At 63.7% G+C, this 52,591-nt stretch carries 68 protein-coding genes (2 of these 68 only partly in view); 47 read left to right on the forward strand and 21 right to left on the reverse strand.

Annotation, left to right across the window (positions count from 1 at the left end):
- From ctaD to Q0D44_RS05650, 9 genes are all read left to right on the forward strand, one after another.
- Positions 1–1,329 carry the 3' portion of a cytochrome c oxidase subunit I gene (ctaD, locus tag Q0D44_RS05610; protein ID WP_294133706.1) on the forward strand. Its footprint begins 366 nt before the window's first position, so the window shows 1,329 of its 1,695 coding nt (coding positions 367–1,695); its start codon lies beyond the left edge, outside the window; it ends in the stop codon at positions 1,327–1,329.
- 104 nt (positions 1,330–1,433) lie between these two features.
- The gene (locus tag Q0D44_RS05615; RefSeq protein WP_294133709.1) at positions 1,434–2,327 is read left to right on the forward strand and encodes a heme o synthase; all 894 of its coding nucleotides are present in this window, start codon (positions 1,434–1,436) and stop codon (positions 2,325–2,327) included.
- Entirely contained in the window at positions 2,324–2,461 is a 138-nt protein-coding gene (locus Q0D44_RS05620) for a hypothetical protein (protein ID WP_182913925.1), read from the forward strand. The genes Q0D44_RS05615 and Q0D44_RS05620 overlap by 4 nt, the downstream gene beginning before the upstream one ends.
- Positions 2,461–3,036 (forward strand): cytochrome c oxidase assembly protein, encoded by a 576-nt coding sequence (locus tag Q0D44_RS05625; RefSeq protein WP_294133713.1) that lies wholly within the window; start codon positions 2,461–2,463, stop codon positions 3,034–3,036. Before Q0D44_RS05620 ends, Q0D44_RS05625 begins: the two co-directional genes overlap by 1 nt.
- A gap of 44 nt (positions 3,037–3,080) precedes the next feature.
- A complete protein-coding gene (locus tag Q0D44_RS05630) occupies positions 3,081–3,911 on the forward strand; it encodes a cytochrome c oxidase subunit 3 (protein WP_119746104.1) in 831 nt (276 codons plus the stop codon).
- A gap of 87 nt (positions 3,912–3,998) precedes the next feature.
- On the forward strand, positions 3,999–4,397 hold the full coding sequence (locus Q0D44_RS05635) for a DUF983 domain-containing protein (RefSeq protein WP_294133715.1): 399 nt from the start codon (positions 3,999–4,001) through the stop codon (positions 4,395–4,397).
- Complete coding sequence (locus tag Q0D44_RS05640; protein WP_294133718.1) at positions 4,394–5,029, forward strand: SURF1 family protein; 636 nt, start codon at positions 4,394–4,396, stop codon at positions 5,027–5,029. Before Q0D44_RS05635 ends, Q0D44_RS05640 begins: the two co-directional genes overlap by 4 nt.
- 44 nt (positions 5,030–5,073) lie before the next feature.
- Entirely contained in the window at positions 5,074–6,474 is a 1,401-nt protein-coding gene (thrC, locus tag Q0D44_RS05645; protein ID WP_294133721.1) for a threonine synthase, read from the forward strand.
- Between the two features lie 81 nt (positions 6,475–6,555).
- Positions 6,556–7,425 carry a class I SAM-dependent methyltransferase gene (locus Q0D44_RS05650; protein WP_294133724.1) on the forward strand — a complete coding sequence of 290 codons (870 nt, stop codon included), beginning with the start codon at positions 6,556–6,558 and terminating at the stop codon, positions 7,423–7,425.
- A gap of 2 nt (positions 7,426–7,427) precedes the next feature.
- Here Q0D44_RS05650 and Q0D44_RS05655 read toward each other — a convergent pair whose 3' ends face one another.
- Both Q0D44_RS05655 and Q0D44_RS05660 read right to left on the reverse strand, forming a co-directional pair.
- Positions 7,428–8,174 (reverse strand): glutaminyl-peptide cyclotransferase, encoded by a 747-nt coding sequence (locus tag Q0D44_RS05655; protein ID WP_294133727.1) that lies wholly within the window; start codon positions 8,172–8,174, stop codon positions 7,428–7,430.
- Positions 8,171–8,911, reverse strand: a complete 741-nt coding sequence (locus tag Q0D44_RS05660) for a folate-binding protein (RefSeq protein ID WP_294133975.1) — start codon at positions 8,909–8,911, stop codon at positions 8,171–8,173. Before Q0D44_RS05660 ends, Q0D44_RS05655 begins: the two co-directional genes overlap by 4 nt.
- Positions 8,912–9,060: 149 nt before the next feature.
- On the opposite strand from Q0D44_RS05660, the gene Q0D44_RS05665 reads away from it, so the two are divergent.
- On the forward strand, positions 9,061–10,392 hold the full coding sequence (locus Q0D44_RS05665; protein WP_294133730.1) for a dihydroorotase: 1,332 nt from the start codon (positions 9,061–9,063) through the stop codon (positions 10,390–10,392).
- A 127-nt stretch (positions 10,393–10,519) separates the two neighbouring features.
- Here Q0D44_RS05665 and rarD read toward each other — a convergent pair whose 3' ends face one another.
- On the reverse strand, positions 10,520–11,386 hold the full coding sequence (gene rarD / locus Q0D44_RS05670; RefSeq protein WP_294133976.1) for an EamA family transporter RarD: 867 nt from the start codon (positions 11,384–11,386) through the stop codon (positions 10,520–10,522).
- A 32-nt stretch (positions 11,387–11,418) separates the two neighbouring features.
- Positions 11,419–11,640 carry a hypothetical protein gene (locus Q0D44_RS05675; RefSeq protein WP_119746088.1) on the reverse strand — a complete coding sequence of 74 codons (222 nt, stop codon included), beginning with the start codon at positions 11,638–11,640 and terminating at the stop codon, positions 11,419–11,421.
- Positions 11,641–11,799: 159 nt separating this feature from the next.
- Between Q0D44_RS05675 and Q0D44_RS05680 the strand changes: the two genes are divergently transcribed.
- From Q0D44_RS05680 to Q0D44_RS05710, 7 genes are all read left to right on the forward strand, one after another.
- Positions 11,800–12,543: a hypothetical protein gene (locus Q0D44_RS05680; protein WP_294133735.1), complete on the forward strand. Its 744-nt coding sequence runs from the start codon at positions 11,800–11,802 to the stop codon at positions 12,541–12,543.
- A gap of 124 nt (positions 12,544–12,667) precedes the next feature.
- Positions 12,668–13,054, forward strand: a complete 387-nt coding sequence (gene crcB / locus Q0D44_RS05685) for a fluoride efflux transporter CrcB (protein ID WP_294133737.1) — start codon at positions 12,668–12,670, stop codon at positions 13,052–13,054.
- Positions 13,051–14,478 (forward strand): RluA family pseudouridine synthase, encoded by a 1,428-nt coding sequence (locus tag Q0D44_RS05690; protein WP_294133740.1) that lies wholly within the window; start codon positions 13,051–13,053, stop codon positions 14,476–14,478. The genes crcB and Q0D44_RS05690 overlap by 4 nt, the downstream gene beginning before the upstream one ends.
- A gap of 11 nt (positions 14,479–14,489) precedes the next feature.
- A complete protein-coding gene (locus Q0D44_RS05695; RefSeq protein ID WP_294133742.1) occupies positions 14,490–15,149 on the forward strand; it encodes an HAD-IA family hydrolase in 660 nt (219 codons plus the stop codon).
- Positions 15,146–15,400, forward strand: coding sequence for a hypothetical protein (locus Q0D44_RS05700; protein ID WP_294133745.1), 255 nt, complete (start codon positions 15,146–15,148; stop codon positions 15,398–15,400). Before Q0D44_RS05695 ends, Q0D44_RS05700 begins: the two co-directional genes overlap by 4 nt.
- Complete coding sequence (locus Q0D44_RS05705; protein ID WP_294133747.1) at positions 15,397–16,092, forward strand: ATP12 family protein; 696 nt, start codon at positions 15,397–15,399, stop codon at positions 16,090–16,092. Before Q0D44_RS05700 ends, Q0D44_RS05705 begins: the two co-directional genes overlap by 4 nt.
- Positions 16,093–16,169: 77 nt before the next feature.
- Positions 16,170–16,904 carry a hypothetical protein gene (locus Q0D44_RS05710; RefSeq protein ID WP_294133751.1) on the forward strand — a complete coding sequence of 245 codons (735 nt, stop codon included), beginning with the start codon at positions 16,170–16,172 and terminating at the stop codon, positions 16,902–16,904.
- A gap of 270 nt (positions 16,905–17,174) precedes the next feature.
- On the opposite strand, the gene Q0D44_RS05715 is transcribed toward Q0D44_RS05710, so the two are convergent.
- From Q0D44_RS05715 to Q0D44_RS05725, 3 genes are read right to left on the reverse strand one after another with little or no spacing between them, the layout of a single operon-like run.
- On the reverse strand, positions 17,175–17,834 hold the full coding sequence (locus Q0D44_RS05715; protein WP_294133754.1) for a murein L,D-transpeptidase catalytic domain family protein: 660 nt from the start codon (positions 17,832–17,834) through the stop codon (positions 17,175–17,177).
- A gap of 52 nt (positions 17,835–17,886) precedes the next feature.
- On the reverse strand, positions 17,887–18,195 hold the full coding sequence (locus Q0D44_RS05720; protein ID WP_294133761.1) for a hypothetical protein: 309 nt from the start codon (positions 18,193–18,195) through the stop codon (positions 17,887–17,889).
- 6 nt (positions 18,196–18,201) lie between these two features.
- Positions 18,202–19,659, reverse strand: coding sequence for a L,D-transpeptidase family protein (locus Q0D44_RS05725; protein WP_294133764.1), 1,458 nt, complete (start codon positions 19,657–19,659; stop codon positions 18,202–18,204).
- Positions 19,660–19,730: 71 nt separating this feature from the next.
- On the opposite strand from Q0D44_RS05725, the gene Q0D44_RS05730 reads away from it, so the two are divergent.
- Positions 19,731–20,630 (forward strand): histone deacetylase, encoded by a 900-nt coding sequence (locus tag Q0D44_RS05730; RefSeq protein WP_294133768.1) that lies wholly within the window; start codon positions 19,731–19,733, stop codon positions 20,628–20,630.
- Positions 20,631–20,796: 166 nt separating this feature from the next.
- Here the strand turns inward: Q0D44_RS05730 and Q0D44_RS05735 are convergent, their stop codons facing one another.
- From Q0D44_RS05735 to hisB, 6 genes are all read right to left on the reverse strand, one after another.
- Positions 20,797–21,363: a hypothetical protein gene (locus tag Q0D44_RS05735; protein ID WP_119745147.1), complete on the reverse strand. Its 567-nt coding sequence runs from the start codon at positions 21,361–21,363 to the stop codon at positions 20,797–20,799.
- A 71-nt stretch (positions 21,364–21,434) separates the two neighbouring features.
- Positions 21,435–21,755: a phosphoribosyl-ATP diphosphatase gene (locus Q0D44_RS05740; protein WP_294133782.1), complete on the reverse strand. Its 321-nt coding sequence runs from the start codon at positions 21,753–21,755 to the stop codon at positions 21,435–21,437.
- Between the two features lie 8 nt (positions 21,756–21,763).
- Positions 21,764–22,543 carry an imidazole glycerol phosphate synthase subunit HisF gene (gene hisF, locus Q0D44_RS05745; protein WP_294133785.1) on the reverse strand — a complete coding sequence of 260 codons (780 nt, stop codon included), beginning with the start codon at positions 22,541–22,543 and terminating at the stop codon, positions 21,764–21,766.
- A 4-nt stretch (positions 22,544–22,547) separates the two neighbouring features.
- Entirely contained in the window at positions 22,548–23,285 is a 738-nt protein-coding gene (hisA, locus tag Q0D44_RS05750) for a 1-(5-phosphoribosyl)-5-[(5-phosphoribosylamino)methylideneamino]imidazole-4-carboxamide isomerase (protein WP_217673633.1), read from the reverse strand.
- A 109-nt stretch (positions 23,286–23,394) separates the two neighbouring features.
- Entirely contained in the window at positions 23,395–24,012 is a 618-nt protein-coding gene (gene hisH / locus Q0D44_RS05755) for an imidazole glycerol phosphate synthase subunit HisH (protein WP_294133790.1), read from the reverse strand.
- Positions 24,009–24,596, reverse strand: a complete 588-nt coding sequence (gene hisB, locus Q0D44_RS05760; protein ID WP_119745222.1) for an imidazoleglycerol-phosphate dehydratase HisB — start codon at positions 24,594–24,596, stop codon at positions 24,009–24,011. The genes hisH and hisB overlap by 4 nt, the downstream gene beginning before the upstream one ends.
- 110 nt (positions 24,597–24,706) lie before the next feature.
- Between hisB and Q0D44_RS05765 the strand changes: the two genes are divergently transcribed.
- Positions 24,707–25,183, forward strand: a complete 477-nt coding sequence (locus tag Q0D44_RS05765) for a ClpXP protease specificity-enhancing factor SspB (protein ID WP_294133792.1) — start codon at positions 24,707–24,709, stop codon at positions 25,181–25,183.
- Between the two features lie 245 nt (positions 25,184–25,428).
- Positions 25,429–26,100: a hypothetical protein gene (locus Q0D44_RS05770; RefSeq protein ID WP_294133797.1), complete on the forward strand. Its 672-nt coding sequence runs from the start codon at positions 25,429–25,431 to the stop codon at positions 26,098–26,100.
- Positions 26,101–26,153: 53 nt separating this feature from the next.
- Here Q0D44_RS05770 and Q0D44_RS05775 read toward each other — a convergent pair whose 3' ends face one another.
- Together Q0D44_RS05775 and Q0D44_RS05780 are read right to left on the reverse strand one after the other, a co-directional pair.
- Positions 26,154–26,453, reverse strand: a complete 300-nt coding sequence (locus Q0D44_RS05775; protein WP_294133800.1) for a type II toxin-antitoxin system RelE/ParE family toxin — start codon at positions 26,451–26,453, stop codon at positions 26,154–26,156.
- Positions 26,450–26,710: a CopG family ribbon-helix-helix protein gene (locus tag Q0D44_RS05780; protein WP_294133803.1), complete on the reverse strand. Its 261-nt coding sequence runs from the start codon at positions 26,708–26,710 to the stop codon at positions 26,450–26,452. The genes Q0D44_RS05775 and Q0D44_RS05780 overlap by 4 nt, the downstream gene beginning before the upstream one ends.
- Positions 26,711–26,971: 261 nt before the next feature.
- Between Q0D44_RS05780 and fumC the strand changes: the two genes are divergently transcribed.
- Both fumC and Q0D44_RS05790 read left to right on the forward strand, forming a co-directional pair.
- Positions 26,972–28,357 carry a class II fumarate hydratase gene (fumC, locus tag Q0D44_RS05785; protein WP_294133805.1) on the forward strand — a complete coding sequence of 462 codons (1,386 nt, stop codon included), beginning with the start codon at positions 26,972–26,974 and terminating at the stop codon, positions 28,355–28,357.
- Positions 28,358–28,406: 49 nt separating this feature from the next.
- Complete coding sequence (locus Q0D44_RS05790) at positions 28,407–28,751, forward strand: hypothetical protein (protein ID WP_294133808.1); 345 nt, start codon at positions 28,407–28,409, stop codon at positions 28,749–28,751.
- On the opposite strand, the gene Q0D44_RS05795 is transcribed toward Q0D44_RS05790, so the two are convergent.
- Positions 28,748–29,302: a DUF2585 domain-containing protein gene (locus Q0D44_RS05795; protein ID WP_294133986.1), complete on the reverse strand. Its 555-nt coding sequence runs from the start codon at positions 29,300–29,302 to the stop codon at positions 28,748–28,750. The genes Q0D44_RS05790 and Q0D44_RS05795 overlap by 4 nt on opposite strands.
- A gap of 66 nt (positions 29,303–29,368) precedes the next feature.
- On the opposite strand from Q0D44_RS05795, the gene gmk reads away from it, so the two are divergent.
- Positions 29,369–30,034 (forward strand): guanylate kinase, encoded by a 666-nt coding sequence (gene gmk, locus Q0D44_RS05800; protein WP_217673627.1) that lies wholly within the window; start codon positions 29,369–29,371, stop codon positions 30,032–30,034.
- A 6-nt stretch (positions 30,035–30,040) separates the two neighbouring features.
- Here gmk and Q0D44_RS05805 read toward each other — a convergent pair whose 3' ends face one another.
- Entirely contained in the window at positions 30,041–31,105 is a 1,065-nt protein-coding gene (locus Q0D44_RS05805) for an SAM-dependent methyltransferase (protein ID WP_294133811.1), read from the reverse strand.
- Positions 31,095–31,961, reverse strand: a complete 867-nt coding sequence (gene lgt, locus Q0D44_RS05810) for a prolipoprotein diacylglyceryl transferase (protein WP_294133814.1) — start codon at positions 31,959–31,961, stop codon at positions 31,095–31,097. The genes Q0D44_RS05805 and lgt overlap by 11 nt, the downstream gene beginning before the upstream one ends.
- Before the next feature lie 214 nt (positions 31,962–32,175).
- Here lgt and Q0D44_RS05815 point away from each other — a divergent pair, with 214 nt between their 5' ends.
- The 4 genes from Q0D44_RS05815 to Q0D44_RS05830 are packed head-to-tail and all read left to right on the forward strand — an operon-like array spanning position 32,176 to position 35,924.
- On the forward strand, positions 32,176–33,297 hold the full coding sequence (locus Q0D44_RS05815; protein WP_294133816.1) for a Ppx/GppA phosphatase family protein: 1,122 nt from the start codon (positions 32,176–32,178) through the stop codon (positions 33,295–33,297).
- Positions 33,294–33,998 carry an RlmE family RNA methyltransferase gene (locus tag Q0D44_RS05820; RefSeq protein WP_294133818.1) on the forward strand — a complete coding sequence of 235 codons (705 nt, stop codon included), beginning with the start codon at positions 33,294–33,296 and terminating at the stop codon, positions 33,996–33,998. Before Q0D44_RS05815 ends, Q0D44_RS05820 begins: the two co-directional genes overlap by 4 nt.
- A 41-nt stretch (positions 33,999–34,039) precedes the next feature.
- Positions 34,040–35,548 (forward strand): YifB family Mg chelatase-like AAA ATPase, encoded by a 1,509-nt coding sequence (locus tag Q0D44_RS05825; RefSeq protein ID WP_294133822.1) that lies wholly within the window; start codon positions 34,040–34,042, stop codon positions 35,546–35,548.
- A 7-nt stretch (positions 35,549–35,555) separates the two neighbouring features.
- Positions 35,556–35,924: a YkvA family protein gene (locus Q0D44_RS05830; RefSeq protein WP_294133824.1), complete on the forward strand. Its 369-nt coding sequence runs from the start codon at positions 35,556–35,558 to the stop codon at positions 35,922–35,924.
- A gap of 205 nt (positions 35,925–36,129) precedes the next feature.
- Here Q0D44_RS05830 and Q0D44_RS05835 read toward each other — a convergent pair whose 3' ends face one another.
- The 3 genes from Q0D44_RS05835 to Q0D44_RS05845 all read right to left on the reverse strand — a co-directional run bounded on the left by Q0D44_RS05835 (position 36,130) and on the right by Q0D44_RS05845 (position 40,126).
- Positions 36,130–36,510: a polymer-forming cytoskeletal protein gene (locus tag Q0D44_RS05835; protein ID WP_294133827.1), complete on the reverse strand. Its 381-nt coding sequence runs from the start codon at positions 36,508–36,510 to the stop codon at positions 36,130–36,132.
- Positions 36,491–37,672, reverse strand: coding sequence for a M23 family metallopeptidase (locus Q0D44_RS05840; RefSeq protein WP_294133830.1), 1,182 nt, complete (start codon positions 37,670–37,672; stop codon positions 36,491–36,493). The genes Q0D44_RS05835 and Q0D44_RS05840 overlap by 20 nt, the downstream gene beginning before the upstream one ends.
- A 165-nt stretch (positions 37,673–37,837) precedes the next feature.
- A complete protein-coding gene (locus tag Q0D44_RS05845) occupies positions 37,838–40,126 on the reverse strand; it encodes an EAL domain-containing protein (protein ID WP_294133833.1) in 2,289 nt (762 codons plus the stop codon).
- 366 nt (positions 40,127–40,492) lie between these two features.
- On the opposite strand from Q0D44_RS05845, the gene rpsL reads away from it, so the two are divergent.
- The 20 genes from rpsL to rpsH form a co-directional block, all read left to right on the forward strand.
- Complete coding sequence (gene rpsL, locus Q0D44_RS05850; RefSeq protein WP_026002556.1) at positions 40,493–40,864, forward strand: 30S ribosomal protein S12; 372 nt, start codon at positions 40,493–40,495, stop codon at positions 40,862–40,864.
- Positions 40,865–40,877: 13 nt separating this feature from the next.
- A complete protein-coding gene (gene rpsG, locus Q0D44_RS05855) occupies positions 40,878–41,348 on the forward strand; it encodes a 30S ribosomal protein S7 (RefSeq protein ID WP_066606496.1) in 471 nt (156 codons plus the stop codon).
- Between the two features lie 160 nt (positions 41,349–41,508).
- Complete coding sequence (gene fusA, locus Q0D44_RS05860; RefSeq protein ID WP_217673617.1) at positions 41,509–43,581, forward strand: elongation factor G; 2,073 nt, start codon at positions 41,509–41,511, stop codon at positions 43,579–43,581.
- 131 nt (positions 43,582–43,712) lie between these two features.
- Positions 43,713–44,903, forward strand: coding sequence for an elongation factor Tu (gene tuf / locus Q0D44_RS05865; protein ID WP_217673616.1), 1,191 nt, complete (start codon positions 43,713–43,715; stop codon positions 44,901–44,903).
- Between the two features lie 138 nt (positions 44,904–45,041).
- On the forward strand, positions 45,042–45,350 hold the full coding sequence (gene rpsJ, locus Q0D44_RS05870; RefSeq protein WP_006960299.1) for a 30S ribosomal protein S10: 309 nt from the start codon (positions 45,042–45,044) through the stop codon (positions 45,348–45,350).
- A gap of 277 nt (positions 45,351–45,627) precedes the next feature.
- Positions 45,628–46,380 carry a 50S ribosomal protein L3 gene (gene rplC, locus Q0D44_RS05875; protein ID WP_217673615.1) on the forward strand — a complete coding sequence of 251 codons (753 nt, stop codon included), beginning with the start codon at positions 45,628–45,630 and terminating at the stop codon, positions 46,378–46,380.
- Positions 46,381–46,383: 3 nt separating this feature from the next.
- Entirely contained in the window at positions 46,384–47,007 is a 624-nt protein-coding gene (gene rplD, locus Q0D44_RS05880; protein ID WP_119745096.1) for a 50S ribosomal protein L4, read from the forward strand.
- Positions 47,000–47,314, forward strand: coding sequence for a 50S ribosomal protein L23 (locus Q0D44_RS05885; RefSeq protein ID WP_006960305.1), 315 nt, complete (start codon positions 47,000–47,002; stop codon positions 47,312–47,314). The genes rplD and Q0D44_RS05885 overlap by 8 nt, the downstream gene beginning before the upstream one ends.
- Positions 47,315–47,324: 10 nt before the next feature.
- Positions 47,325–48,161 (forward strand): 50S ribosomal protein L2, encoded by an 837-nt coding sequence (gene rplB, locus Q0D44_RS05890; RefSeq protein WP_119745094.1) that lies wholly within the window; start codon positions 47,325–47,327, stop codon positions 48,159–48,161.
- Between the two features lie 5 nt (positions 48,162–48,166).
- A complete protein-coding gene (gene rpsS / locus Q0D44_RS05895; RefSeq protein ID WP_017184033.1) occupies positions 48,167–48,442 on the forward strand; it encodes a 30S ribosomal protein S19 in 276 nt (91 codons plus the stop codon).
- The gene (rplV, locus tag Q0D44_RS05900; protein WP_006960310.1) at positions 48,442–48,828 is read left to right on the forward strand and encodes a 50S ribosomal protein L22; all 387 of its coding nucleotides are present in this window, start codon (positions 48,442–48,444) and stop codon (positions 48,826–48,828) included. The genes rpsS and rplV overlap by 1 nt, the downstream gene beginning before the upstream one ends.
- 4 nt (positions 48,829–48,832) lie before the next feature.
- A complete protein-coding gene (gene rpsC / locus Q0D44_RS05905; protein ID WP_006960312.1) occupies positions 48,833–49,528 on the forward strand; it encodes a 30S ribosomal protein S3 in 696 nt (231 codons plus the stop codon).
- A 21-nt stretch (positions 49,529–49,549) separates the two neighbouring features.
- Positions 49,550–49,981: a 50S ribosomal protein L16 gene (rplP, locus tag Q0D44_RS05910; RefSeq protein ID WP_006960313.1), complete on the forward strand. Its 432-nt coding sequence runs from the start codon at positions 49,550–49,552 to the stop codon at positions 49,979–49,981.
- 4 nt (positions 49,982–49,985) lie between these two features.
- Positions 49,986–50,189: a 50S ribosomal protein L29 gene (gene rpmC, locus Q0D44_RS05915; RefSeq protein WP_056691689.1), complete on the forward strand. Its 204-nt coding sequence runs from the start codon at positions 49,986–49,988 to the stop codon at positions 50,187–50,189.
- A 12-nt stretch (positions 50,190–50,201) separates the two neighbouring features.
- Entirely contained in the window at positions 50,202–50,465 is a 264-nt protein-coding gene (rpsQ, locus tag Q0D44_RS05920) for a 30S ribosomal protein S17 (protein WP_006960320.1), read from the forward strand.
- Between the two features lie 164 nt (positions 50,466–50,629).
- Positions 50,630–50,998, forward strand: a complete 369-nt coding sequence (gene rplN / locus Q0D44_RS05925) for a 50S ribosomal protein L14 (protein ID WP_006960322.1) — start codon at positions 50,630–50,632, stop codon at positions 50,996–50,998.
- Positions 50,998–51,309: a 50S ribosomal protein L24 gene (gene rplX, locus Q0D44_RS05930; protein WP_294133893.1), complete on the forward strand. Its 312-nt coding sequence runs from the start codon at positions 50,998–51,000 to the stop codon at positions 51,307–51,309. Before rplN ends, rplX begins: the two co-directional genes overlap by 1 nt.
- Positions 51,309–51,884 carry a 50S ribosomal protein L5 gene (rplE, locus tag Q0D44_RS05935; RefSeq protein WP_294133897.1) on the forward strand — a complete coding sequence of 192 codons (576 nt, stop codon included), beginning with the start codon at positions 51,309–51,311 and terminating at the stop codon, positions 51,882–51,884. The genes rplX and rplE overlap by 1 nt, the downstream gene beginning before the upstream one ends.
- A 50-nt stretch (positions 51,885–51,934) precedes the next feature.
- Positions 51,935–52,240, forward strand: coding sequence for a 30S ribosomal protein S14 (gene rpsN, locus Q0D44_RS05940; RefSeq protein ID WP_119745090.1), 306 nt, complete (start codon positions 51,935–51,937; stop codon positions 52,238–52,240).
- 12 nt (positions 52,241–52,252) lie between these two features.
- Positions 52,253–52,591, forward strand: partial view of a 30S ribosomal protein S8 gene (gene rpsH / locus Q0D44_RS05945; protein WP_006960330.1) — the 5' portion only. Its footprint extends 57 nt past the window's final position; 339 of the gene's 396 nt are visible here — the first part of the coding sequence; its start codon is at positions 52,253–52,255; its stop codon lies beyond the right edge, outside the window.

Here is a 52,591-nt window from a genome sequence, read left to right on the forward strand (position 1 = left end):
AACTGGTTCGTGCCGATCATGATCGGCGCGCCGGACATGGCCTTCCCGCGCATGAACAATATCAGCTTCTGGCTGCTCATCCCCGCCTTCGCGCTGCTGCTCGGCTCGGCCTTCGTGCCCGGCGGCACCGGCTATGGCGCTGGCACCGGCTGGACCGTCTATGCCCCGCTCTCGACCAGCGGTTCGGCTGGCCCGGCGGTCGACATGGCGATTCTGTCGCTGCACATTGCGGGCGCTGGCTCGATCCTCGGTGCGGTCAACTTCATCACCACCATCCTTAACATGCGCGCGCCGGGCATGACCCTGCACAAGATGCCGCTGTTCGTCTGGTCGGTGCTGGTCACCGCCTTCCTGCTGCTGCTGGCCCTTCCGGTCCTGGCCGCTGCGATCACCATGCTGCTGACCGACCGCAACTTCGGCACCACCTTCTACGACGCGGCCGGCGGCGGCGATCCTGAACTCTACCAGCATCTCTTCTGGTTCTTCGGTCACCCCGAAGTCTATATCATGATCCTGCCCGGCTTCGGTATCGTCAGCCAGATTATCTCGACCTTCTCGAAAAAGCCCGTGTTCGGCTATCTCGGCATGGCTTACGCCATGGTCGCGATCGGCGTCGTCGGCTTCGTCGTGTGGGCGCACCACATGTTCACCACCGGCATGTCGGTCAATGTGAAGATGTATTTCACCGCCGCCACCATGGTCATCGCGGTGCCGACCGGCATCAAGATCTTCTCGTGGATCGCGACCATCTGGGGTGGTTCGATCAGCTACAAGACCCCGATGGTCTGGGCGCTGGGCTTCATCTTCCTGTTCACCGTGGGCGGCGTCACCGGCGTCGTGCTGGCCAATGGCGGCGTCGACGACGTGCTGCACGACACCTATTATGTCGTCGCACACTTCCACTACGTCCTCTCGCTGGGTGCGGTGTTCTCGCTGTTCGCGGGCTTCTATTACTGGTTCCCGAAAATGTCGGGGCGCATGTATAATGAATTCCTCGGCCAGCTGCATTTCTGGGTGTTCTTCGTCGGCGTGAACCTGCTGTTCTTCCCGATGCACTTTCTGGGCCTGTCGGGTATGCCGCGTCGTTACCCCGACTATCCTGCCGCCTTTGAAAAGTGGAACCAGGTCGCGACCCATGGCTATGAAATCATGGCTGTCGGCATGGTGATCTTCTTCATCAACGTGTTCTGGTCGCTGGCGGCTGGCAAGAAGGCCGCTGGCAATCCCTGGGGCGAAGGCGCGACCACGCTGGAATGGACCCTGTCCAGCCCGCCGCCCTTCCACCAGTTTGAAACCCTGCCCGTGATCGACGATGCCGCGCATCACTGATCATCGGACATACTGACATGATCGAGGGGGCGGGTGCCAAGCCCGCCCCCTCATGCTATATGCCCCCGACTGGTGGGGCCGGAACCGATATGACGAGCGTAACGATGACATCCGCCCCGATCACGGCCCACTGGCGCGACTTCCTCGCGCTGACCAAGCCGCGCGTCATGACTTTGGTGGTGTTCATCGGCCTGTGCGGCCTGCTCGCGGCCCCCGGTCATATCCACCCGGTGCTGGCCTTCACCGCCATTCTCTGCATCGCGCTGGGCGCAGGCGCGGCTGCTGCCCTCAACCAATGGTATGAGGCGGATATCGACGCGAAGATGAAGCGCACCGCCAATCGCCCTCTGCCCGCCGGGCGCATGGACCGGACTTCGGCGCTGCATTTCGGCGTCGGCCTTTCCTTCTTCTCGGTTATCCTGATGGGCATGGCGACCAACTGGCTCGCCGCCGCCATCCTGGCGATCTCCATCCTCTTCTACGTGTTCGTCTATACCATCTGGCTCAAGCCCCGCACGGCGCAGAATATAGTCATCGGCGGCGCGGCCGGGGCCTTCCCGCCGGTGATCGGCTGGGCCGCGGTCACCGGCGACGTCGCGGCGCTGCCGGTCGCCCTGTTCATGCTGGTATTTTTCTGGACGCCGCCGCATTTCTGGGCGCTGGCCCTGTTCGCCAAGCCCGATTATGCTGCCGCAGGCATCCCGATGCTGCCGGTCGTCTCAGGCGAGGTCGCGACCCGTCGCCAGATCTGGTTTTACACCGCGATCATGGCGGTTGCGGCGATGGCCCCGGTGTTGTTGCGCCTCACTGGCCTGCTCTACGGCACCGTCGCGTTGTTCGGCACATTGCTGTTCGCCGTCTTTGCCTTCCAGGTCTATCGCCGTCGTGAGAGCGATCCGGCGCGGATGGGACCGGAACGGCGACTGTTCAAATATTCGATCCTCTATCTTTTCCTCCTCTTTGGAGCAGTGGTCGTCGACCGCTGGCTATTGGCATGACCCCAGACGAAGAAAAGCTGATCCGCGCCCGGCAAAAGTCGCGCGCGCTGGTGACGGGCCTCATTCTGGCGGCGCTGGTGATCCTGTTCTACGCCATCACCCTGGCCAAGATCGGCGGGAGCAGCGCGATCTGATGGCAACGCTGCCGCCTTCTCCTTTCGACCGCGACCGGCGCAATCGCCGCACGATGATCGCCATGGCGGGCGTCGGCCTGTCGATGCTGGCGCTCGGCTTTGCGTCGGTCCCGCTCTATCGTATCTTCTGCGAACAGACCGGCTTTGGCGGCACGACGATGCGCGCGGACGCCAATGTGCAGGTGCGCGAAGCGGCGGGCCACACCATGTCGATCCGCTTCGATTCCAATGTCCAGCCGGGGATGCCCTGGCAATTCTACCCCGAACATCGCACCGATACGGTGACCGTGGGCAGCAAGGACATGGCGATCTTCATCGCGAAGAATATGTCGGACAAGCCGGTCACCGGCACCGCCAGCTTCAACGTCACCCCCAGCCAGGCGGGGGCCTATTTCACCAAGATTCAATGCTTCTGCTTCACGCAGCAGACCTTGCAACCGGGGCAGGAGGTGCGGATGCCCGTCCTCTATTTCGTGGATCCCAAGATCCTGAAAGACCCGGATAACAAGGATACGCAGCAAATTACCTTGAGCTATACCTTCTACCCTGTTGAGCAGGACAAGAAGCCAAGCTAAGGCAATTCTCAAGAACACGGACAAGCGAACAGGGAAGAGCAGTCATGGCAGGCGCCAAGAATCACGATTATCATATTCTCCCGCCCAGCATCTGGCCCTTGTTTGGCGCCATGTCGGCGCTGGTCATGGCCTTTGGCGGGATCATGTGGATGCACCCCGACGCGCTGCCCGCTGGCGGCGGCTGGGTGTTCCTGCTCGGTCTGGCCGGCGTGCTGTTCACCTTCTACAGTTGGTGGGCCAATGTCGTGGCCGAAGCCCATGCCGGTGACCACACCCCTGTTGTCCAGCTGCACCTGCGCTACGGCATGATCCTGTTCATCGCATCGGAAGTGATGTTCTTCGTCGGCTGGTTCTGGGCCTTTTTCGACTTCTCGCTGTTCCCCAGCGCGCTGCCCCCGATCGACGGCCTGTTCCCGTCGAAGGGCGTGGAAGTCATGAACGCCTTTGAGCTGCCCTTGCTCAACACGCTGATCCTGCTCTGCTCCGGCACCACCGTGACCTGGGCGCATCATGCGCTGATCCATGGCGACCGCGATGGCCTGATCAAGGGTCTGTGGTGCACCATCATCCTGGGCGCGATCTTCTCCTGCGTGCAGGCCTATGAATATGCCCATGCCCCGTTCGATTTCGGCGGCAACCCCTATAGCTCGGCCTTCTACATGGCGACCGGCTTCCACGGTTTCCACGTTCTGGTCGGCACGATCTTCCTGATAGTCAATCTGGTCCGTGCCTATAAGGGCCACTTCACCCCGCGCCAGCATTTCGGCTTTGAAGCCGCTGCCTGGTATTGGCATTTCGTCGACGTGGTGTGGCTGTTCCTCTTTGTCGCCATCTATGTCTGGGGCGGCTGGGGCGCGCCGATCCACGGCGGCTGATCACTCCGCGATCGCTGACAGTATGAATAACGGCCGGGCTTGTCCCCGGCCGTTTTCTTTTGGGCCGCCGCCCGCTATGCCAGCCCCATGATAACCCCCGTTGAACCCGTCCGCCCCGCCGCGCCGCTTCTGGTCGATGCCGCGCGCGGTGCCTGCCCCAAATGCGGCGCGGCGACCATGTTCGACGGCCCGGTCCGATTCGCATCCAGCTGCCGCGCGTGCGGTCTCGACTATGTCCAGTTCAATGTCGGCGACGGCCCTGCTGCCTTCCTGACGCTGATTGTCGGCACGCTGATGGTGGTGCTGGCGCTGGCGCTGGAACTCAATCTCCACCCGCCGCTCTGGGTGCATATCCTGCTCTGGACGCCGCTCACCACGCTGGCCGTGGTCGCCAGCCTGCGCGTCGCCAAGGGCGCGCTGCTGACACTGGAATATCGCAACCGCGCGCGCGAAGGCCGCATCGTTGCCAAAGGCCCCGACGCATGAGCAGGGCGCGTATCCCCGTCATCCCGACCATCATCGTCGTGGCCGCCGTGCTGGTCATGATCGGCCTTGGCATCTGGCAGTTCCAGCGTCGCGCGGAAAAGGCGCAGGCGCTGCAACTGGCCGCCAGCAACCCGGCCCGTCCCCCGGTCGCTTTCCCGCAATTGCCGCCGGTATCGCCCGAAATATTGTTCCGCCCCTCGTCGGTCCAATGCCTGCGCGTTGTCGGCTGGCAGGTCGAGGCTGGCCGCGCCGCCGATGGCTCCACCGGCTATCGCCACATCGCCCAATGCGCCACCGGGGCGGAAGGACCGGGCGCTCTGGTAGCCCTTGGCGTGACGGAACGCCCTGACGCCAAGGTCGCCTGGACTGGCGGGCAGGTGGCAGGCTGGATCAGCGAGGAACCCGACCACCGCGCCCTGCTGACCCGTATCGGCGGCAAGGCCATGCCGCTGCGCCCGATGCTGATCGCGCGGACGGCACCTGCGGGCCTCAAACCCTCGGCCCCGCCCAGCGCCGCTGACGTCCCCAACAATCATCTCGCCTATGCGGTGCAGTGGTTCTTCTTCGCGATCGTCGCGTCGATCATCTATATTCTCGCCCTGCGCCGCCGCAACGCGCCCAAATCGCCCTAAACGCTTGCCGATAGGCGCGCGCATCGTTACCGCGCTTCCCCATCATGCAATATGTCAGCACCAGGGGTAGCGCACCGGCGCTCGGTTTTGAGGATGTCACGCTGGCGGGCCTCGCGTCCGATGGCGGGCTATATGTGCCGGAAAGCTGGCCGTCCTTCTCGCCCGACGACATTCGCGCCTTGTCGGGCCTCTCCTATGTTGAAACCGCTGTCCGGGTTATGGCCCCGTTCGTCGCCGGATCGCTCGATGAGACGGAACTGCGCGACTTGTGCCAAGCCGCCTATGGCCGCTTCAGCCATCAGGCGGTTGTGCCTTTGGTCCAGCTCGATCATCGCAACTGGCTGCTCGAACTCTTCCATGGCCCGACGCTGGCGTTCAAGGATGTCGCGCTTCAATTGCTCGGCCAGTTGTTCGAACGCTTCCTGTCGCGCCGCGACGATCACCTGACCATCGTTGGCGCCACCTCTGGCGATACCGGCTCGGCCGCGATCGACGCGGTGGCGGGGCGCGAGAAGATCGACATCTTCATGCTCCACCCCGAAGGCCGCGTGTCCGACGTGCAGCGGCGGCAGATGACCACCGTGCGCGCGCCCAACGTCCATAATATCGCGATCGAGGGCAGCTTCGACGACGCGCAGGCGATGGTGAAGCGGATGTTCAACGACGCTGATTTCAAGCGTCGCTTCAATCTGTCCGCCGTTAATTCGATCAACTGGGCGCGGCTGATGGCGCAGGTCGTCTATTATTTCTACGCCGCCGTGCGCCTGGGCGCGCCCGAACGCCCGGTCGCCTTCTCGGTCCCGACCGGCAATTTCGGCGATGTGTTCGCTGGCTATGTCGCGGCGAAAACGGGCCTGCCGGTCGCGAAACTGATCGTCGCGACCAACGTCAACGACATCCTTCATCGCGCGCTGTCGCAGGGCGATTACAGTCAGGGCCAGGTCGTGGCGACCGCTACCCCCAGCATGGACATTCAGGTCAGCTCCAATTTTGAGCGGCTGTTGTTCGACGCGGGCGGTCGTGACGGGCTGGCGCTGGCCGCACAGATGGGCGGCTTTGAAGCCACCCGCGCGATGCGCCTGACCAATGCGCAGCGCGAGGGCGCGGCTGGCCTGTTCACCTCCGCCCGGATCGACGCCGACGGCATGACCATGGCGATGCGCTGGGCCTATGACGCGGCGGGCCAGATCATCGACCCGCACAGCGCCATCGGCCTGGCCGCAGCGCAGGCGACCGATCTCGATCCGTCGATCCCGGTGGTCACGCTGGCGACCGCCCATGCCGCCAAGTTCCGCGACGCGGTCGAGCGCGCCACCGGCACCCGCCCGCCGCTCCCCGCCCGCGTCGGCGACCTGTTCGCGCGGGAGGAACATTATGTGAAGCTGCCCGGCACTTTCGAGGCGGTCACCGCCTATGTCGCCGAACGCGCGACCCCGCGCGGCTAACACCCCCCACCCGTTCGGTTCGAGCTTGTCGAGAACTGCGCGCATCCAGTTCTCGACAAGCTCGAACCGAACGGAGGTAGTGTGAATCTTCAAACCCTCATCGGCGAACCCTGGGCCGATTATGGCCTGATCGATTCGGGCCATGGCCGCAAGCTGGAGCGCTATGGCCGCTTCCGCTTCATCCGCCCAGAACCGCAGGCGATGTGGGCGCCCGCGACCGAAAACTGGAAGGCGGACGGCGAATTTGTGCCGGGCTCGGACGAAGAGGGCGGGGGCCGCTGGTTCTACGAAAAGCCGGTGCCTGCCGAGGGCTGGCCGCTCACATGGAAGGAAGTGACCTTCCAGTCGAGCTGCACCCCCTTCCGCCATCTCGGTTTCTTTCCGGACATGGCCCCGGTGTGGGACTGGATGCGCGAACGCACCGCCAACAAGCCCGACGCCGAAGTCATGAACCTGTTTGGCTATACCGGTGTCGGTACGCTCGCCATGTCGGCCAGCGGCGCGCGCATGGTCCATGTCGATGCCTCAAAAAAGTCGGTGGCGCAGGCCCGCGCCAACGCTGACCTGTCGGGCATGGCGGATCGCCCCGTGCGCTGGATCGTCGAGGACGCCGCCAAATTCGTCGCCCGCGAAGTCCGGCGCAACCGCCGCTATGACGGCATCCTCCTCGACCCGCCCAAATATGGCCGCGGCCCCGATGGCGAAGTCTGGCGTCTGGAGGAAGATCTTCCCGCGCTCATCGCCAATTGCCGCCAATTGCTCGACGCCGACAGCCGTTTCCTGTTCCTGACCGTCTATGCCGTCCGCATGTCGGCGCTGGCGATCGGCGAACTGCTGCGACAGGCCTTTGCCGACCTGCCGGGCGAGGTGGAAGTGGGTGAGCTGGCGGTGCGGGAGGAAGCGCGCGGCCTGCTGCTCCCCACCGCCATCTGGGCGCGCTGGAAGCGGTAAGCCTACTTCCCCACCTTGATCTCAAACAGCTTCGGCCAATATTTGCCGGTGATGAAAACCCGGTCCTTCGCCGCGTCATAGGCAATGCCGTTGGCCACCGCTTCGCTATCGCGCACCCCCGCCGCCTTCATCAGCGGCGCGACATCGATCCAGTCGATCACCGCGCCCGTCGCGGGATCAATCCGTGCGATCTTCGTCTCATACCAGATATTCGCCCAAATCTCGCCGCGCACATATTCCAGCTCATTGAGCCGCTCGACCGCACGCCCGTTCCACGTCACCGTGATGCGGCGCTGCTCGGCCAGCGTGTCGGGATCAAGGAAGCGCAACTGCGCGCTGCCGTCGCTCTGGATGATATGCCGCCCGTCCTGCGTCAGCCCCCAGCCTTCACCTGTATAGCGAAAATCCCCGACCGGCGCGAAATCGTCCAGCGTCCAGACAAAGCCCTGTCCATGCCGCCAGGTCAGGCTGATCAGTCGGTCGCCCCAATTAACGATCCCCTCGCCAAAATAGCGCGGCTCCAGCACACTCCGCTGGATCACCTTGCCATCCTTCAGCCGCACCTTGCGAATGTCCGACTGCCCTTCCAGCCCGGTGCTTTCATACAGCGCCCCGTCATGGAAAAAGAGCCCCTCGGTAAAGGCGGTGGAATCATGCGGGTAGGTTTTTACCAGTGTCCAGGGCGTGTCAGCGAGGGCCGGGGTGGCGAAGGCCAGCGCGCCCAATAGCGTGAGCAGCAGCCGTTTCATTCCGCCGCGGCCTGATCCGCAACCGCCGCCGCGAGCCAGTCGGGCAGGGTAGCCGGATCGAGCGTTTCCACCCGCCGCAACTCGATGGACAACCCCATGTCCGGCAACGCCGCCCGCTGTCTTTTCTCGTCGGCTTGCGCCAGCGGCACTGCGACCAGCCGCCGGTTCACCTTGGCGCGATAATGCATCCGCGCGGTATTCTCCTGCCCCACATAGCAGCCCTTGTCATAATCGACGCCGTTCAGTTCCCCGGCATTGGTTTCCAGCCAGAGCGTCTGATCCTGCCCCAACTCGCCAGCGCCCTCGAACACGCCTTGGCGGAGCCGATGCGCGCGAAATGCCGCCGCCGCGTCGCCATCCCCCGGCGCTGTAATCCAGCGATGCCCCAGCGCGGGCAGGCGCGGATCGCGCGGCCTGTCCGTCGCCTCCAGCGCCCAATGCACCGCCAGCGACTCATCGCGGGCAATCACGACCTTCCGCCGCAACCGATAGAGCGTCAGCCGCTTGGCTAGCGCATCGGCCTGCGCCGCCTCACAGTCGATCAGCACGTCATCGCCATCAGCCCACAACATCATGTCGAACAGCGCTTTCCCCTGCGCGGTCAGCAACGCGGTCCAGCGCGGCGCACCGGGTGCCAGCGTCAAAACATCGCGCGTCAGCAGGCCTTGCAGAAAGGGCCGCGCCTCCTCCCCTGAAATTCTGAGGATCGCGCGGTCGGTGAGGGTGGTGCCGGTCATCGGCTTTAGGTAGGACAGATGCACCCAATTACCAACCCGTTCGGGCTGAGCGAAGTCGAAGCCCTTGCCTGAACATCGTGAAGGCCTCACTGCGTTCGGCATGGCCCTTCGACTTCGCTCAGGGCGAACGGTTTTTCACGGAGCGCACCATGTCCGAAACTTTCGACCTGATCCTGAAGAACGGCACCATCCACACGCCGGGCGGCGCGGAGCAGGCCGATGTCGGCGTGCGCGGTGGCAGGATCGTTGCGATCGGCACGGGCCTTGGCGACGCGGGCGAAACCATCGACTGCACCGGCCTTGATGTCCTGCCCGGCTGCATCGACAGCCAGGTTCATTTTCGCGAGCCGGGGCTGGAGCATAAGGAAGATCTCGAATCGGGCAGCCGCGCTGCGGTGCTGGGCGGCATTACCGCCGTGTTTGAAATGCCCAACACCAATCCCAACACCGACACGGCCGAGCGGGTGCATGACAAGCTGAAGCGCGCGCACCACCGCATGTGGTGTGACCATGCCTTCTATGTCGGCGCGACGGCGGACAATGCCGAACATCTGCGCGACCTGGAACGCATCCCCGGCACCGCAGGGGTCAAGATTTTCATGGGCGCGTCCACCGGCAGCCTGCTGGTCGATGATGACAATGCGCTCGCCCGCGTGCTGGCCAGCGGCACCCGCCGCGTCGCCATCCATGCCGAGGATGAGACGCGGATGAACGCGCGCAAGGGCCATGCGCTGGCCGGCGACCCGTCGTCGCACCCGGTCTGGCGCGACGATGAAAGCGCGATGATCGCGACCAAACGCATCATCGGTCTGGCCCGCGCCGCGCGCCGCCGCATCCACATATTGCACATCACCACACCCGCCGAACTCGCCTATATCGGCCAGAACAAGGATATCGCGACCTGCGAGGTGACGCCCCAGCATCTGACGCTGGCCGGGGAGGAGGCATATCCGCGCCTTGGCACCTATGCTCAGATGAACCCGCCGATCCGGTCGGGCGCGCACCGCGATGGACTGTGGCACTGGCTCAATCAGGGCGTGCCTGATGTGCTGGGCAGCGATCACGCCCCCCATACGATCGAGGAAAAGGCCAAGCCCTATCCCACCAGCCCCAGCGGGATGCCAGGCGTCCAGACGCTGGTGCCGCTGCTGCTCAACCATGTGGCGGAGGGGCGGCTGACGCTGCGCCGCTTCATCGAACTGACCTCGTCCGGCCCGCAGCGCGTATTCGGGCTGGTCGGCAAGGGGCGGATCGCGCTGGGCTATGACGCCGACTTCACCGTGGTGGACCTGAAAAAGCGCTGGACCGTGGGCAGCGACTGGCTTGCCTCGCGCTGCAACTGGTCCCCGTTCGAGGGGATGGAGCTGACCGGCAAGGCGGTCGGCACCATCATCCGCGGCAATCGCGTGATGTGGGAAGATGCGCTGGCCAATGACGCGGTCGGTGAAGCCGTGCGCTTCGAGGCGACCGAATTTTCCTGACACCCACCTCCGTTCGTTTCGAGCGTGTCGAGAAACGCAAACACTGCGCCAACGTTTCTCGACGTAGTTTATCCTGAGCGCCTGCCGCAGGCGGGCAGTCGAAGGGCTCGAAACGAACGGGGATAAATTAAACCGTCGCCACCCGGTTCCGCCGCGCCATCCGCACGCCGTCGGTCGCAAACAGGATCAGCGCGATCCAGATGAGGCCAAAGCTCAGCATTTGGCCGTGGCTCAATGTCTCGCCGAACAGCACGACGCCGCAGAAAAATTGCAGCATCGGGGCGAGATATTGCAAGATTCCCAGCGTCGCCATGGGCAGCCGTTGCGCCGCCATGGCGAACAGCACCAGCGGCACCGTCGTCACTGCGCCGGAAATCACCAGCAGCGCGGTTGTCCCGGCATCCTGTCCGAAACTCACCCCGCCATGGCCCGCTTCCCAGATCAGGTAAGCAATGGCGGGCGGCGTCAGCAGCAGCGTTTCGACCCCCAGACCCGTCATCGGCGCGACAGGCGTAATTTTGCGCAACAGGGCATAAAAAGCAAAGCTGATCGCCAGTGTCAGGCTGATCCATAGCGTCGTCAGCGCCGCGGCCGCCAATATGGCAACACCCACCGCCGCCACGACGATTGCCAGCATTTGCGGTCGCCGCAGCTTCTCCTTCAACACCAGCACGCCCAGCGCAACATTGACCAGCGGGTTGAGGAAATAGCCAAGGCTCGTTGCGACGACATGCCCGTCATTGACCGCCCAGACATAGGTCAGCCAGTTGATCGCGATCATCAGGGCGGACCCGGCCAGCGGCATGATCAGCCGCCGGTCGCGCAACGCCGAGATCAACGGGCCCAGTCCCCTGCGCGCCGCCAGCAGTGTGACGATCAGCAGCAGCGACCACAAGACCCGCTGGGTGACGATCTCGACCGGATCGACATGATGTACCAGCCGAAAGAAGAGCGGCAGCATCCCCCAGATGACATAGGCGACAATCGCAGCGATCAGGCCATTGCGCGTATAATTGTGCGTCGGGTTCAGAAAATCCCCCCGCCCAGGAACAGCCGCAGCGCGCCGAACGCAGCGACGATCAGGCAGAAATTACGCCCGCCATTGCGCGAAGAGATCATGCCGATCACCGCCCCGAACAGTGCCATGGGCACCAGCAGCCAGTTCAATGCGCCCAGCAACGGAATGAAAGCGGGGATCATCAGGACCAGGGTGACAAGGCCGATAAAGCCGGATAATATATTTAGCATCCAGGTTTAATGGCCGTTCCGCCGCATGGCCACAAGGCAAACAGGCAGGCCAGTAAGCAGAAACTGGCCCGATGATGCGGAATTTTCCCGCGATTCACCAAAAGTCCTAACGAAAAATTAACCCGCACTCTTCATGCCTTGTTTACGAAGGAGTGCAGCATGGCGTTTTTCAGGTCCGTTTCCATCATCACGCTGACGCTGGCGCTCGCCGCCTGCGGCAAGGGGGACAAGGATGCCAGCCTCGCCGCGCTCGATGCGCAACTCACCAACAATGCGGTCGATCCGGCGCTGAAAGGCGCGCTGGCCGACCCGATCGTGGTCGATCCCCAGCTGGTCGGCCAGTCCAACCGCAACGCCGTGCGCCCAGCCGACCGCCCCGCCAATGGCGCGGTGCCGTTGCTTGGTGGCGACGCGGGTAAGGCGCAGGCCGCCGCGCTGCAACAGGCAGGCGGCAAGCTGCTCGCCACGCCCGCGCCCAGCGCAGGCGAGGCCATGGCATCGACCGTCACCTTGGGCGCAGTCGCCCGCGAACAGGCGTCGCGCAACGGCGGCAACGCCCATTGCAGCAAGCAGCTCGCTTACGGCATGGAATGGGCGCAGCGCCTGCCCGATCCCTTCACCCTCTATCCCGGCGCGCAACTGACCGAAGCGGCGGGCGCGGAACGCAATGGCTGCACCCTGCGCGCCGCCAGTTTCGTGACACCCGCGCCGCGGCAGGGCGTGATGGACTATTATTACACCATCGCCCGCCGCGCCGGTTATGAGGGCGAACATAAGATATTGGGCGGCGATCATGTGCTGGGCGGCACGCGCAAGGCCGATGGCAGCGCCTATTTCATCCTCTTCACCGACGCGCCGGGCGGCAAGACCAGCGTCGACATCATCGCCGACAACGGCAAATAGGCCCCAAATCCTCCCTGCGCCGCAGGCGTGGGGAGGGGGACCGCGCCCGCAGGGCGTGGTGGAGGGGCAATGGCGCGCAGATGCGACCTTTCCCCTTTGACGCAATCGCTGTAGGGGCAGCGGCATGACCAATATTTTCCTTGTTATGGGCGGTGGCGCGGTGGGCGCTGCGCTGCGCTACCAGCTGGGCCGTTTCCTGGGCGCGATGACGCCGGGTGCGACCTGGCCGTGGGGCACGTTCGCGGCCAATCTGATCGGCGGTTTCGCCATGGGTCTGCTGGCTGGCTGGCTGGCACGCGGCAGCCTGACGTCGGGTGAACCGATCCGGCTGCTGCTGGGCGTCGGCGTGCTGGGCGGCTTCACCACCTTCTCCGCCTTCAGCCTGGAAACATTGCTGATGATCGAGCGCGGCCAGATCATCGTCGCGCTGGCCTATGCGCTGGCATCGGTGATCGGCGCTGTCGTGGCGCTGGCGCTGGGCCTGTCGCTGATGCGGAGTGTCGTGGCATGAAGGGTCGTCCTCCTGGCAAGAGCGACGCCCCGCGCGGTCGCAAACCCGCTGCCCCCGGCAAACCCGCCGCTGGCAAAGCAGCGCCTGGCAAAGCCTTCGGCAAGCCAGCCGCCGGTAAATCCGCCCCCGGCAAGCCGACCGGCGCGCCCGGCCGCGCCCGTGGCGGCGCAAAGGCCGCGACCGCGCGCAAGGGGGAGGGCGGCAAGCCCGCCTTCAAGCCGCCCTTCAAGTCCGGCCCGAAAAAGCCCGCTGCCAAGCCCGCCGCCGCCAAGGCCGCACCCGTGGTGCAGGCCGCCGCACCCAAGCCATCGGCGGCCAAGGGCGTCTCGCTCGACGTGCGCCAGTATCGGGTCCAGCCCGACGATGACGGCATCCGCCTCGACCGCTGGTTCCAGCGGCATCTGCCCGATGTCGGCTTCAACATCGTGTCGCGCTGGTCGCGCACCGGCCAGTTGCGCATCGACGGCGCACGCGCCGCGCCGGGCGATCGCATCGCCGAGGGGCAGATGATCCGTGTCCCTCCCGCCGAAGCCAAGGCCGCGCCCTCCGAACGCCCCGCCAAGCGCGCGATGGTCATCGACCTGACCGAGGACGAGATCGCCTATGTGCAGGAAATGGTGATCCACCGCGACGCGCAGGCGATCGTCATCAACAAGCCGCCGGGCCTCGCCACGCAGGGCGGGACCAAGACGGACGAGCATGTCGATAAATTGCTCGATGGCCTCATCTTCAACGCCGAATCGCGGCCCAAGCTGGTCCACCGGCTGGACAAGGATACGTCGGGCGCTTTGCTGCTCGCCCGCTCCAGCCGCGCCGCCGCCCATTTTGCCAAGGCTTTTTCCAGCCGTACCGCGCGCAAAGTCTATTGGGCCCTGGTCATCGGCGTGCCTGCCATCGCAGACGGCATGATCGAGCTGCCGCTGGCCAAGCAACCCGGCACGGGCGGCGAAAAAATGCATGTCGATGAAGCCGAAGGGCTGCCCGCGCGCACCCGCTATCGCGTCATCGAACGGGCGGGCAACCGCGCCGCCTGGGTCGAGCTGCAACCCTATACCGGCCGCACCCATCAGTTGCGCGTCCATCTCGCCGCTATCGGCCACCCGATCGTCGGCGACGGCAAATATGGCGGCAAGGACAGTTTCCTGACCGGCACGATCAGCCGCAAGATGCACCTTCACGCCCGCCGCATCCGCGTCGATCATCCCGACGGTGGCCGGGTGGACGTGATGGCGGACCTGCCCGCCCATTTCGCCTCCAGCCTGGCCGATCTCGGCTTCGACCTCAGCCTCGGCGACATGCCGCTGGATGACGAGATCGACCGCAGCCCCACGCGCGAGGATGAAAAGAAGTTCGCGCGCCAGCACGCCAAGCAAGTGCGCAAGGACCGCAAGGGCGAACGGCGCTCGCGCGGCGGGGGCGAATAGGGACAGCGTCGATGCCTAACCCCCTGGTCGTGTTCGATTGCGACGGCACGCTGGTCGACAGCCAGCATAATATCTGCGCCGCCATGGCCCGCGCGTTCGAGGACGCGAAGCTTGCCGCGCCGGATCGCCTCGCCATCCTCTCGGTCGTCGGCCTTTCGCTGCCCCACGCCATGGCCCGGCTGCTGCCGGACGCGGAGGCGGATTTTCACGATCATCTCTCGGAGCGCTACAAGCTGGCGTTTCAGGCGATGCGGCGCGAAAATGCCGTGTCCGAACCGCTCTATCCCGGCATCGCCGATCTGGTGCATGACCTGGACCGCGCGGGCTGGCTGCTGGGCGTCGCCACCGGCAAGTCGGATCGCGGCCTGGCGCTCTGCCTCACCCATCATGGCCTGATCGACCGCTTCGTCACGCTCCAGACCGCTGATCGCCACCCGTCCAAGCCGCATCCCTCCATGCTGCTGACCGCCATGGCCGAAGCAGGAGCCGCGCCCGACACCACCGTCATGATCGGCGACACCAGTTTCGACATCGACATGGGGCTGGCGGCAGGCGTCCGCAGCATCGGCGTCGCCTGGGGCTATCATGCGCCGGACGAGCTGATCGCGGCAGGCGCGCAAGCCGTGGCCATGGACAGCGCGCAATTGCGCGGCCATATCGGCGCGCCATGACCGACTTTCCGCCTCCGCCCCCCGTTGATCCCGAAAAGATCGCCCGCCAGCGTCATTTCGCCATCGGCCTGTTCCGCCTGTCGGGTGCCTTCATCGTCATGTTCGGCTTCCTCGCCATCATGCAGCGCTTCACCTGGGTGCAGGGGGACAAGGCCAAGGCGTTCGGCGCGATCATGGTCATCGTCGGCTTGTTCCAGTTCATGATCGTCCCGCGCCTGATGCTGGCCCTGTTCAAGCGCACCAAGCCATGAAGCGCTTTTACAAGGACGTTGCGGTCGTATCCGCTGACGAAGGCTTTGCCATCCAGCTCGACACCCGCCCCGTCCGCACCCCAGCCCGCGCGCTGCTGGCGCTGCCCACGCCAGCGCTGGCCGATGCCGTCGCTGCCGAATGGCGCGCGCAGGGTGAGAGCGTCGATCCCGCCACCATGCCGCTCACCGGCCTTGCCAATGCCGCGATCGACCATATCGTCCCCAATCAAGCCAGCTTTGCCGCAGGGATCGCCCGCTATGGCGAGAGCGACCTGCTCTGCTACCGCGCCGATGCCCCGCAAACGCTGGTGGAGCGGCAGGCGGCAGCCTGGGAGCCACTGCTCGACTGGGCGCGGGCGCGCTATGACGTCGCCTTCGTCGTGACGCAGGGGATCTGGCCGGTCGACCAGCCCGCGCAGACGCTAACCCGGCTCGGCGCAGCGGTCGCGGCCTTCGATCCCTTCCTGCTCGCTGGCCTCTCCACGCTGGTCAACCTCAGCGGATCGCTCATCTGCGGCCTCGCCATTGTCGATGGCGGCCATGATCTGGGCGCCATCTGGCAGGCCGCAGAAATCGACGAGGCGTGGCAGATCGAACAATGGGGCGAGGATGCGCAGGCCGCCGCCCGCAACGCCCGGCGCGCCGCCGATTTTGCCATAGCTGGAGCGTTTTGCGCGATGAGCCGCCCCTGACCCTCTGGGAACCGGCCTGCGCCTTCGTTCATTGTCTTTGGGAACTGCTGACCGCAACGACCAAGGAGACCCTGACATTGGCCAAGACCGCCCTGATCGCTTTGATGAGCCTGTCCGCACCGCTGGCTCTTGCCACCCCCGTCCTGGCGCAGGACGCCCCCGCGACGGCTCAGGCCGCTCCCGCCGCCGCGCAGATGACCCCGGCCCAGATCGCCGCCTTCAACAGCGCGGTCACGGCCTTCACCGCCGGACAGGCGGCCCAGCAGGCGGGCGACAATGCCGGGGCCGTCGCCAAATATGACGCCGCGCTCCCCGCCATCCGCACCGCGGTAGAGGTGGACCCGTCGAAAATCGACAATGTCAATTTCCTCGCCAACGCCCTGTATACCGACGCCGCTGCCTATGGCGCGCTGGGCCAGATGGACAAGGTGATCGCGCTGTACGGCGAATCGGTGCCGCACTGGCGCAAGGTGGTGGAAGCCAAGCCCACGGATGCGGCCAGCCGCAACATATTGGCGGGCATATTGATCCAGATGGGTAACCAGAAACTCGCCGCCCAGGACAAGACGGGTTCCGCCCCGCTCTACACCGAAGCGCTGGTCCTGGCCCGAAAATCGGCGTCAGAAAATGCGGCGGACAAGGTGACGAAAAACATCCTCCTCTCCGCCCTCATCGGTGCAAGCCAGACCAGCACCGACACCGCGCTTCAGGCCGAAGCAGTGGCGCTCAGCAAGACGATGCTGGCCGATGGCTCGGTCGATGCGACCAATAAGCCCGCCGCCGAAGCGCTGACGGGCGCGAAGGCGGGGTAATAGCCACCGCGGCAACTCTGCCTTAACCCCATCCCTTTGATTGGAGTCGCGCGCTTCCAATCAAAGGGATGGGGGTCGCATGTGACTTTTCGTTACCCTACAACGTCATCCTGAATTTATTTCAGGATTCATCGTGCCCAAAAAGCCGCCGCTCGTGACGAGAAATGGATGCTGAGCCGCAGGCCAGCGCAGCTAAACAAGTTCAGCATGACGATGAAGGATGGGGCCGTTCTATATGCGGTCTTAAGTCTTAAAGATCAGAGCGGCTTTTTACCCCGCAACCCCAATCTTGTCCGCATAGAGCAACCGCCCGCTGCCCAGCAGCCCCAGCAATTGCGGCAGCATGTGCGGCGCGACCGCGAAGCAGCCTTCGCTCCGTCCGCATTTGCCCCATGTGGCGATATGGTCCTCGCCCACATAGTCCGCGCCATGGACGACGATGGCGCGTGGTTCGGCATTGTTGTTCTGCGGGTCCAGCCCAATGAGCCGCATCGCCCGGCCATGCTGGCCGATATATTGTTCGCCGGTCTTGAACGCGCCTGAACTGCTAGCCAGCGAATTGGGTTCGTTGGAAAAACTGTGGAGCCAGCCGCTATGCGCCGGGTCCGATCCGCGGCCATGGGCAACCAGATAGCTGCTGCTTTGCCCGCCGATCAGGTCGACGATATGGAAGCGCAAATCCTTCGACGGCGCATTGAAGTCGGCGATCGCCACCCGGTCCCGCAGGGTGAAGGCGTCGCCATGCCGGTCGAGCGCCGCCTTGGCGCGTTCGAGCAGCGACGCATAGGGCTTGGCCGCTACCGGCTGCACGACCGGCGTCGCTGACACAGGGGCGGGCATCACTGGCACGGCCGCCCGGCCGATGCTGTCGGATAGAAACGAAAAGGCGAGTCCGCTTGCAGCGAACTTCGTGAAATTGCGGCGATCCATAATCCCAATATAGCAAAGACGCAGCCCCGCTCCAAGAGCGGGGCGATGCGCCTTATGGCGCGGAACCGCTCGCTTCGTCTGCGGGCTGGCTCTCTTCGCCTTCCTGGGGCAGGCGCGCGGTCATACCGGTGGCGTCGGCATCATCCTGAATCTGCTGCTGTTCCGACACGGACGGCGGCGCGGCCGGAGTCGCGACGGCATTGTTGGACGGCGGCGGCAGCACCGCGTCCGGCTCCTCGATGATGACATTCTCGACCGGCGGCTCGACCAGATTATTGGTCGCCGTCGGCTCTTCTTCCTTCTTGCCGCAGGCGGACAGGGCAAGGGCACCGGCTAGGGCGAACAGGGCAATTTTACGCATGGGTGGTCAGTCCTTCGATGCGATCGTCGGGGAGGGGAGGGCGGTGGGGTCGGCCCGGCGGCTCGACGCCTCGATCTTGGCGGCCAGCAATTTGTCCCAGCCATAGGGGTCGGCGCGAAAACTCATCGTCCCGTTGCTGCTGGCAAAGGCGGTCCAGTAGAGCAGATAGACCGCCACTTCCTGCGGCAGGGACACACGCTGGGTCTTGCCCGCGTCGATCAGCGTCTGGATCTGCCCGTTCAGCTCCGGGTCGCTCGCCACCATCAATTCGGCCAGCGACACCGGCTTTTCCAGCCGGATGCAGCCATGGCTGGCCAGCCGGTCATAGCTGGCAAATTTGCCGCGGGACGGGGTGTCGTGCAGATAGACGGCGAACGGGTTGGCGAAATCGAACTTCAACCGCCCCAGCGCGCTGTTCGGGCCGGCGGGCTGGACGATCCGTTCGCCGCCTTCGGGCGTCTTGATGATCTTGTAGCCCTGCCTTGCCAGCGCCGCCCGCCCCTTGGGGAACAGCTCCCGATTGGCGATCGACATCGGCACGTTCCACGGCGGATTGACCACGATCGAATGGATGTTCGACGTCAGCATCGGCGTCGCATTTTGCGGGCTGCCAGTGACCGCGCGCATCGACGTGACCGGCTGGTCGCCCTGGAAAACGGTCAGCACAGCGGCGGCGATGTTCACCTGCACCCGGTTGACCGGCAGGCGGCGAGGCATCCAGCGCCACCGCTCCATATTGGCCATGATCGCGGCGATCCGGTCGTCCACGCTGACATTGAGCGCCGCCAGCGTCCGCGCGTCGAGCAAGCCGGTGGGATTCAGCCCATAGCGCCGCTGCGCCCGTTGCAGCACGTCGGTCAGATTCTCCGTTGGCGTGACGCTCTTGTCCTCCAGCGCGATGCGCGCGCGCACCACCATCGGCGCGGACGTCGCGGTCAGCACTGGCCAGCCGCCTTTGTCGCGGATCGCCTCATAGGTGGCCAGCCCCTTGCGCAGCCCGTCATAGCCCGCATAGGGCGGCGTCAGCGCATTGGCCCATTGCGCCAGCCGATCCTCGGCCACCGCCTTGGCCAGTCCTGGGCGCGGATCGAACCGTTCGGGGCGTAGCGCCCATATCTCCAGAAAATCGGCAGTATCGACCCGCCCGGTGGACAGCGCCTTGGCCCGGTCCAGCACGGCGTTGACCAGCGCTTCGCCGGTCAGGCTGGCAGTCGCCTTGCTGCGCGCCATCAGCCCCTGTTCCGCCCCACCGCGCAGCCAGCCATTCGCCCACGCCTCCTGCGCCGCCGATAGCGGCGGGATGGGCGCTGGCAATGGCGCGGGCGGCACCGGTTGCACCATGGCCGGGGGCAGGGTCGGCGCGGTGGCCGGGGGTTGCGTTACCGGCGTCTGGGCGTAAGCGGGCAGGGTGCTGGCATTAAGGACACTGGCGCTCAGCAGGGCCAGCGTCGAAAAACGGATCATGTCGGGACGGTTCATGCTGGACCAGATAGCGCAAAGCGGCCACCGTTCAAATCACGATAGCGGAAAAGATCATGCTGCACGTCGTTCACCATCCTGCCTATGTCTCTCCCGCAACACCCGGCAGCCGCTTTCGTTTCGACAAATATGGGCTGGTGATGGAGGCGCTGCGCGAAATTGCGCCGCCCATGACCCTCCACACCCCCGATCCGATGCCGCGCGCCTGGATAGAGGCGGTGCATGATCCCGACTATGTGGAGGAGGTGCTGACGCTCACCGTCCCGCCGCCCAAGGAAAGGCGGATCGGCTTTCGGGTGACGGAGCGGGTGATGCGTCGCTCCCTGCTGTCGCCCGGCGGCACATGGGCCGCGGCGCGGCTGGCGCGCATCCATGGCTTTGCCGCCAATGCCGCAGGCGGCAGCCATCATGCGCTGGCCGATAGCGGGGCGGGCTATTGCGTGTTCAACGACCTGGCCATCGCCGCCAACCGGCTGATCGCGGAGGGGGAGGCGGATCGCATCCTGATCCTGGATCTGGACGTGCATCAGGGCGATGGCACCGCGTCGCTGCTGGCGGGCCGGTCGGACATTTTCACCTTGTCGATCCATGCGGAAAAAAATTTCCCGGTGCGAAAGGCCCGCTCCACGCTCGACATCGGCCTGCCTGACGGGGTGGAGGACGCCGCCTATCTCGCCATCCTGCACGACACGCTGCCGCCCGTGCTCGCCGATTTTGCGCCGGACCTCATCCTCTATCAGGCCGGGGTCGATCCCCATGGCGACGACCGGCTGGGGCGTCTAGCCCTGACCGACGCGGGCCTCGACGCGCGCGACCGCTATGTCATGCGACAGGCAAGGGCGCGGGCCATTCCCGTCGCCAGCACCATGGGCGGCGGCTATGGCGAGGACCGCATGGCCGTCGCCCACCGCCACGCCGCCTGCATGATCCGCATGGCGCAGGAAGCTATGGCGTGACGCGATCTGCCTTTACCAAATTCCGTTCGTCCTGAGTAGCCATTGAGCGAAGTTGAAATGGCGTATCGAAGGATGCGTATGCGCACGATGCTTCGATACGAGCCTTCGACAAGCTCAGCCTCTACTCAGCACGAACGGAGGTTGTGCAGGCTAAAGTTATCCCGCCCTAATGGACCGTCCCGACCGTCGGTTGCGCCCCGTCCATCAGCTTGGCCGCGATCAGCCCTGCCACCGCCAGCGCGACGAAATCGCTGAACCCCAGATAAAGAATATAGCCCCAGGGCGCATGGTTGAACACGGCCTGCCCGATATCCATCCACAGCACCGTCGCCAGCGCGAAGATCAGGCTGACCCGCGCCCGCTCGGCAAAGCCGGTCGTGACGAACCGCAGCGCCAGCGCGATCAGCACGCCCACCACCAGCGCCAGGATCAGCCCGCCGATCAGGCTGGCGCTGTCCATCACTGGAAAGCCGCTGCTATTGTAGAAAATCTGCGCGACCGGACCCTTGCCATACAGGATGGTGCCTTCGGCCGTCGCCGGATCGGGAATGGTATAGACGCCGGTGCCGGTCGTGTTGAGCGCCTGCGCCAGCGCCGCCTGCAAATTGGCGCTCGCCTGCCCCTCGGCGCGGCTCATAGCCAGCGCGCTCAGCGGCGTGCCCCAGAAGATGAAGCCTGTGATAAACATCGCAAAGCCGCCCAGCAGGCCGCCGATTACCGTCCGTATCATCATGCTCTCCACTCCCTGTCCCGCCCATGAGGCTAGGCCAGAACGCAGCGGACGCAATATCTATCCGATGATTGTCAGTCCGCGGGGCGCGATGCCTTCTCGGCAATGCCCGACACGCCCTCGCGCCGCTCCAACTCGTCGCACACATCGTCGAGCGAAATGTCGCAATCGGCGAGCAGCAGCAGCAGGTGGAACAGCAGGTCCGCGCTTTCGCCAACCACGCCGTCACGGTCGTCCGCCATCGCGGCGATCACCGTCTCGACGGCTTCCTCGCCCACCTTCTGCGCAATCTTGCCACGCCCCCGCGCGCTCAGCTTGGCGACATAGGATGTGGACGGGTCAGCCGAGCGCCGCTGGCGGATCGTCTGTTCCAGTTGGTGGAGGGTTTCGCGCATGTCTGTCCTCACGCCTCAGCCAGATTGGTGCCACGCACCGGCACGCCTGCCGCTGCCAGCGCGCGATGCGCGTCGGCGATCGTGTGCTGCCCGAAATGGAAGATCGACGCCGCCAGCACTGCGCTGGCATGGCCCAATGTCACGCCCTCGACCAGATGGTCCAGCGTCCCCACGCCGCCGCTGGCGATGACCGGGATCGATACCGCATCGGCAATCGCCCGCGTCAGCGCCAGGTCATAGCCTGCCTTGGTCCCGTCACCATCCATCGACGTCACCAGCAATTCGCCCGCACCCAGCTCCGCCAGCCGCAGCGCATGGTCCAGCGCGTCGATCCCGGTGGGCTTGCGTCCGCCATGGGTGAAAATTTCCCAGCGACCCTCGCCGACCCGCCGCGCATCGACCGATCCCACGATGCACTGGCTGCCAAAGCGATCGGCAATATCCGCCACCAGTTCGGGCCGCGCCACCGCCGCGCTGTTCACCGCCACCTTGTCCGCCCCGGCCAGCAGCAGCGCGCGCGCATCCTCCGGCGTCCGCACCCCGCCGCCAACGGTCACCGGCATGAAGCAGACCTCGGCCGTGCGCCGCACCACGTCCAGGATCGTGCCGCGCGCCTCATGCGTCGCGGTAATGTCCAGAAAGCACAGCTCGTCCGCGCCCGCCGCATCATAGAGCTTCGCCTGCTCGACCGGATCGCCCGCATCGCGCAGATCGACGAAATTGACGCCCTTGACCACGCGCCCATTGGCCACGTCCAGACAGGGGATGACGCGGGTGCGGACGGTCATGGCTTCACGCCGCCGCCTGCGCCACGGCCAGCGCGACTTTCAGGTCCAGCCGCCCGTCATAGAGCGCCCGTCCGGTTATCACGCCCTCAATCCCGTCGTCGGCGTGCAGGCTCAGCACGCGAATGTCGGCAATCCCCGCCACGCCGCCGCTGGCTATCACCGGAATGTCGGTCGCCCGCGCCAGATCGACGGTCGCCTCGACATTGCAACCTTTCAGCATCCCGTCGCGGCCCACATCGGTAAAGAGCAGGCTGGCGACGCCCGCATCCTCGAACCGGCGCGCCAGATCGATCACCGGCATGTCCGATTTTTCCGCCCAGCCGTCGGTCGCGACAAAGCCGTCACGCGCATCGACCGCCACGACAATCCCGCCGGGAAAATCGCGCGCCGCCAGCTTGACGAAGGCCGGATCTTTCAGCGCCGCCGTGCCGATGACGATGCGCGATACGCCCAGGTCAAACCAGCGCTCCACCGACTCACGGTTGCGGATGCCCCCGCCCAACTGGACATGGCCCGGAAACGTCTCGACAATCCGCTCGACCGCCGCAGCATTGACCGCATGGCCGGCAAAGCTACCGTCCAGATCGACGACATGCAGATGCTGCGCGCCCGCCTGCGCGAACAAAGCCGCCTGCGCCGCCGGATCGTCGCCATAGACGGTCGCGCGGTCCATATCCCCCTCGGCCAGGCGCACGACCTGCCCGTTTTTCAGGTCGATGGCGGGGAAGACGATCAGAGACATGGGCTCACCACAAGATAATCAGCGTGACGTGTTCCCGCGCAGGCGGGAACCCAGTTGAAACGGCGGAACTGGGCTCCCGCCTGCGCGGGAGCACACAGTGCCAACAGGCTCACGGCTTCCACTCCAGAAAGCGCGACAGGAAGGAAAGGCCATAGCTCTGGCTCTTTTCCGGGTGAAACTGGCAACCGATGATGGTGTCGCGCGCCACCGCCGCGACCAGCGGGCCGCCATGGTCGGTCACTGCCGCGACATGCGCCGGATCGGTCGCCTCGAAATGATAGCTGTGCAGGAAATAGGCCTCGCCCCGCTGCAATAGGGGCGGCGCGCCGTTCAGTACGACATCGTTCCACCCCATATGCGGCACCTTGATGCTCGCGTCGCCCGGCTGCATCAGCCGCACCGTGCCGCCAATCCAGCCCAGCCCCTCATGCCGCCCGAATTCGTCGCCAGCCTCGGCCAGCAATTGCATCCCCACGCAAACGCCCAGAAACGGCACGCCGCGCTTGTGGACGGCCTCGCCCATCGCCTCGACCATGCCGGGAATCGCCACCAGTGCGTCGCGGCACGCCCGGAACGCGCCTACGCCCGGCAGCACGACCCGGTCGGCCCGTGCCACCACATCGGCGTCCGCAGTGATGACGACATCGTCCGCCCCCGCCTTGCGCAGGGCATTATAGACCGAATGCAGATTCCCCGCGCCATAGTCGATCAGGGCGACCCCGCTCACAACATCCCCTTGGTCGACGGGATCGCATCCGCCTTGCGCGGGTCGATCTCCACCGCCTGCCGCAGCGCGCGGGCCAGGCCCTTGAACGCGCTTTCGACGATATGGTGGTTATTGCTGCCATAGAGAAATTCGATGTGCAGCGTGATGCCGGCGGCCTGCGCGAAGCTGTGGAAGAAATGCTCCACCATCTCCGCGTCCCACTCGCCGATCTTCTGCACCGTGAAGGGCAATTTGCACACCAGCCAGGGCCGCCCGGAAATGTCGAGCGCCACCCGCGTCAGCGTCTCGTCCATCGGCGAATAGACCGATCCGTATCGCGAAATGCCGCGCTTGTCGCCCAGCGCCTTGGCCACCGCCTCGCCAATGGCGATCGCGGTGTCCTCGGTCGTGTGATGCTGGTCGATATGCAGGTCGCCGACCGTCTTGACGGTCATGTCGATCAGCGAGTGCCGCGACAATTGCTCGATCATATGGTCGAGGAATCCGATGCCCGTCGACACCGTATAAAGACCCGTGCCGTCAAGGTTGACGGTTACGTCGATCTGGGTTTCCGCCGTGTTGCGGTGAATCTCGGCCGTGCGCATGGTGGCCCTATAGCGCGTGCCGCCCATCTTGCAATCTGGTCCTGCAATGCGGGCCATCCAAACCGGCAGGGGGGTTGACCCCCTGTTTCGCGCCGTTAGGACATTGGCCCATGAGCGATGACCTGCCCGACAGCCTGATTCCCTATGACGAAATCGTGCAGGAAGCCCTGCGCGCCGTCGTCGGCCGCGTGTTGGGAGAGGTGCAGGCCAGCGGCGGCCTGCCCGGCAGCCACCATTTCTACATCACCTTCAAGACCCAGGCGCCCGGCGTCGACATCCCCAAGCGGCTGATCGAGCGCTTCCCGGACGAAATGACCATCGTCCTTCAGAATAAATATTGGGACCTGAAAGTCAGCGACCATCATTTCGAAGTCAGCCTGACCTTCAACCAGGTCGCCGCCCACCTCAGCATCCCCTTCGCCGCCATCACCGCGTTCGTGGACCCCGCCGTCAACTTTGCGCTGCAATTCCAGGTGGCGGGCGACGCATTGCCCGAACCCCATGACGAAGCGGAGAATGACGGCCCGCAGGTGGTGGCGGAGGATGGCTCCAACGTGGTGACAGTGGACTTCGGCAAGAAGAAGTAGGTGCGAGCGGCGGTTAGGCCGCGCCTATTCGCACTAACCGTCCTCCCCCTTCGTCATCCCGGACTTGATCCGGGATCCAGAGTGGCGCTTACGACCCTGGATCCTGACGTTCGTCAGGATGACGGCTTGTCATTGGCGGGCAACGGCCATTTTTTGCCGTTCAGGTTGGAAATTTCTTTGCCCACTAGCGGACATTGTTATCGGCGGGCTATCCCCTGTTTTCGGCTTTGCCATCAGAATGGGGAATGGAGTTCGAAAGGCTTGAACAGCCAGCCTCTTTGGGTCCGCTTGGCTACTATCGTGATTCTTTTGGTCGCTGCGGGCTACGCTTTATCAGCAAATCACCCCTTGGTAGGGTTGATGCTTGGCATCGCAGCCGTGGCCATCGGGGTAACTCCGAAGCCGCCACGATCCAGCTAACGGCTGACGGCAACCGACCACTTGCTGTCCCACTCATGCTGCGGCACCATCCTCACATGCAGACGTTAAACAAAAAGCTTGCGATGATTGTTGTGGCAACATCTGCAACGCTATTGACGTCTTGTTCGCCTAATCCAATCGAAATTCATGCGTGCCTCATCGGGAAAAATCTCGCTTTTCAGGTGGAGAATACACGCGGTTGGTTCTCAGATAGCGTTGCCCGACCTTGGAGCGTGTCTGTCTTTGAATATCGAACCAGACTGGCTTGGGAAACGAAAGTGCCCTACGGCTTGGCAGACAATCGGGAACATACATATCAGCCGCAGCGAAGCATTATTCTTTACGGTGATCGGTATGTTGGTTGGGAAATCCAACAGGAAGCTCAACCGCTGATCAGAGGAAAGAACTACATCGTGACGATTTGGTCTGACGGCGGTCAAGGCCACCTGGACATGATTTACGGCACCAAGCTTCCTTCATGTCCCAACGGCAGCTAAAGCCCTTAAGCATCCAAAAGCCGACAGTCCGCTAGCCACCCAAATCAGCCACCCTATCCCGGCCAAACATCATCCCGCCAGTCACGCGACGTATGGATGACGCGCAGAATCGTCACCACCGCATCATTCTCACTCAGGGCATAGGCAACGACATAGGGCAGGCGGGCGACGGATTTCTCGTAAGTGCCTGCGACGCGCCCCATGTGGCCGGTCGCAAATGCGCTCAGGCCGTCGCCGACCTCTCGAATCCGCTTGGCAACTCTGCGCGCGGCGGCAGGATTGTCCCTCGCAATGTGGACAGCCTGCTGTTCAAGATCGGCCAGCGCATCGTTCGACCAAAATACACGCTTCATGCGGGATCAGGGCTGGCCGCCGCGATCGCAGCGTCAATCCGCGCCATCGCCTCGTCATGCGGGGTGACCCGACCGGCCTTCATGTCGGCCAGACCGCGCTGGATGCCCTCGATGATCTGCAATTCCCGATTCACATAGGCTTCGACTGCTTGCGCTGCGAGATAGGAGCGGGTGCGGCGCGTGTCCTGCGCCAACCGGCCGAGCTTTTCCTTGAGCGCGGGCGTCACCCGGATCGTCATCGTCGTGCTCGCGCTCATGGTCCGTCCTTTTGTAACCTGTATACCTTGTAACACAGGCGCTCACATCGTCGCCATCCTGCAATTCCCGCTGTCCTACATCGCCACCCGGCGCTAACTCTCCATATGCGACATGGGCGAACTTAGCGAAGTTTCACACGCCATCCCCTCCAACCAACCCGCCCCTGTCACCGCTCTGCCTGTAACCCCTTGGATTTCATCCCCATCACCCTAAATCAGTATCAGATTTGCGAATGGTTCTTAACTGAAAGGCGCCCCCAAATGCCCGCAACCCGCACCGAAACCGACAGTATCGGCGCCATAGAGGTGCCAGCAGACGCCTATTGGGGTGCGCAGACGCAGCGGAGCATCGAGAATTTCCCGTTCGACTCGACAGAGCGGATGCCGATCGGCATCGTCCATGCGCTGGCCATCGTGAAGCAGGCGGCTGCGCGGGTGAACCGCCAGCACAGGCTGGACGCCACCCAAGCCGACGCGATCGAAACCGCTGCCGCTGCGGTGGCGGCTGGCCATCATGACGACCAGTTCCCCCTCGTTATCTGGCAGACGGGCAGCGGCACCCAGACCAATATGAACGTCAATGAAGTGATCGCCGGCATCGCCAATGAAGCGCTCACCGGCACGCGCGGCGGCAAGCATCCGGTGCATCCCAATGACGGTGTGAATTTGGGCCAATCGTCCAACGACAGCTTCCCGACCGCGCTCCACATCGCCGCCGCGCTGGCGGTCACCAACGCGCTGTTCCCGGCGCTCGACCGGCTCCACGCCGCGCTCGACGCGAAGGCGAAGGCATGGGACCATATCGTCAAGATCGGTCGCACCCATTTGCAGGACGCGACGCCGCTGACGCTGGGGCAGGAATTTTCCGGCTATACGCATCAGGTCTATCGCAGCCGCAAGCGCATCGAGCCTGCAGTCATGCACGGCATGATGGCGCTGGCGCAGGGCGGCACGGCGGTCGGCACGGGTCTCAATGCGCCGGAAGGCTTTGATATTGCGATCGCGGCGGAAATCGCCGCCATCACCGGCCTGCCGTTCCGCACCGCCGACAATAAATTCGAGGCGCTGGCATCCAACGATCCGCTGGTCCACCTCTCCTCGACCCTCGCCACGCTGGCCGTTGCGCTCACCAAGATCGCCAATGACATCCGCCTGCTCGGCTCCGGCCCGCGCTCTGGCCTTGGCGAACTGGACCTGCCCGCCAATGAACCGGGCAGCTCTATCATGCCGGGAAAGGTCAACCCGACCCAGTGCGAAATGCTGACCATGGTCGCCGCCCAGGTCATCGGCAATCATCAGGCGGTGACGGTGGGCGGGATGCAGGGCCATCTGGAACTTAATGTGTTCAAGCCGATGATCGGCGCGGCGGTGCTGCGCTCGATCCATCTGCTGAGCGTCGGCATGGACAGTTTCGCGGAACGCTGTGTCGAGGGGCTGGAGGCGAACGAGCCGCGCATCGCCGAGCTGGTCGATCGATCGCTGATGCTGGTCACTGCGCTCGCCCCGGCGATCGGCTATGACAATGCCGCCGCCATCGCCAAGCACGCGCACAAGACCGGCCAGACGCTGAAAGCTGCGGGACTCGAACTGGGGCTGGTGGATGCGGCGACCTTCGACGCGCTGGTGCGGCCGGAAAATATGACATGATCCACATCAGCATGGCGGAACCGCGCGCCGTTCGATACATTGAGCCAGTATGAAAAAGCCCTTCGCCCCCAAAGCCCCGCTCGTTACCGTCACCGCCCCCAAAAAGGCCAGCCTGCTGCGCAAGGCTGCCCGTATCGGCGCGACCGTGGTGGCCGCCCGCGTCGCTGCGGACACGGGCAAGAAGGGCGTCGTCGGCCTGATCGCAGGCATGGGCGTCAAGCGCCTCATCATGCGCTTCCCCGCTGGCGCGCTGTTCGTGACCGGCGCCTATATGGCGGGCAAAATGTATGAGGCGAAGCGCGAGGTCGACCGCAAGCGCGCGATCAAGGCGCTGCCTGATTTGAGCAAGGAGCCGGTCCCGATCGACGCCGCGCGCAAGGCCCGCAAACTCTAAAGCGCGGCCTGCCAGTCGCGGACGGCGTCCACCGGAAAGGTCAGCATCAGCACATTGAGCGTCAGATTGTCCCTGATGACCGCCAGCGCCAGCAATTCGAACCCGATCGCGACCGCCACCGACAGCCAGACCGGCGCGCGCGACGCGAACAGAAAGCCCAGCGTCATCATGCCGATGTCGCTCATCGAATTGAGGACAGAGTCGCCACTATAGCCCAGCGCAATCGTCGCGGTCCGGTATCGGTCGATGATGATCGGTGAATTCTCCAATATCTCCCAAGCCGATTCGACCGCCACAGCCAGCGCGAGCCGCACCCCGACCGGACGCCGCCGCAACAGCCAGAGGGTGGCGGGGTAAAAGAGCAGCCCATGGATGACATGGCTCAGACTATACCAGTCCGCGATATGCTGGCTGTTGCCGCTGTCGAGCGCCCCGTGCCACAGCTCGATCCGGCCACAAGTGCAGATTGGCGGCCGGTCCATCAGCAACAGGATGGCGCAGGTCACCAGCGCGATTAGCCCTGCGGCGATCAGACCCCGGCGATGGACCATCTGCCTGTGCCGCATCCCGCCATTTCCCCCTCTTGCAAAAGCCCGCTTCAAGCGGCACTAGCGGCCATGGCCGACACTATCCCGATCGAGACCCCCGACTTCAAGCGACGCGGCGTCCTCTTCGTTCTTTCCTCGCCGTCTGGCGCGGGAAAGTCCACCATCGCGCGCAAGCTGCTCGCGGCCGAGCCGGATATGTCCATGTCAGTGTCGGCGACCACCCGGCCGATGCGGCCAGGCGAAGTCGACGGCAAGGATTATCATTTCGTCGATCTGCCGGAATTCCGCCGCATGACCGCGGACCAGGAATTTCTGGAATGGGCGCATGTATTCGGCCAGCGCTACGGCACCCCCCGCGCACCGGTGGAAGCGATGCTCAAGAGCGGGCAGGACGTCTTGTTCGACATTGACTGGCAGGGCGCGCAGCAATTGCACCAGATCGCCGGGGGCGACGTGGTGCGGGTGTTCATCCTGCCGCCGTCGATGGAGGAACTGGAACGCCGTCTGCGCGGCCGCGCGACCGATAGCGACGAAGTCATTGACGGCCGCATGGCCCGCGCAGCGGGCGAAATCGCGCATTGGGACGGCTATGATTATGTGCTGTGCAATGTCGATGCCGACGATTGTTTCAGCCGGGTGCAGACCATCCTCCACGCCGAACGGATGAAGCGCAGCCGCCAGACCGGTCTTATTGGTTTCATCCGCAAACTGGGCCGTTATCACCAGGAAGATTGAGGGCGATCAGTCGCCAAAGCCTGCGGGATCGGCCCAGTCGGGATGGACCCAGGCCATCGCCTTGAACAGGCTGCCCATGGCGTTGGCATCGGTCAGCCGGGCGCGGGCGGCCTCCACTTCGGCGGCGCGGGCCGGGCTGGTGCGGGCCAGCTGATCCGCGCGGGCGTCGATGCCCAATTCGCGCAGATACGCCCCCTGATCGACTGGCCCCGACACCCGCAACCCCGCCTGCCGCGCCATATTGCCGATCATGGTGAAATCGACATGGGTGGTGAGGTCCACTTCGCCCGGATCGGCAAACGGATCGGCAAAGGCGTGGGCCTTGACTGCTTGCAGCGTGTCGCCCAGCAGCGGCCCGGCATAGCCATAATCGATGATGATCGCCGCGCCGCCCTGTTTGGCGATCCGCTGTGCCAGTGCATAGGCGATGCCTGCCCCCACGATCGGCGTCTCGATGATCGCCCCGTCCTGCGCTTGCGCGGCGATTGGCGGCAGGCCCGATTCGATGCGGCGATAGCCGGGGACGGCCATGAAGCGCCCTTCCTGTTCGCGCCGGATGACGACCCGCTCACGCCATTCCTCGCCAACGCGGATACACTGGCGCACCGGCAGCGCGTCGAAAAATTCATTGGCGACGATCAGCAACGGCCCTTCGGTGGGCAGGCTTTCGATGCTGTCATGATGGGTGACATGGGGGAGCAGAGCGCGCTGCCGTTCGCGCAGGGTGGGGCTGGTTTCGACGAAATGGATGCGCGGCGCGAGCGCGGCGCTTTCCATCGCGCGCAGCGCGTCAGCCGCCAGCGTCCCGCGTCCCGGTCCCAACTCGGTATAAAGCGGCCCCGGCTTCCGACCCGACCGCATCCAGATGTCCGCCAGGCACAGCCCCACCAGTTCGCCGAACATCTGGCTGATTTCCGGCGCGGTGGTAAAGTCGCCATCCGCGCCGAGCGGATCGCGGGTGGCGTAATAATGCTGGTTCGCCTCGGCCATATAGTGGGCAACCGAGATCGGCCCGCCCGCCGCGATCTGGCGCGAGAGCCGTTCGGCGAGGCTCAGAGGTTCAGCTGACACTCGCGCTTCCGGCAATCGGTTCCACCCGCACGCGACGCCCCTTCGACGTCGCGATCAGATAGAGGCCGCCCAGGATCATCGGCACGCACAGCCACTGGCCCATATGCAGACCGGTGCGGGCGGCGAACTCCATCAATTGTGCGTCCGCTTCCCGCACATATTCGACGCCGAAGCGAAACACGCCATAACCCAGCAGGAACAGCCCGACGAGCATCCCCGGCTGATAACGGGCGCGGGTGCGCCAGAAGGCGAAGGCCAGGATGGCGAAAAGGACAAGCCCTTCCAATGCAGCTTCATAGAGCTGGCTGGGATGCCGCGCGAACGGTCCGCCGGTCGGGAAGATGATGCCCCACGGCAGATCGGTTTCCTTGCCCCACAATTCGCCATTCACGAAATTGGCAAGGCGACCGAAGAACAGGCCGAAGGGGACGGTGCAGGCGACATAATCGTGGATGCGCAGCCAGCTGAGCTTCTCCTTGCGCGCCATATAGAGGATGCCGAGCGATACGCCCGCCGCGCCGCCATGGAAGGACATGCCGCCATTCCACAACTTGAAGATATCGAGCGGGTTGTTCAATATTTCGGGCTGGTAGAAGATGACATAGGCCAGCCTCCCGCCGATGATGATGCCCAGCGTCGCATAGAAGATCATGTCGTCGGCATGGCGGCGACCCATCGGCGATCCTGGCTGGGCGATCAGCTTGAGCAGATACCAGTAGCCGATCAATATGCCCGCCAGATAGGCGAGGCTATACCATTTCAGCGTGAAGAAGCCCAGGTCCAGCGCCACCGGGCCGACGCCCAGATCGTCAAAACGGATCGCACCCGAAGCGGCAGCGGCAAGGTCCAGGATCAAATCGGCTTCCTCTTGGCAATAGGAGTGTGGCCATAGAACAGGCGGGCGGGAAGATGAAGGGGAGTGGCCAGGAAAAAGGTCTCTCCGCAGCGCGGCTCCCGATTTGGATCGTCGGTCGGGGCGCGCGCCTTGCGCATTGGCGCTTATCTGCTTAAGCAGGTTCCCAAGTTCCGGTCCCGCTTTGGGGCTGGCGATATGTGAAGCGAGTTACGGCATGGTGCAGCAGAGCCGCCCATCGCCGCAGAGTTCCGGCCCGGCCGGCCGTTATGCGGGCAAGCGCGCCGCTTCCGGTCCGGGCGATGGGAGCAAGGCTGCGGCCATTCCTCCCCCGTCGACGCAGCGGGGCTTTGCGCCTTATGGCGCGCGCGAACGGCGATCCTATGCCGCGATCGACCTTGGCACCAATAATTGCCGCCTGCTGATCGCCAAGCCGTCGGCTGACGGCTTCATAGTGGTCGATGCTTTTTCGCGGATCGTGCGGCTGGGCGAGGGGCTGGCATCGACTGGGCGGATCAGCGATGCCGCGATCGACCGGGCGATTGCGGCGCTCTCCGTCTGCGCCGACAAGCTGCGCCGCCGCCATGTGACGCTGGCGCGGTCTGTCGCTACCGAAGCCTGTCGTCGCGCCACCAACGGCGCGGAATTCATCCAGCGCGTCTATCGCGAAACCGGCATCGCGCTCGACATCATCAGCGCGGAGGAAGAAGCGCGGCTCGCTGTGCTGGGTTGCCATGCCTTGCTGGAACCGGGCAACGGCCCGGCCTTGATCTTCGATATTGGCGGCGGATCGACCGAACTGGTGCTGGTCGATTCACAAGGATCTTCGGGCGCGCCGCGCATTGTCGACTGGGTCAGCGCGCCCTGGGGTGTCGTGTCGCTCACCGAAAGCGAAGCGTTCGAGCATGACGATGCCGACGCGCGACTGGCCGCCTATGACCGGATGCGCGCACGGGTCAGCGAAGCCTTCTCGCCGCTTGCCCGTCGTCTGCCGCATGGCGCGCAGGATATCCGCCTGCTCGGCACGTCAGGCACAGTGACCACGTTGGCCAGCCTGCATCTCAACCTGCCGCGCTATGACCGGCAGGCGATTGACGGGCTGATTGTGCCCTGCGCGTCCATGCGGTCCATTTCGGAGCGGCTGTCGGCCATGGCGCTGGGCGAACGGCAGAAACTGCCCTGCATCGGCACGGAACGGGCTGATCTGGTGGTGGCGGGCTGCGCCATATTGGAATCGATCCTCGACATCTGGCCGGCAGAGCGACTGGGCGTCGCCGACCGCGGCATTCGCGAGGGCATATTGCGCGGTCTGATGGACCGCGACGGGAGAATGATGTGAGAGGCGCTGGCGCAGGCAGGGTGCGGGTCAAGAGCGCGAAGGGCCGCACGGCGCAGTCGGTGCGCTGGCTCGAACGCCATCTGAACGACCCCTATGTCCATAAGGCCAAGGCCGAAGGCTGGCGCAGCCGCGCCGCATTCAAGCTGATCGAACTGGACGAGAAATTCCATTTCGTGAAGGGATCGCGCGCGGTTGTCGATCTGGGTGTCGCGCCGGGTGGCTGGTCGCAGGTGGTGCGTAAACTGGCGCCCAAGGCGGCGGTCGTGGGTATCGATCTGTTGCCGGTCGATCCGATCGGCGGCGTCACCCTGTTCGAAATGGACTTCATGGATGACAAGGCGCCGCAGCTGCTGCGCGATGCGCTGGGCGACGCGCCCGATCTGGTGATTTCCGACATGGCGGCCAACACGGTCGGCCATGCCCAGACCGACCATCTGCGTACCATGGGCCTGGTCGAAGCGGCGGCCTGGTTCGCGGTGGAAAATCTGCGCAAGGGCGGCACCTTCGTTGCCAAGGTTTTTGCGGGCGGGACGGACGGCGAATTGCTGGTGCTCCTCAAAAAGAATTTCACGACGATCAAGCACGCCAAGCCCCCCGCCAGCCGCAAGGGCAGCGTGGAATGGTATGTTGTGGCGCAAGGGTTCAAGGGGCGACCCGATGAGCCGGCACGGGACCGGACGGGCGCGCCGATCGACGAATAAAGCCAGATGGCTGACGGGTAGCGGGAAGAAGCGGGGGTCACTTGGTCGCAACGGTATCGACGGTCGCTTATCTGGGTCTGGAGGCGCGCGGCGTAGAGGTGCAGTGCCAGCTGGTCCCCGGCCTGCCCAATTTCATCGTCGTCGGCCTGCCGGACAAGGCGGTGGCGGAAAGCCGTGAGCGGGTGCGCAATGCCATCGCTGCCATCGGCCTGTCGCTGCCGCCCAAGCGTATCACGGTCAATCTCTCGCCTGCTGATCTGCCCAAGGAAGGGTCGCATTATGACCTGCCGATCGCGCTCGCGCTGCTGGGCGCGATGGGGGTGATCGATGCCGAGACGCTGTCTGGCTATGTTGTCGTCGGCGAACTGGGGCTGGACGGGCGCACCGCGCCTTCGCCCGGCGTGTTGCTGGCGGCGCTTCATGCGGGCGAGCAGGATATGGGGCTGGTCTGCCCGGTCGCGCAGGGGGCGGAAGCCGCCTGGGCGGGGCAGGTGGAGGTGGTCGCCGCGCCCGATCTGCTCAGCCTCCTCAACCATTTCAAAGGGACGTCGGCCCTGTCGCCGCCGCAACCGGGCGCGGTCGAAGCGCCCGTGCGCACCGCTGACCTCAAGCAGGTCAAGGGGCAGGAGACTGCCAAGCGCGCGATTGAGATCGCCGCGGCGGGCGGGCATAATCTGCTGATGGTCGGGCCGCCGGGCGCGGGCAAGTCGCTGATGGCGAGTTGTGTTCCGGGCATATTGCCCGAAATGACGCCGGGCGAGGCGCTGGAAACATCGATGGTGGCCAGCGTCGCCGGGACGCTGGAGGGCGGACGGATCAGCCGTGCCCGGCCCTTCCGCACCCCCCATCACAGCGCGTCGATGGCTGCTTTGGTTGGCGGCGGGTTGCGGGTGCGGCCGGGCGAGGTCAGCATGGCGCATCTGGGCGTCTTGTTTCTGGACGAACTGCCGGAATTTCAGCGCGCCGTGCTGGATTCGCTGCGCCAGCCGCTGGAAACGGGCGAGGTGACGGTGGCCCGCGCGAACGCCCACGTCACCTTCCCGGCGCGTGTGCAGTTGATTGCCGCGATGAATCCGTGCCGCTGCGGCCATCTGGGCGATCCGGCACTGGCTTGCTCACGCGCGCCGCGTTGTGCGGCGGACTATCAGGCCAAGGTGTCCGGGCCGCTGCTCGACCGGATCGATCTGCATGTCGAGGTGCAGGCCGTGACCGCCGCCGACCTGGTGCTGCCACCGCCCGCCGAAGGATCGTCCGAGGTCGCCGCGCGCGTCGCCGCCGCCCGCGCGGTCCAGACAGCACGCTATGCCGACAGCAAGGTGCGCACTAACGCCGAAGTCGATGGCGAGGCGCTGGAGGATGTTGCCGGGCCGGACGAGGCTGGGCGGCAATTACTGGCGCAGGCCGCAGCCGCGATGAAGCTGTCGGCGCGCGGCTATACCCGCGTCCTGCGGGTCGCCCGGACGATTGCCGATCTGGCCGGGGCGGAGAAGGTCGGGCGCGTCCATATCGCCGAAGCGCTTAGCTATCGCCGTCGCGCGCCGGTGAATTGAGGCCAGGATGCTGGCCGCGCTCAAAGCCTGGGCGAAGCGGCTGAAGCGCGAGGTCGTGGCGCTGTGGATCGCGGCACGTCGGGCCGACACACCATGGTTCGCGCGGCTGATCGCGCTGCTGGTGGCCGCTTATGCACTCAGTCCGATCGACCTGATTCCCGATTTCATACCGGTGCTGGGTCTGCTCGATGATCTGCTGATCGTGCCTCTGGGCATTGCGCTGGCGGTTCGCTGCATCCCGTCTGCGCTGATGGCGCGTTATCGGGCAGAGGCGGCGGATCGCGCAGAGCGGCCGTCAAGCCGTGCCGGGGTCATTATCGTTATGGTGGTGTGGGCAGTCGGACTGGGTGCCTGCCTGTTCTGGCTAGCAGGCTGACCGGTTAGGGGACCGGCTGAACGCTGATCAGCGTGAACAGGCCGATCGCAACGCCGCCGATCGCGAAGCCGATCAGGAAACGGCGTATGTCTGGCCAATAATCGGGCGTGTCCATGCTATCGTCTCCCCATGTCGGTGACGGGGGACGGGTATCGCGACTGCACGGCCGCAGCCAGTGACAAATATGGTTAGGAGAGGAGGCCGGTCAGACGGCGCCGTCGCCAGCGATCAGCTTGAGTTCCGGCACCGCGCCATGGTCCTTATGCGCGAAATGCCCTTCGATCCGGCTGCCCGGTTCGATCGTGATCCGCTCATAGCGCACATCACCGGTGATCCGGGCCGTGCTTTCAACCACCAGTTCCTGCGCCGTGATCGACCCGTCGACAAGGCCCGCCAGGCGCGCGCTCTGCGCGGTGACATGGCCGACGATCCGGCTGTCTGGTCCCTGCACGAGCGCGGCGCAGCTGATGTCGCCCTCGACCGCGCCATCGACATGCAGATCGACCGAGGCGGACAGATTGCCGCTGATCGTCACGTCGCTGCCGATCAGCGAGAAGGGGGTGTTTTTAGCCCCGGTTGCCGACATCGGCGAAACGCGCTTTGGCGATTTGCTGGACTTGGAGAACATCTTGGCGGGCCTCCAGAAAACGACGCGGGTTGATGGCCTGGCCGTTCAGCCGGACCTCGAAATGCAGATGGGTGCCGGTCGAACGGCCGGTCGATCCCATGCGGCCGATCGTGTCGCCGCGCGCGACCGTCTGGCCGACGCGGCTGGCAAAGCCGGACAGATGGGCATAGCGGGTCATCAGACCATTGCCATGTTCGACTTCGACGACATTGCCATAGCCCTGGCGCTGGCCGACAAAGCTGATCTTGCCACCGGCGGCGGCGTTGATCGGCTGGCCAAAGCGGCCGGGAAAGTCGATTCCGGCATGGAAGGCGGCGTGGCCGTTAAAGGGATCGCGGCGATAGCCATAGGAACTGGTCTGCATCGGCGCCGTGGTCGGCTGGCCCGACGGAATGGCAAGCAGGCTGCGTTCCAGCAATTCCATCCGGTTGAGCGCGCTTGCCAGCTCTTCCAGCTCGCCGGTCATCGCGCCCTTGTCACCCTTCCAGGGGACGAAGGGGCCACCCTGGGCGCGGGCGGCGCTGCGGGTCAGGCTGTCGGGGTTCAGGCCAAAGCTGCGGATCGCGGCGGCGGCCTTGTCGGCGCGCCGTTCGACCGCGCCGGTCAGCATCATCGCGAACTGGCGCTGCCGCTGGGCAAGGCGGACCAGCGGGGCGGCTTCCGGGGCCATGCTGATCTTGGCGGTCAGCTTGCCCTTCTCGCCACTCTTGGCCGGGCCGATCAGATCGGCCCCCGCGGCGTTGCCATCCTCTGCACCGAAATGCGTCTTGTAGAGGTCGTCCATGAAATCCTGGCGCGCTTCCAGATCCTGTGCCAGATCCTCGACCGACTTGCGATAGTCGGCGACCTTGTTCGCTGTGGTCGCGACCGCCTTGCCCTGCTGCGCCAGAAGCGCGCGCTCCTGTGCGACCGAAGCGTTGTTGGCAAGCATCGAGATGGTCGCGCCGCCCCAGCCAATCAGCGCGGTGGAGACGATGGCGATAGCGGTCAGTTGCGCTCGGCGGGAGACGCGCAGGAACTTAACCTGCCCCCCGGAGCGGAGGAAAATCTCCCGCTCAGGGCAAAGCGCGAACAACCGCGCGCGGAGAGCGGATGCCCCCGTCTTGGCTTTTTGCGACAATTGCGACCCCACACTCTTATTCGAGTCGAGCCGTTAGCAAAGCATTGCCGAACAAGCGAATCCGTCGTTGCGGAGTCGTGACGAGTCGAAGCGTCAGCGCGGTGAAATGAACGGTTGCGTCATTTGTTCCCGCCATATGTTAATTTTTAACCGCGCCGTTTCAATCTATTTGCGGGCAGGGCGCGCGAGTCCCTGTTTTGCCAGCAGCTCTGTTATGGCGGTGGATGGCATGGCCGCGCCGAAATGATAGCCTTGCCCATAATGACATCCGCCTGCGCGCAGATAGTCGACCTGGTGGCTGTTCTCCACCCCCTCCGCCACCGTGCGAATGCCAAGGCTATAGGCAAGGTTCAGCACCGTGCGGACGATCGCGGCATCGTCCGGGTCGGTCTCCAGATCGCGCACGAAGCGCTGGTCGATTTTGATGATGTCGATCGGAAATTGCTTGAGGTGGGAGAGGGAAGCATAGCCAGTCCCGAAATCATCGAGGGCAATAGAGACTCCAGCGTCGCTCAGCCGCTTCAGCACCTGTCCGACGTGGTCAGCATTGCGGCCCAGAAAGACCGATTCGGTTACCTCTAGCTCGATCACCGCCGGAGGCAGGCCTGCCTGTGCCAGTTGCTCCAGCAAATGATCGACGAAATTGTCATCATTCAGGTCCGCGCCTGACACGTTGAGGGCCACATGGCCGATCGACAAGCCGGCGTCGCGCCAGCGGACACAGTCGGCAATGACACCCTCTATCATCCGACCGGTGATGGCAGGCCCCAGTTCGGGATGTTCGAAGGCGGCGGCAATGTCGGCTGGCATAATGACTGTGCCATCGGCGGTCGGGCAGCGGAACAGCGCCTCGAACCCTACGATCGCGCCGGTATCGAGTGCAATTTTGGGCTGATACCAGGGGCAGGGATGTTCCTGCGCCAGAACATGGCGGGCGCGGTCGAGCATGGCGGCTTCCCGATCCCAGCTTTCCAGCAGGTCAGGCCCAAATATTATGGCGCGGCCCCGGCCATTATTCTTGGCATGATAGAGGGCGATGTCGGCATGTTTGACGAGGGCCGTCACATCCTCGCCATGGTCGGGGAACAGCGCAACGCCGATGCTGACCCGGCATTCGATTGGTCGACCACGATAGTCGAGCGGGGCGTGCAGATGATCGGCGATGCGTGCCAGGATCGGCTGCAGCGCATCAGCGTCGGGCAGGCGGGTCAGCAGCACGGCGAATTCGTCACCGCCCATCCGCGCGACCAGATCGCCCGGTCGCAGGGCGTGGCGCAACCGTCCGGCCACCGCGCACAACAGCGCGTCGCCTGCATCATGCCCGGCCGTGTCGTTGACCCGCTTGAATTCGTCCAGGTCAATGAGCAGCACGGCCAGTTGCGCCCGGTTATTCGACGCCGCCGTTGCTTGCGTGACGGCAGCCATGAAATGGGCGCGATTGGCAAGGCCCGTCAGCGCGTCCGTCATGGCCAGACGCTCCAGATGCCGTTCGGCCTGCTTGCGTTCGGTAATGTCGACCACGCTCGTCATGAAGCAAGGCTCGCCGTCAATCACGATCGGGCGGGACGACAGGAGCGCATGGCGAAGCGCGCCATCGGCGCGGCGTAGCCGACACTCGAAATTGTCGACCGCCTCGCCGCGCTGGAGCATTGCGAACAGTTCTTCGCGTACCGGCAGGTCTACATAGGTCTGCTCGACATGGCCAAGGTTGACATCATGCCCTGCCGCATAGGCATCGGTGGCAGCGCGGTTGAGGCGCAGGATATTTCCGTCATAGCGTGTGACGAGCAAGGGCAGCGGCACGGCCATGAACATCCGTTCCAGCGTGTCGCGACTATTGGCCAGTTCCAGCTGCACGGCGTGTGCGACCTGCCCGGCGGTCCATTCCTGCCGCTGGAGTCGGTTGTTCCGGGCGATCGCGATCCACATGCCGCAATGGAGCATTAGCATGGCCAGGATCATGCCAGGTATGGTGGAGGAAAGCGGGGCGGGGGAAAGATAGCCGATCAGCAAAGCGATGCAGCAGCCCAGCCCGCCGCCGACATTGCCGCGAAAACTGGTGGGAACGACCAGGTAGAATACCAGCGGCAGCATGACGAGGACAAAGATGGCGATGTCACTGCGCGAACTGACGAGGAAGGCGACGCCGATGGCGGTCACGACCTGCCAGGCGAAGCAGATGCGCTCGACCGCCGGGAAGCTGGTCATCCGGCGGCATAGCGACAGGCAGACGATGGACCAGACAATCACCGTCAACCGAGCAGGCACCGCGACCCAGAAATGCGACGTCCCGGCAAAGCGCCAGTCGCTCAACAGGAAGAGCGTGTTGAGAATTGCGGAGAGGATGAACAGGATGCGGGCATGGCGTCGCGATTCGGGCAGGCGTTCGGCCTGGAACGCCGCTTCCCGTTCGGCTAGGCGAAATTCGCCACTGATGGTCGAAAGCCCGCTCACGCCCTGTCCAGTTGACGCACCCCTTTGGTGCTGGGCGCAAAATAGGGCAGGCAGGGTTAGTAATTCCCTAACCAGCCTCCATCGGCCCCGCCCGGTCAGCGGCATGGCCAGCCTGTCGGCGATTGGCTTGACCCTTTGCCCCGGCATCGCTATAGGCCCGCCTGCCCAGCGGTCTGCCGCGTAGAGACTCGTCTCCTCGCATCATCCCACGCGGGCAACACAGAGCTGAACATTACCGGATGCTCTTGCGGCTCCAGGGGGGTATTGCACCCGCCGGGGCCTTTGCTGTTTGGAAGCGATATGTTTCCCGGCGGCATTGAACGCAGGGGTGTTGCGGTAAAGTAACTGAAAAAGGTGAAGGGCTTCATGCCAACAATCAACCAGCTGGTCCGCAAGGGCCGCGAACCGCAGAAGGCCAAGTCGAAGGTCCCTGCCATGGATGCGAACCCGCAAAAGCGTGGCGTTTGCACCCGCGTCTATACCACGACCCCGAAAAAGCCGAACTCCGCGCTCCGCAAGGTGGCCAAGGTTCGCCTGGTCAACCAGCGCGAAGTCATCACCTATATTCCTGGTGAAGGCCACAACCTGCAGGAACATAGCGTCGTGCTGATCCGTGGCGGTCGTGTGCGAGATCTTCCGGGCGTGCGTTACCACGTTCTTCGCGGCGTTCTGGATACCCAGGGCGTCAAGGATCGCAAGCAGAGCCGTTCGAAATACGGCGCCAAGCGTCCTAAGTAAGGGAGACTAAAATATGTCACGTCGTCGTCGCCCCGAAAAGCGCATCATCCTGCCCGATCCCAAATATGGCGATCAGGTTCTGTCGAAGTTCATGAACTCCATCATGCAGGACGGCAAGAAAGCCGTTGCTGAATCGATCGTTTATGGCGCCCTGGAAACCGTCGAGGCTCGCGCCAAGAAGGATCCGATCGGCATGTTCCATGACGCGCTCAACAACATCAAGCCGGGCATCGAAGTCCGCAGCCGCCGCGTTGGCGGTGCGACCTATCAGGTTCCCGTCGAAGTGCGTCCTGAGCGTTCGCAGGCTCTGGCCATCCGCTGGCTGATCACCGCTGCGCGCAACCGCAGCGAGACCACCATGGCGGCCCGCCTGTCGGGTGAGCTGATGGATGCAGCCAACAACCGTGGTAACGCGGTCAAGAAGCGCGAAGACACGCACCGCATGGCGGAAGCGAACCGCGCCTTCTCGCACTATCGCTGGTAAAAAGATTGGCGGGGCGGCGGTCGATCGACAGTTGCCCCGTTTATCGCTCTTAAAAATCCATCCGTTCGTCGTGGGCCTACCCATGGCGGACGGATTGGTTTAGGGGCCACGCAAGAACACGAATCCCCAACCGCCGGTGCGCCGGCAACGGAGAAGCATCATGGCCCGCAGCCATCCGCTCAAACTGTATCGCAATATCGGCATCATGGCCCATATCGACGCCGGCAAGACGACGACGACCGAGCGTATTCTTTATTATACCGGCAAGTCCTACAAGATCGGCGAAGTCCATGACGGCGCCGCCACGATGGACTGGATGGAGCAGGAGCAGGAGCGCGGGATCACGATCACCTCGGCTGCGACGACCTGTTTCTGGAACGGCCACCGCATCAACATCATCGACACCCCCGGCCACGTTGACTTCACGATCGAAGTCGAACGTTCGCTGCGCGTGCTTGACGGCGCGGTTGCCTGCTTCGACGGCGTTGCCGGTGTTGAGCCGCAGTCCGAAACCGTATGGCGTCAGGCGGACAAGTATAAAGTCCCGCGCATGTGCTTCATCAACAAGCTCGATCGCACCGGTGCCGACTTCTATTATTGCGTGCAGTCGATCATCGATCGTCTGGGTGCGCGTCCCGCCGTGCTGTATCTGCCGATCGGCACGGAAAGCGATTTCAAGGGTCTGGTCGACCTGGTCGAAAACCGCGCGATCATCTGGAAGGATGAGTCGCTGGGTGCTGAATTCTTCTTTGAAGAAATCCCCGCCGACATGGCAGACAAGGCCGCGAAATATCGCAGCGACCTCATCGAGCTGGCCGTCGAGCAGGACGATGCCGCGATGGAAGCCTATCTTGACGGCACCGAGCCTGACACGGCGACGCTCAAGGCGCTGATCCGCAAGGGCGCGCTCAACCAGTCGTTCGTCCCGGTCGTTTGCGGTTCGGCGTTCAAGAACAAGGGCGTTCAGCCCCTGCTCGACGCCGTCGTCGACTATATGCCCAGCCCGCTCGACATTGAGGACGTGCAGGGCGTCAAGATGGACAGCAACGAGCCGGACAGCCGTCCCGCGACCGACGACGCGCCCTTCAGCGCGCTGGCGTTCAAGGTGATGAACGATCCGTTCGTGGGTTCGCTCACCTTCATCCGCATCTATTCGGGTACGCTCGTCAAGGGCACCTATCTGAACTCGGTGAAGGACAAGAAGGAAAAGGTCGGGCGTATGCTCGAAATGCACGCCAACGAACGTAAGGACGTTGACGAGGCTTTCGCGGGCGACATCATCGCGCTGGCCGGCATGAAGGAAACCACCACCGGCGACACGCTGTGCGCCGAGCGTCAGCCGATCGTGCTGGAGCGGATGGAATTCCCTGAGCCGGTTATCGAACTGTCGGTGGAACCCAAGACCAAGGCAGACCAGGAAAAGATGGGCATCGCGCTCAATCGCCTGTCGGCCGAAGATCCCAGCTTCCGCGTGTCGACCGATCACGAATCGGGCCAGACCATCATCAAGGGCATGGGCGAGCTTCACCTGGAAATCCTCGTCGACCGTATGCGTCGCGAGTTCAAGGTCGAGGCCAATGTCGGTGCGCCGCAGGTGGCCTATCGCGAATATCTCGCGAAGAAGGTCGACATCGACTATACCCACAAGAAGCAGTCGGGTGGTTCGGGTCAGTTCGGCCGCATCAAGGCGACCGTCATTCCTGGCGAGCGTGGTTCGGGCTATCAGTTCTTTGACGAGATCAAGGGCGGCAATATTCCCAAGGAATATATCCCCTCGGTCGAAAAGGGCTTCCGTGAGACGGCGCTGACCGGTCAGCTGATCGGCTTCCCGATCATCGACTTCGAAGTCCATCTGTATGACGGCGCCTATCATGACGTCGACTCGTCGGCTCTGGCGTTCGAAATCTGTGCCCGTGGCGCGATGCGCGAAGCGGCCCAGAAGTCGGGCATCAAGCTGCTCGAACCGATCATGAAGGTCGAAGTCGTGACCCCGGAAGACTATCTGGGTGACGTCATCGGCGACATGAACAGCCGTCGTGGCCAAATCCAGGGCACCGACAGCCGCGGCAACGCACAGACCGTCGATGCCATGGTCCCGCTGGCCAACATGTTCGGTTATGTGAATACGCTGCGCTCCTTCACCCAGGGTCGGGCCAGCTATTCCATGTCGTTCTCGCACTATGATGAAGTGCCGCAGAATGTCGCTGACGAGGTGAAGGCCAAGATGGCCTGAAAATCCTGATCCGCCGCGTGCGAACGGGGCGGTTAGGGCTTTCATTATGCGAATTTGCTGCTATGGACGCGCCTTCGCAAGGCGCGGCCGAGCGGTCAAACCCATCGGATTTGATTAGAAGGTAGGATAAAATGGCGAAAGCTAAGTTTGAGCGGACGAAGCCGCATTGCAACATCGGCACCATCGGTCACGTCGACCATGGCAAGACCTCGCTGACCGCAGCGATCACGAAGGTGCTGGCCGAAACCGGCGGCGCGACCTTCACGTCGTATGACAATATCGACAAGGCGCCTGAAGAGCGCGAGCGCGGCATCACCATTTCGACCGCCCACGTCGAATATGAAACCGAACAGCGCCACTATGCGCACGTCGATTGCCCCGGTCACGCTGACTATGTGAAGAACATGATCACCGGTGCCGCGCAGATGGACGGCGCGATCCTGGTCGTGTCCGCCACCGACGGCCCGATGCCGCAGACCCGCGAGCACATCCTGCTCGCCCGTCAGGTCGGCGTGCCGCAGATGGTCGTGTTCATGAACAAGGTTGACCTGGTCGACGATCCAGAAATTCTGGAACTGGTCGAGCTGGAAATCCGCGAGCTGCTGTCGTCCTACGACTTTGACGGCGACAACATCCCCATCATTCCGGGTTCGGCTGTTTGCGCCCTCAACGGCACCAACAACGAAATCGGCCATGACGCCGTTCTGAAGCTGATGCAGTCGGTCGACAGCTGGATCCCGCAGCCCGACCGTCCGGTCGACAAGCCCTTCCTGATGCCGATCGAAGACGTGTTCTCGATCTCCGGCCGTGGTACGGTTGTGACCGGCCGCGTCGAAACCGGCATCGTCAAGGTTGGTGAAGAAGTCGAGATCGTCGGCCTCAAGGACACCCGCAAGACCGTCGTCACCGGCGTTGAAATGTTCCGCAAGCTGCTCGATCAGGGTGAAGCTGGCGACAATATCGGCGCGCTGGTTCGTGGCGTTGGCCGTGAAGACGTCGAGCGTGGCCAGGTTCTCTGCAAGCCCGGCTCGATCAAGCCGCACACCGAGTTCGAATCGGAAGTCTATGTTCTGTCGAAGGAAGAGGGTGGCCGTCACACGCCGTTCTTCGCCAACTACCGTCCGCAGTTCTACTTCCGCACCACCGACGTGACCGGCGAAGTCGTGCTGCCTGAAGGCACCGAGATGGTCATGCCCGGCGACAACGTGAAGCTTGGCGTCAAGCTCATCGCCCCGATCGCGATGGAGCAGGGCCTGCGCTTCTCGATCCGCGAAGGCGGCCGGACCGTCGGTTCGGGGGTTGTTTCGGCAGTCACCAAGTAATATAGGCAGCGAGTCGCGCGGGTCACCTGATTCGCGCGGCTCGGATTTTAACCGCCTCGGACCGATCCTCGCCGGCTTTGCGCTAGAGGGTCAAACGGGGCGGTTTGTTTTTTGGCTCTTTCGCATCGGTAGTAGGACATGGACAGCAACATCCGCATTCGCCTCAAGGCGTTCGATCATCGCGTGCTCGATCAGGCGACCGGCGACATCGCCGACACCGCCCGCCGCACCGGCGCCCTCATTCGCGGCCCCATTCCTTTGCCGACGCGCATCGAAAAGTTCACGGTCAACCGTGGCCCGCACGTCGACAAAAAGTCGCGCGAACAGTTCGAAGTCCGCACTTACAAGCGTATGCTTGACATTGTGCAGCCGACGCCGCAGACGGTCGACGCGCTGATGAAGCTGGACCTGGCTGCCGGCGTGAACGTCGAGATCAAGTTGGCCTAAGGCCAGCAAGTCCCTGCTTATCGAAAGATGAGCAGGGTATCGGGTATTCCGCTCCCTCTTTCTTTTAGGGAAGGGCGGAAGCTCAAACGACACAAGGGATACCGCGCGGCTTAGGCCGTGGCCCTGGTCCCCCGTCGCTGTTCCCGAATAGGGGGTGGCATCCAACCCAGACGGGGTGATCTACAAGCAAAGGGTTGGCCGCGAAGGAGAGATCCTGAGCGGTTTTTTCGTTGGATACGCCCGCTGATAAGGCGGGCCTCTATTGGGAGTATGGATCATGCGCACTGGCGTGATCGCGAAGAAAGTCGGGATGACCCGCCTGTTCCAAGAGGACGGGCGTCACGTTCCGGTTACGGTTCTGGCCCTTGAAGGCAACCAGGTCGTGGCTCGGAAGGATGTGGACAGCGATGGCTATGTAGCCGTGCAGCTGGGTGCCGGCACCGCGAAAGTTAAGAATGTCGCCAAGCCGCAGCGCGGTCACTTCGCCAAGGCGGAAGTGGAGCCTAAGGCACGTCTGGTCGAATTCCGTGTCGCCGAGGATGCACTCCTCGATGTCGGCGCAGAAATCGCCGCTGACCATTTCATCGCCGGCCAGCTGGTCGACGTGGCGGGTCACACTCAGGGTAAGGGCTTTGCCGGCGCTATGAAGCGTTGGGGCTTCGGCGGTATGCGCGCCACCCACGGTGTGTCGATCAGCCATCGTGCCCATGGTTCGACGGGTAACCGCCAGGATCCGGGTCGCGTCTTCAAGAACAAGAAGATGGCCGGTCATATGGGCGATCGTGAACGCACCCAGCAGAATCTGGAAATCGTGCGTACCGACGTCGAGCGTGGCCTGATCTTCGTCAAGGGCAGCGTTCCGGGCGCCAAGGGCACCTGGCTCACCGTCAAGGACGCGGTCAAGGTCGCTCGTCCGGCGGATGCACCCTATCCCGCCAGCCTGAAAAAGGCTGACAACAGCAATGACGCTGCGAACACCCCGGCTGAAGAAGCCGTGGCGACCGACGTCACCGAAGGCCAGGAGGGCTAAACCATGAAGGTCAAGGTACAGACCCTCGACGCAGCAGAAGCTGGCGATCTGGAGCTGAACGATGCCGTGTTCGGTATCGAGCCCCGCGCCGACATCCTGCATCGCGTCGTCACCTGGCAGCTCGAAAAGCGTCGCGGCACCGCTCGCGGCACCCGTGAGCGTAGCGACGTTGCCCGCACCGGCAAGAAGTTCGGCCGCCAGAAGGGCGGCGGCACCGCCCGTCACGGCGATCGCCGCGCGCCAGTGTTCATCGGCGGTGGTAAGGCCCACGGTGCCCGCGTCCGTGACTTCAACCCCTCGCTGAACAAGAAGGTTCGCGCGCTGGGTCTGAAGATGGCGCTGTCGTCGAAGGTCAAGGCCGGAACGCTGACGATCATCGACAGCCTGGACGTTGCCGAGGGCAAGACCAAGGCGCTGGTCGCCAGCCTCGCCAAGCTGAACCTCACCAAGGTGCTGTTCATCGACGGTGACGCTGTGAACATCAGCTTTGCCAAGGCATCGGCCAACATCATCGGCGTGGACCTGCTCCCTGCCGTCGGCGCCAATGTCTACGACATATTGAAAGCCGACTCGCTGGTGCTTACGCGCGCTGCGGTCGAAAAGCTGGAGGCCCGTTTCAATGGCTAAAAAGCAAGCCGGAACCGTCGACAACCGTCATTATGACGTCGTCGTCGCGCCGCACATCACCGAGAAGTCGACGCTCCTGAGCGAAAACAACGCCGTGGTTTTCAAGGTCGCCAACACCGCGACCAAGCCGGAAATCAAGGCCGCTGTCGAAGCACTGTTCGGCGTGACCGTCAAAGCGGTCAACACGCTGGTGCAGAAGGGCAAGACCAAGCGCTGGAAGGGCAAGCCCTACAAGCGTTCGGACGTCAAGAAGGCGATCGTGACGCTGGCCGAAGGCCAGTCCATCGACGTCACCACCGGTATCTGAGGCGCGGACCATGGCACTCAAGCACTATAACCCGACCAGCCCCGCCCAGCGCGGCTTGATCCTGGTCGACAAGTCGAGCCTGCACAAAGGGAAGCCCGTCAAGGCGCTGACCGAAGGCAAGCGCAAGACCGGTGGCCGCAACAACAAGGGTCATGTGACCTCGCGCGGTATCGGCGGCGGTCACAAGCAGCGCTATCGTATCATCGATTTCAAGCGTCGCTTGTGGGATGTCGAAGGTACGGTCGAGCGTCTGGAATATGACCCCAACCGCACCGCGTTCATCGCGCTGGTCAACTATCCCGACGGCACCCAGGCCTATATCCTGGCGCCGCAGCGTCTGGCCCCCGGTGACAAGGTCATCGCGGCGAAAAAGACCGACGTGAAGCCGGGCAACGCGATGGAACTGGGTCAGATGCCGGTCGGCACGATCATCCACAACATCGAAATGAAGCCAGGCAAGGGCGGTCAGCTCTGCCGTTCGGCAGGCACCTACGCCCAGCTCGTCGGTCGTGACCGCGGCATGGTCATGGTTCGCCTGTCGTCGGGTGAACAGCGCTACATTCGTTCCGATTGCATGGGCACCATTGGTGCCGTCAGCAACCCGGACAATGGCAATACCAACCTCGCCAAGGCAGGCCGCAACCGTTGGAAGGGCATTCGTCCTCTGACCCGCGGTGTTGCCAAGAACCCGGTCGATCACCCGCATGGTGGTGGTGAAGGCCGGACCTCTGGCGGCCGTCATCCTGTCACGCCTTGGGGCAAGCCGACCAAGGGTGCCCGCACCCGCCACAACAAGGCGACGGATAAGATGATTATCCGTAGCCGCCACGCGAAGAAGAAGAGGTAAGCGAGATGGCTCGTTCCGTCTGGAAAGGTCCGTTCGTGGACCTCAGCCTTCTGAAGAAGGCGGAAGCCGCGCAGGACGCGGGTGGCCGTGCGCCGATCAAAACCTGGTCGCGTCGTTCCACCATCCTGCCGCAGTTCGTTGGTCTGACGTTCAACGTCTATAACGGCCGCAAGCATGTTCCGGTCTCCGTGAACGAGGAAATGGTGGGTCACAAGCTGGGCGAATTCGCTCCGACCCGCTTCTTCCCCGGCCACGCCGCCGACAAGAAGGGCAAGCGCTAATGAGCAAGGAAAAAGCTCCGCGTCGCGTCGCCGACAATGAAGCGCTGGCCGTTGGCACGCAGATCCGTGGTTCGGCCCAGAAGCTGAACCTGGTCGCCACGCTCATCCGCGGCCGCAAGGTCGAGGACGCGCTGAACATCCTCGCCTTCTCCAAGAAGGCGATGGCGGTCGACGTGCGCAAGGTGCTGGCTTCGGCCATCGCCAACGCCGAAAACAATCACAATCTGGACGTCGACGCACTGGTCGTCGCGGAAGCATCGGTAGGCAAGGCGTTCACGCTCAAGCGCTTCCATGCCCGTGGCCGCGGCAAGTCGACCCGGATCCTCAAGCCTTACAGCCGCGTGCGTATCGTCGTGCGTGAAGCTGGCGAAGAAGCGGAGGCGTAAGCACATGGGTCACAAGAGCAATCCGATCGGTCTGCGTCTCCAGATCAACCGTACCTGGGACAGCCGCTGGTTCGCCGAGGGTGCCGACTATGGTCGTCTCCTGCTGGAAGATCTCAAGATCCGCCAGTTCATCTTCAAGAACATGCCGCAGGCTGCGATCTCCAAGGTCGTGATCGAGCGTCCCGCCAAGCTGTGCCGGGTGTCGATCTATGCCGCCCGTCCGGGTGTCATCATCGGCAAGAAGGGTGCAGACATTGAAAAGCTTCGCAAGAAGCTGGGTGCGCTGACTTCGTCCGACGTGTCGCTGAACATTGTCGAAATCCGCAAGCCGGAAGTCGACAGCCGTCTCGTCGCGCAGGGTATTGCCGATCAGCTGGAACGCCGCGTGGCTTTCCGCCGGGCGATGAAGCGTGCGGTTCAGTCCGCGCTGCGTCTGGGTGCCGAAGGCATCAAGATCACCTGTGGCGGCCGTCTGGGCGGCGCGGAAATCGCGCGCGTCGAATGGTATCGCGAAGGCCGCGTTCCGCTGCACACGCTGCGTGCGAACGTCGACTATGCCGAAGCCACCGCGCATACCGCTTATGGCGTGTGCGGGATCAAGGTGTGGATCTTCAAGGGCGAGATTCTCGGCCATGATCCGTTCGCGACCGACCGGCTCATGCTGGAGGCTCAGACCTCCGGCGTGCGTCCGGCGCGCTGATTTTGAATAGGGTATAGCGTCATGCTGCAACCGAAGAAAATGAAGTTCCGCAAGACCTTCAAGGGCCGGATCAAGGGCGATGCGAAGGGCGGCACTGCGCTGAACTTCGGCGCCTACGGGCTGAAGGCCATGGAGCCGGAACGGATCACCGCGCGTCAGATCGAAGCGGCCCGCCGCGCGATCACCCGCCACATCCGCCGTCAGGGCCGTCTGTGGATCCGCGTGTTCCCCGACGTTCCGGTGACGAAGAAGCCGGCCGAAGTCCGTCAGGGCAAGGGCAAGGGTTCGGTCGAATATTGGGCGGCCCGCGTCGCCCCCGGTCGCATCCTGTTCGAGCTGGACGGCGTGCCCGGTCCGCTTGCAGCCGAGGCTTTCTCGCGTGCCGCGATGAAGCTGCCGATCAAGACGAAGGTTGTCGCCCGCCTCGGCGACACCTCGCATCTGGAGGGCTAAGGTCATGGCGAATGTTGCTGACCTCAAGACCAAGACGGACGACGAACTGTCGACCGAGCTGAACAACCTGAAGCGCGAGCAGTTCAACCTGCGTTTCCAGGCGGCCACCAACCAGCTGGAAAAGCCCAGCCGGGTCAAGGAAGTCCGCCGGTCGATCGCGCAGATCAAGACCCTGCAGACGGAGCGTAACAGCTCCGCTGCCAAGTAAAGGAACCACACGATGCCCAAGCGCGTGCTGACGGGAACTGTGGTTTCCGACAAGACCGACAAGACGGTGGTCGTTCGCGTGGAGCGCAAGGTAAAGCACGCGCTCTACGGCAAGATCATTCGTCGTTCGAAGAAATATCATGCCCATGACGAGGGCAATGTCTACAAGGAAGGCGAGACGGTCCGCATCGAGGAAACCGCCCCGATTTCCAAGCTCAAGACCTGGAAGGTCATCGAGCGCGTGGACACCCACAAGTCGCCGGAAACGGCGGCCTGAGGGATAGGTCACCGACTCTTTGAGTCTAATTGCGACGCGGGGCTGGCCTTTTCGTTCAGAAGGGGTTACAGGCCCGCGCTTCGCGTATGACTCCAAGGGTCCAGGCACGAAATTCGGAACCGCCGGAATTTTTCCGGTAGGCCAAATAAGAAGGAACCGGATCCATGATCCAGATGCAATCCAATCTTGACGTCGCGGACAACAGCGGCGCCAAGCGCGTCCAGTGCATCAAGGTGCTGGGCGGGTCGAAGCGGCGCTTCGCTGGCGTTGGCGACATCATCGTCGTCTCCGTCAAGGAAGCGGCTCCGCGCGGCAAGGTCAAGAAGGGCGACGTTCACCGCGCCGTCATCGTGCGTACCGCCAAGGACATTCGTCGGGCCGATGGTTCGGTGATCCGTTTCGACGGTAACGCCGCTGTGCTGATCAACAAGAACGAGGAGCCGATCGGCACCCGTATCTTTGGCCCCGTGGTTCGTGAACTGCGTGCCAAGAAGCACATGAAGATCATCAGCCTAGCCCCTGAGGTGCTGTAATGAGCGCTGCTAAGATCAAGAAGGGCGACAAGATTGTCGTCCTGGCTGGCAAGGACAAGGGCCGTACCGGCGCTGTCCTGCAGGTGATGCCCAAGGACGAGAAGGTTCTTGTCGAAGGCATCAACGTGCATGTGAAGCATCGCAAGCCCGACCAGTCGAACCCGCAGGGCGGCATCGAGCGCAAGCCTGCGCCGCTCCACATCTCGAACGTGGCAGTCGCCGACAAGGACGGCAAGCCGACCCGCGTTCGTTTCGAGGAGCGCGACGGCAAGAAGGTTCGCGTCGCCGTCAAGTCCGGTGAGGTGCTGTAATGGCCGACATTTATATCCCGCGCTCCAAGGCGCTCTATGACGCCGAGATCATCAAGGCGATGACCGAGAAATTCGGTTACAAGAACGTCATGGAAATCCCCCGGATCGAAAAGATCACGCTCAACATGGGCGTGGGCGAAGCGACCCAGGACAAGAAGAAGGTCACCCAGGCCGCCGAGGAAATGGAACTGATCGCTGGCCAGAAGCCGGTCATCACCAAGGCGAAGAAGTCGATCGCGCAGTTCAAGCTGCGTGAGGGGATGCCGATCGGTGCCAAGGTCACGCTGCGCCGCGAGCGCATGTATGAGTTTCTGGATCGCCTGATCAACATCGCGCTCCCCCGCGTGCGCGACTTCCGTGGTCTGAACCCCAAGAGCTTTGACGGCCGTGGCAACTATGCCTTCGGCATCAAGGAACAGATCATCTTCCCGGAGATCAGCTATGACCGCGTCGACAAGGTGCGCGGCATGGACATCATCGTGACCACCACCGCGAAGACGGACGACGAGGCGCGCGAGCTGCTGCGCCTGTTCGGTTTCCCCTTCCCGCAGGAAGAAGAGAAGCAGGCGGCTTAATCGGCCCCGCTTCTCTCCCAACGCATTAGCTAAGGAAGAGAACTTAAGTCATGGCGAAACTGAGTTCGATCAACAAGAATGAACGTCGCAAGAAGCTGGTGAAGAAATATGCCGGCCGTTATGCGAAGCTCAAGACGATCGCAAATGATACCAATGCTGACGACGGTGATCGTTTGATCGCCCGTCTGAAGATGGCGGAAATTCCCCGCAACGGTAACCCCACTCGCGTGCGTAATCGCTGCGAGCTGACCGGTCGCCCGCGCGCTTATTACCGCAAATTCCGGCTCTGCCGTATTCAGCTGCGTGATCTGGCCAACAAGGGCCTGATCCCCGGCGTCACCAAGTCGAGCTGGTAAGGATATCATCTCATGGCATTGACCGATCCCCTGGGTGATATGCTCACCCGCATCCGCAACGGGCAGCAGGCGAAGAAGGACAGCGTTATGTCCCCCGCGTCCAAGCTGCGCGCCCGCGTTCTCGACGTGCTTCAGCGCGAAGGCTATATCCGTGGTTATTCCGAGGAAGCGCTTGGCGCCCACCCCGGCCTGCGCATCGAGCTGAAATATTTTGAAGGCCAGCCGGCCATCAAGCATGTCGCTCGCGTCTCCAAGCCTGGCCGCCGCGTCTATTCGGGTTCTAAGGAACTGCCGGTAGTCCGCAATGGCCTGGGCATCACCATTGTCTCGACGCCCAAGGGTGTTCTGTCC

It is taken from the genome of Sphingobium sp. (assembly GCA_023266575.1).
Classification (GTDB): Bacteria; Pseudomonadota; Alphaproteobacteria; order Sphingomonadales; family Sphingomonadaceae; genus Sphingobium.

Excerpts from the sequence above, each read along its gene's own strand:
- Q0D44_RS05615 (WP_294133709.1), top strand. The coding sequence starts at position 1,434 with ATGACATCCGCCCCGATCACGGCCCACTGGCGCGACTTCCTCGCGCTG.
- Q0D44_RS05620 (WP_182913925.1), top strand. The coding sequence starts at position 2,324 with ATGACCCCAGACGAAGAAAAGCTGATCCGCGCCCGGCAAAAGTCGCGC.
- Q0D44_RS05625 (WP_294133713.1), top strand. The coding sequence starts at position 2,461 with ATGGCAACGCTGCCGCCTTCTCCTTTCGACCGCGACCGGCGCAATCGC.
- Q0D44_RS05630 (WP_119746104.1), top strand. The coding sequence starts at position 3,081 with ATGGCAGGCGCCAAGAATCACGATTATCATATTCTCCCGCCCAGCATC.
- Q0D44_RS05635 (WP_294133715.1), top strand. The coding sequence starts at position 3,999 with ATGATAACCCCCGTTGAACCCGTCCGCCCCGCCGCGCCGCTTCTGGTC.
- Q0D44_RS05640 (WP_294133718.1), top strand. The coding sequence starts at position 4,394 with ATGAGCAGGGCGCGTATCCCCGTCATCCCGACCATCATCGTCGTGGCC.
- thrC (WP_294133721.1), top strand. The coding sequence starts at position 5,074 with ATGCAATATGTCAGCACCAGGGGTAGCGCACCGGCGCTCGGTTTTGAG.
- Q0D44_RS05655 (WP_294133727.1), bottom strand. The coding sequence starts at position 8,174 with ATGAAACGGCTGCTGCTCACGCTATTGGGCGCGCTGGCCTTCGCCACC.
- Q0D44_RS05660 (WP_294133975.1), bottom strand. The coding sequence starts at position 8,911 with ATGACCGGCACCACCCTCACCGACCGCGCGATCCTCAGAATTTCAGGG.
- Q0D44_RS05665 (WP_294133730.1), top strand. The coding sequence starts at position 9,061 with ATGTCCGAAACTTTCGACCTGATCCTGAAGAACGGCACCATCCACACG.
- Q0D44_RS05675 (WP_119746088.1), bottom strand. The coding sequence starts at position 11,640 with ATGCTAAATATATTATCCGGCTTTATCGGCCTTGTCACCCTGGTCCTG.
- Q0D44_RS05680 (WP_294133735.1), top strand. The coding sequence starts at position 11,800 with ATGGCGTTTTTCAGGTCCGTTTCCATCATCACGCTGACGCTGGCGCTC.
- crcB (WP_294133737.1), top strand. The coding sequence starts at position 12,668 with ATGACCAATATTTTCCTTGTTATGGGCGGTGGCGCGGTGGGCGCTGCG.
- Q0D44_RS05690 (WP_294133740.1), top strand. The coding sequence starts at position 13,051 with ATGAAGGGTCGTCCTCCTGGCAAGAGCGACGCCCCGCGCGGTCGCAAA.
- Q0D44_RS05695 (WP_294133742.1), top strand. The coding sequence starts at position 14,490 with ATGCCTAACCCCCTGGTCGTGTTCGATTGCGACGGCACGCTGGTCGAC.
- Q0D44_RS05700 (WP_294133745.1), top strand. The coding sequence starts at position 15,146 with ATGACCGACTTTCCGCCTCCGCCCCCCGTTGATCCCGAAAAGATCGCC.
- Q0D44_RS05705 (WP_294133747.1), top strand. The coding sequence starts at position 15,397 with ATGAAGCGCTTTTACAAGGACGTTGCGGTCGTATCCGCTGACGAAGGC.
- Q0D44_RS05715 (WP_294133754.1), bottom strand. The coding sequence starts at position 17,834 with ATGGATCGCCGCAATTTCACGAAGTTCGCTGCAAGCGGACTCGCCTTT.
- Q0D44_RS05720 (WP_294133761.1), bottom strand. The coding sequence starts at position 18,195 with ATGCGTAAAATTGCCCTGTTCGCCCTAGCCGGTGCCCTTGCCCTGTCC.
- Q0D44_RS05725 (WP_294133764.1), bottom strand. The coding sequence starts at position 19,659 with ATGATCCGTTTTTCGACGCTGGCCCTGCTGAGCGCCAGTGTCCTTAAT.
- Q0D44_RS05730 (WP_294133768.1), top strand. The coding sequence starts at position 19,731 with ATGCTGCACGTCGTTCACCATCCTGCCTATGTCTCTCCCGCAACACCC.
- Q0D44_RS05735 (WP_119745147.1), bottom strand. The coding sequence starts at position 21,363 with ATGATGATACGGACGGTAATCGGCGGCCTGCTGGGCGGCTTTGCGATG.
- Q0D44_RS05740 (WP_294133782.1), bottom strand. The coding sequence starts at position 21,755 with ATGCGCGAAACCCTCCACCAACTGGAACAGACGATCCGCCAGCGGCGC.
- hisF (WP_294133785.1), bottom strand. The coding sequence starts at position 22,543 with ATGACCGTCCGCACCCGCGTCATCCCCTGTCTGGACGTGGCCAATGGG.
- hisA (WP_217673633.1), bottom strand. The coding sequence starts at position 23,285 with ATGTCTCTGATCGTCTTCCCCGCCATCGACCTGAAAAACGGGCAGGTC.
- hisB (WP_119745222.1), bottom strand. The coding sequence starts at position 24,596 with ATGCGCACGGCCGAGATTCACCGCAACACGGCGGAAACCCAGATCGAC.
- Q0D44_RS05765 (WP_294133792.1), top strand. The coding sequence starts at position 24,707 with ATGAGCGATGACCTGCCCGACAGCCTGATTCCCTATGACGAAATCGTG.
- Q0D44_RS05770 (WP_294133797.1), top strand. The coding sequence starts at position 25,429 with ATGGAGTTCGAAAGGCTTGAACAGCCAGCCTCTTTGGGTCCGCTTGGC.
- Q0D44_RS05775 (WP_294133800.1), bottom strand. The coding sequence starts at position 26,453 with ATGAAGCGTGTATTTTGGTCGAACGATGCGCTGGCCGATCTTGAACAG.
- Q0D44_RS05780 (WP_294133803.1), bottom strand. The coding sequence starts at position 26,710 with ATGAGCGCGAGCACGACGATGACGATCCGGGTGACGCCCGCGCTCAAG.
- fumC (WP_294133805.1), top strand. The coding sequence starts at position 26,972 with ATGCCCGCAACCCGCACCGAAACCGACAGTATCGGCGCCATAGAGGTG.
- Q0D44_RS05790 (WP_294133808.1), top strand. The coding sequence starts at position 28,407 with ATGAAAAAGCCCTTCGCCCCCAAAGCCCCGCTCGTTACCGTCACCGCC.
- Q0D44_RS05795 (WP_294133986.1), bottom strand. The coding sequence starts at position 29,302 with ATGGTCCATCGCCGGGGTCTGATCGCCGCAGGGCTAATCGCGCTGGTG.
- gmk (WP_217673627.1), top strand. The coding sequence starts at position 29,369 with ATGGCCGACACTATCCCGATCGAGACCCCCGACTTCAAGCGACGCGGC.
- Q0D44_RS05815 (WP_294133816.1), top strand. The coding sequence starts at position 32,176 with ATGGTGCAGCAGAGCCGCCCATCGCCGCAGAGTTCCGGCCCGGCCGGC.
- Q0D44_RS05830 (WP_294133824.1), top strand. The coding sequence starts at position 35,556 with ATGCTGGCCGCGCTCAAAGCCTGGGCGAAGCGGCTGAAGCGCGAGGTC.
- Q0D44_RS05835 (WP_294133827.1), bottom strand. The coding sequence starts at position 36,510 with ATGTCGGCAACCGGGGCTAAAAACACCCCCTTCTCGCTGATCGGCAGC.
- rpsL (WP_026002556.1), top strand. The coding sequence starts at position 40,493 with ATGCCAACAATCAACCAGCTGGTCCGCAAGGGCCGCGAACCGCAGAAG.
- rpsG (WP_066606496.1), top strand. The coding sequence starts at position 40,878 with ATGTCACGTCGTCGTCGCCCCGAAAAGCGCATCATCCTGCCCGATCCC.
- fusA (WP_217673617.1), top strand. The coding sequence starts at position 41,509 with ATGGCCCGCAGCCATCCGCTCAAACTGTATCGCAATATCGGCATCATG.
- tuf (WP_217673616.1), top strand. The coding sequence starts at position 43,713 with ATGGCGAAAGCTAAGTTTGAGCGGACGAAGCCGCATTGCAACATCGGC.
- rpsJ (WP_006960299.1), top strand. The coding sequence starts at position 45,042 with ATGGACAGCAACATCCGCATTCGCCTCAAGGCGTTCGATCATCGCGTG.
- rplC (WP_217673615.1), top strand. The coding sequence starts at position 45,628 with ATGCGCACTGGCGTGATCGCGAAGAAAGTCGGGATGACCCGCCTGTTC.
- rplD (WP_119745096.1), top strand. The coding sequence starts at position 46,384 with ATGAAGGTCAAGGTACAGACCCTCGACGCAGCAGAAGCTGGCGATCTG.
- Q0D44_RS05885 (WP_006960305.1), top strand. The coding sequence starts at position 47,000 with ATGGCTAAAAAGCAAGCCGGAACCGTCGACAACCGTCATTATGACGTC.
- rplB (WP_119745094.1), top strand. The coding sequence starts at position 47,325 with ATGGCACTCAAGCACTATAACCCGACCAGCCCCGCCCAGCGCGGCTTG.
- rpsS (WP_017184033.1), top strand. The coding sequence starts at position 48,167 with ATGGCTCGTTCCGTCTGGAAAGGTCCGTTCGTGGACCTCAGCCTTCTG.
- rplV (WP_006960310.1), top strand. The coding sequence starts at position 48,442 with ATGAGCAAGGAAAAAGCTCCGCGTCGCGTCGCCGACAATGAAGCGCTG.
- rpsC (WP_006960312.1), top strand. The coding sequence starts at position 48,833 with ATGGGTCACAAGAGCAATCCGATCGGTCTGCGTCTCCAGATCAACCGT.
- rplP (WP_006960313.1), top strand. The coding sequence starts at position 49,550 with ATGCTGCAACCGAAGAAAATGAAGTTCCGCAAGACCTTCAAGGGCCGG.
- rpmC (WP_056691689.1), top strand. The coding sequence starts at position 49,986 with ATGGCGAATGTTGCTGACCTCAAGACCAAGACGGACGACGAACTGTCG.
- rpsQ (WP_006960320.1), top strand. The coding sequence starts at position 50,202 with ATGCCCAAGCGCGTGCTGACGGGAACTGTGGTTTCCGACAAGACCGAC.
- rplN (WP_006960322.1), top strand. The coding sequence starts at position 50,630 with ATGATCCAGATGCAATCCAATCTTGACGTCGCGGACAACAGCGGCGCC.
- rplX (WP_294133893.1), top strand. The coding sequence starts at position 50,998 with ATGAGCGCTGCTAAGATCAAGAAGGGCGACAAGATTGTCGTCCTGGCT.
- rplE (WP_294133897.1), top strand. The coding sequence starts at position 51,309 with ATGGCCGACATTTATATCCCGCGCTCCAAGGCGCTCTATGACGCCGAG.
- rpsN (WP_119745090.1), top strand. The coding sequence starts at position 51,935 with ATGGCGAAACTGAGTTCGATCAACAAGAATGAACGTCGCAAGAAGCTG.